Below are 57,671 nucleotides of genomic sequence, written 5' to 3' on the forward strand. Positions count from 1 at the left end.
TGCGAGAAGAAGTCCGGGATGCCCGAGAGGTCGGCGAGCGCCCAGTAGCCGTCGAAGCGGACGAAGGGGAGGCACTGGTAGACGATGTCCAGGTTGATCAGGAGTACTACGAAGAGCAGGATCTCCTGCCCCGTGACCGCGTACAGCGCCATGAGGCCGAGGGCGAAGATCAGGGAGAAGTAGAACCCGCCGAGGTCGGTACGTACCCTCCCCCAACGACCGAGCCGGTAGGCGTCCGTGGTATCGGTGTAGAAGGCGGGGTAGACGATATACAGGCCGGCGCCCATCGCCCGGGCCCTGCCGCCGCCGTACCGTAGCGCCGAGGCGTGGCCGAACTCGTGGAAGACGCCGGCGAGGAGCGTGGCCGCCAACACGACCAGCACCAGCCCCGGAGTACGCAAGAAAGCGACGACGCTACCCATCACCCCGTGCACGGCGTACAACCACCAGTGAGCGGCGACGACGGCCAGGAGAATGGGGACGAGAATCGGCGGCGCGAAGAGAAGCCGGAGCACCCCGGAAACGGGGTCTATAACGCGGGGTCCGATCGCCTTCGTGCGCATGTTCAGCGCCAGCGGCGAACGGGGACCCTCCCGGACGTCCGCCGGGTATCCGTGATCGTCGGCGTCCTCCGCCGGAGAGATCAACCCCAGGGGGATAAGCTTGGTCCCGATCATGCGCCGCACGTCGTCGGCCTCGACGGCCCAATCGGTCGACGCCGTCACCCCCGCAGCCACCTCCCTCAGCGTCCGCTCACCGTCGGATTGCTCGACGACGCGGTAGAGGAGCTCGGTGAGTTGTATGAACCGGTCCCCCCGCTGCACGAGCCATTGCCGATCCTCGAAGCCGGTCTCCTTCATCTCGCCGACGATCTCGACGTCCGGCGCACGCTCCGGGCGCTCCGGCACCTCGGCCTCGGCGCTGGAGACTCCCCGTCCGGCAGAAGGGGCTACCCGCCGCCCGACTCCCTCGCTGCTCTCGGTCTTCCCCGTTCCTGGCATCCCTCAGAGCTCCCCAAGACACGAAAACGGCGGGCCGGGCCAGGGCCCGACCCGCCAAGACCCGCTACCTAGAGGTCCTGATCAACTTCCGCCTCGCACTCGGCTTCCTGACCAGCGACCAACTGCGCGGCCAGTACTGCCGCGTTGATGTTGCAGAGGTTCGCCGCGATGCCGATGGGCACCTGGATGACGACGTCGTCGATGCGGACGTTCACCAGGGCCAACATCTCCCTTTCCGGAAGCTCGATCGCGGTCTGCGCCTCGAGCTCCTCGATGCTCAGGACCCTCTTCTCGGCCAGCATAGGCTTTCCCCTTTCCTTTGCCCTTACCTGCAAATGTATTGTGTTAAACAATTACTAATTGTGTCAAGGGGAGTCGCGATCTTTTGGAGATGTTTTTTGGCCCCTGGCGCGTCCTCTACGCGCGCGCCGATCCGTGTTGCTCCCTTACCGGACCGTGCATGGACGAGGAGGCTACGGATCGCAGCGCCGTGTGGCGTGGCGTCGCTCAGTACGGAAGTTCGGAGAAGGTGTACATCCAGGCCAGCCGTCTGCGTTCCTCCACCGTCAGCGAGAACGCATCGGCGAAGGCGGAGATGAATTTAGGGGCCGGGCAGCGTGCGCCCCGGAGGTAATCCAGCACGTCCTCGGGGTCGACCGCGTGATCGGCGGCCTCCCGTATGCGTGCGGCGATGGTGGAGGGATCGCTTGCCAACCGTTTCAGGGCCATGGCGGCCATCAGCTTGCCCAGGTCACGGTAGGGTGGTCCGTCGGTCACAGCCCAGAAGTCCTCTCAACCGGCGACGAAGCGCGGCTATGAGGACCCATGCTAACAACCCGCGATGAATCGGCGATGAACCCGCCACGGCCGAGGGTTCCGGTCTACCCCCGATGCCGCAGCGGCTCCGATGGCTCGCGCCGAAGCCGTTGGAGGGGGAGGGTCGCGCGGGCCTCCTCAGATGTTCAGGCCCCTCAGCAAGCTGCGGTAGAGGGCTCGGGTCTGAGGAGAGGGCGAGGTGCCGTACCGGCTGCCGAGGAGCTCCTCGGTCATCCGGTACTGTTGCAGCGCCCTGTGCCGGAGGCCGAGGCGCGCGTAGCATTGCATCAGGATCCTGTAGGTGCTCTCGCGGCAGGGGTCCCTCTCCAGCGCCCGGTAGCAGGCTCGTATCGCCTCCCGAGCTTGTCCGGTCTCCGCGTAGTGGCGCGCGAGGCGGTCCAGCACGTCCATGTGTGTGTCGGCCAGCCGCTCGCGTTCGATCAGGGTCCAGTCCTCGTACAGGTCCTCGATCATGTAATCGTCCCGGTACAGCTCGACGGCCCTCTCGTACTCCTCGACGGCTTCGGATGCCCGGCCCGACTCCTCCAGGAGGCGGCCGTTGCGGCAGCGCGCCTCGAACTCGTGGACGTCCGACGAGATTCGCGCGTTCGGGGAGAGGCGGTAGTACCCCGCCTCGCACACCACCAGGCCCTCGAGCTCTCTGGCGCGCCCGCCCTCGCTCAAAATCTTGCGCACGGAGGACATCGCGGCGTTGAGCGACCAGCGGGCCCGCCTCGCGCCCGACTCCGGCCACAACCATTCGATCAAGCAATCCCTGGATACGGGCCGGGGAGACCGGGCGAGCAGGTACTTGAGGATCGTCCTGGCCTTGCCGCTACGCCCCAGGTCCAGGGCTCGCCCCTGGCGGAGGAGCTCGAAGCGGCCGAGGAAGCGCACCTCGAACTCTACCCGGCCGGGGGTGTCGAGCCGCGCAGGGATCTTGCGGCGGTCGCCCGCCCTGTAATCTGCGGCCGGACGACTCCCCGGTCCCGGTGCCGGCCGGAACGCGCTCCTCGCACCGGGGTGCGCCGCAGGGACACGAGGAAGTCGGGCTGCGTTAGGAGGGGCTCCGCTCCCCGCCGGGGAGGCCAGGGTCGCGGTTGCCCATCTCACGTCCTCCGGGGTCAGACGGGTCAGGTCCTGTCGCAGGGTTTCCACGACCTCTCGCAGGTCCTCCCCGGGCGTCTGCCCGCCGCCGAGCGCGGAAGACAACAGCTTGGCCGCCCGAGCGGCCTCCACCAGGAAGTGGTCCTCTACTCCCCCGGCGAAGCTCGACAACCTGTCAAAGCACACGTCCGCGAGCCCGTACTCCCCGCGAGCTACGAGATCCTGCCCCAGCTCCCACGCCACCGAACAGAACGAGAGCCTGTTCTCCCCCTGCTGCGCCGCGTCCAGGATCCTGCGGACGAAGTCCGCGTCCAGGGGGCGGTAGCGCTCGCCCGGACTCCGTTGCCCCTGCTCGACCATGCCCGATCACACCCACCCTTCGGCGCCGCACCATCTTCCGCACGACGCTTCGACTCTCCGACCCTGGGCCTTACGCCGAGCGCTCCCACCGCACGCGGGAGTAACCCGGAACGGACGCCGCAACCTCGTCGCCTCGCGAGCGGCTCGAAGTAGTGTGCCTGGAGCACGGAAATCGCCGTCGCCAGCGTCGTTCGCACCCAAGCGCAAGCATCTTCCGCGTGGGCTTCGAGCCTCCATGATCCGTCGCGACGGACCGGCCGCCACGGCGGTATGCTCCGCGCTTCGGACACACTCCCGTGTGCGCGCCGTCGGCCGCACACGAGCCGGGCGGTCCCCTACCGGGGACCGAACCCGTGCGTGGAGCAAACCCGTAAGCGGCACGCCCGTCTCCCGAACCTTGTTACGGACCGGTGATACCTCGTCCCAACCAACACCCAACCCGCACGATAGCAGCCCCTCGCCGTCGCTCCAGGGGCCAGAAGCCACGGGAGGCCGAAAATGAACCGAACGTTTCGAAAGAATGTGTGAAGGGTCGTAGAAGGTTTACGACCTACGGGCGATGCCGACGGCCCGGTGGTCGTACGAACATTACGCCGAAAAACGTGCTGCTCCTTATGGGGGAGGAAGGTATATCCGGTGGTGTTGCGCTTTCCCAGTGTGTCCGCTGGTCCTCGTGTAGCCATGGTCCTGTACCGGTGCCTTCTGGAGGCGAGGCCGCCCGTGCAGGGCATCTTCCTGCTGCGCTTCCTCGCCGGGGCCTCCTTCGCCAACCCCATCTTCTCGGGCGGGGCGGGCGTCGAGTTGTGGGGAGGGGCGGCGCTGTGCGTCTGCGCGACGTTGTCCGTCTATATAATCAACGGGGTCATGGACATCGAGGAGGATCGCGTCAACGGCTCTTCGAGGCCGGTGGCCAGCGGGAAGCTGACGGTCGGGCAGGCGACCGGCGTAGCCGTTGGTCTGGCGGTCTTGAGCGTCGCGTGCAGCTTCTTGCTGGGTGGCTGATGGTGCTCAGCGTCGTGGCCGCGCTGGTGCTGGGTTGGCTGTACTCCGGGCCGCCCTTCTACCTCAAGCGGCGGCCCGCGGGCTGGGCGGCTCTGGGGGTGGTTACGGCCCTCATCACGTACAACGCGGGTACGCGTCCAACGGGGAGGGGGGATACGATCTCTTTCGCGGTCTTCTCCGCGGCGATGGCGCTCTGGCTGGGCATCGTGAGCCAGACGAAGGATCTCTCGGACATCGAGGGGGACAGGCAGGCCGGGCGGAGGAGCGGTCCGGTGGTCTGGGGCGAGAATACGGCCCGGCTCGTCTTCTCGGGGGTGGCGCTCTGCCTCGGCGGCATGCTCCTGCTCTCGGCCGTCTCCCTCGCCCCCGCCCTGCTGGCGTCGGCGCTGGTGCTGGCGTCCGGGGCCACGTTCGTGGCGGCCATCTCGCTCGGCCCCTGGGGCCGGGGCGACAGATCCCGGCGCAGGAGGCCGTACAAGGCGTTTATGCTCACGCAGTACGGGGCCAACCTCGCCGTGGTGGCGTGGTAGAGATCGGGGCCCGAGGGGAGGCGGTAGTGTCCGTACGAGAAGGTTTCGACCGCCGCCCGAGCTTGTCCGCGGACATACTCGAGGGACGGTCGGACGAGGTCATCGAGGCTTACGAGGGACGGCTCACGGCCATGGGGAGCCCGCTGGTCGCGGAGCCCGAGGCGAGCGAGCAGCTGAAGGTGCAGGCGCGTTTCGTGCTGCGGGAGGTGGTGGCGAGCCTGCGCGGCCAGGGGGCGCCACCCGGCGCGCCGGGGGGCGAGGACGGGCTCTCCGAGACCATAGGGGTGTCGAGGGCGAGCGCGAACGTGCACGCCATCCACTCCCTGCGGGCGGTGGTGGCCTTCTCCGAGGCCGCCCTGGCGGTGGTCGTCCGGAACCTGCCCCGTTCGGCGACCTCGACCGAGGAGGTCGCGGCGGTCGCCCTGGCCATCCAGAGGATCTTCATGGAGCGGGTGACCACGGCGGCGCTCGCCTACGGCAACTACCTGCTCGCGAGGGTCCACGAGTCGCACGCCGACGAGCGGCGTCGCATCAGCAGGGAGCTTCATGATAGGGTGGCCCACGCCATAATGACCACGTTTCGGAGCCTGGAGCTTTACGAGATGTACGAGACGAAGGACCCCTCCAAGGCTCAGGCGAGGCTGGAGCTCGCCAAGAAGACCACGTGGGAGGCGCTCGAGCTGACCAGGGGCCTCTCCAGGGAGCTGCGCAGCACCTCGGCGGACGAGGGGCTGGAGGTCGCCCTCTCGGACCTGCTGAGCTCCGTCGCGCCCGACGGGATGCGGTCCTGGGTCTCCGTCGAGGGCGACGAGGCGCTGGTCCCTCCGCAGGTTCGCGACGAGCTTTTCCTGACGCTGCGCGAAGGGGTACGCAACGCCGTCGCACACTCGGGGGGCAGCATGATGAGCGTAAAACTCAGCATCACCGAGGACCACGTGACGGCCACCGTCGAGGACGACGGGCGCGGGTTCGACCCCTCCGGCGCGGCGTCCGAGGGCACCGGGATCTCCTCCATGAGGGAGCGGGTGACCCTGCTCGGGGGCACGCTCGGGCTGGCCTCCAGCTCCGGCGAGGGCGCGAGGATCGAGGTCTCCGTCCCGTTGCCTAGGAACCGGCATTGAGCGGCGGGGACAAGACCATCAAGCTGCTCCTCGCGGACGACCACGCCCTCTTCCGGGAGGGCATAGCCGAGATCTTCGGGGCGGAGAACGACATCTCGGTGGTCGGGGAGGCCGAGAACGGCGTGGAGGCCGTCGAGCTGGCGGCGAGGGAGAAGCCGGACGTCGTGCTCCTCGATGTGGAGATGCCGCTGATGGGGGCGGAGGGGGCGATCGAGGGGATCCTGCGCGTCTCGCCCTCCTCCAGGGTGATCGTGCTGACCATGTACGACGAGCACCGCCTGGTGCGCAAGCTCCTGGCTCTCGGGGCGCACGCCTACATCGTCAAGAACGCGACGCGGGAGGAGCTCGTCGCCGCGGTCCGCACCGTGCGCCGGGTCGAGGACCGGGTCTTGCTCTCCGTGTCCAGAAACACGGCGGACAGGCTGGAGGGCTCCAAAAAGGACACGCTCTCCGACCGGGAGCTGGAGGTCCTGCTGCTCGCTGTGCGGGCGATGAGCAACGGGCAGATCGCCCAGTACCTCCACATCTCCGAGGGCACGGTCAAGCGCCACCTTACGAACATCTACTCGAAGATGGGGGTCGTCTCCAGGGCCGACGCCGCGAAGAAGGCCCTCACCAGCGGCCTGATCACGTTCCGGGACCTCTCCGGCTCCAGCTGAACGGCTCCGCGCGCGAGCGCCCCGCACGGGGCTTCGGTGATCCAGCGCGACGTCAGCCGCCGTTGGCGGTGCCGAAGCTCTTCGCGATAAGCTCCTCCGCCTCCTCTTGCGGCAGCGGCCTGGACCAGTAGTATCCCTGGCCCAGCTCGCAGCCGAGGTCGCGCAGGCGCGCCAGCTGGTCCGTGGTCTCCACCCCTTCCGCGAGGACCTGCATCTCCAGCAAGTGCCCGAGGGAGCTCACCGCCTCTATGATGGCGGTGCCCTTCGGGTCGCGCCCGAGCTCCGTGACGAAGGAGCGGTCTATCTTGAGCATGTCCAGGGGGAAGTGCTGGAGGTAGGCGAGGCTCGAGTAGCCGGTGCCGAAGTCGTCGATGGCGATGCGGACGCCAAGGGCCTTCAGCTCCCTCAGCCTGGCGCCGCTCGACTCCGCGTCGTCCATCATCGCGCTCTCGGTGACCTCGAGCAGGAGCGCGTTCGGGTCCAGGCCGGTCTCCTCAAGAGCAGCGCCGACGATCCTGGCGAGGTTCGGGTCGCGGAACTGCCTGGCGGAGAGGTTGACGCCCACGGCCGGGGCGTGGGCGCCGTAGCGGTCCCGCCACACCTTCGCCTGCCGGCAGGACTCCTCCAGCACGAAGCGGCCTATGCGGACGATCAGGTCGCTCTCCTCGGCGAGCGGGATGAACTCGCCGGGCGAGACTATCCCGCGTTCGGGGTGCGCCCAGCGCACCAGGGCCTCGAAGCCGTGCAGCGCGCCGGAGGAGAGCTCCACCTTCGGCTGGTAGAAGACGACGAACTCCCGCCGCTCGACCGCCCGGCGCACGTCGGTCTGCTTCTCGAGCTGGAGAAGGGCCTGGGCGCCCATCGCGGCGTCGAAGATCTCGTAGGACGCGGCACCGTTGGACTTGGCCCTATACATGGCGATGTCGGCGTTGCGCAGCAGATCGGTGGGGCTGTCCCCGCCCGGTCCGCCGATGGAGATGCCGATGCTGGCGCTGATGTAGACCTCCCGGCCCTCGAGCACGAACGGGGCCTCGAAGAGCTTGATGACCCGCTCGGCCACGTAGACCACCTGCCCCATCCCCTCCACGTCCTCGAGCAGCACGACGAACTCGTCGCCGCCGAGGCGCGCCACGGTGTCCTCGGGCCTGAGGCTCGCCTTGAGCCGCTTGCCGACCTCGACGAGCAGGGCGTCGCCCGCTTCGTGCCCGAGGCTGTCGTTCAAGACCTTGAACCTGTCGAGGTCGAAGAAGAGCACCGCCACGGAGTCGCGCCGTGCCGTCCTTCCGGTGAGGGCGTGATCAAGCCGGTCCATCAGGAGGGCGCGGTTCGGGAGGTCGGTGAGCCCGTCGTGGAACGCCCGGTAGGCCAGTTTCTCCTCCGCCTCCTTGCGCTTGGTGATGTCGCGGGAGTTCGCGACGACGCCTTGCACGTTGGGGTCCGAGAGGAGGTTGTTGGCGATCAGCTCCACGTGCCTGTAGGCGCCGTCGGCGCGGCGCATGCGCAGCTCCAGGGACGGGCTTACCCCCGGCGAGGCCACGACCCTCTCGAAGAAGGCCCTCGCGCGCTCGGCGTCGTCGGGGTGGACGAGGTCGAAGACCCGCTTGCCCGCCACGCTCTCCGGCTTCAAGCCCAGGACCTGCTCGTAGGAAGGGCTGACGTAGCGGATCCCGCCGTCGGCCTCGAGGATGGCTATGGCGTCGGAGGCGTTCTGCACGAGCGACTCGAACCTCTCCTCGCTGCGGCGCCGGTGCAGGTCCTCGGTGAGGTCCGTCCTCTCCAGGGCGTAAGCGACCTGCGTCGCGAGCGAGTCGAGCCCGCGGCGGACCCCCTCCTCGAGCGCCGAGCCCGTGCTGGAGAGGATCACGCCGCGCATCCTCTCGTGGGTGGCGAGCGGGACGAAGTAGTACTCCCCGGCCGGGGCGTCCGCCCTGGACCGTCCCGAGAGCCAGGGGCTCGCGGACCGCTCGACGGAGATGCTGCGCCGCTGCAGCAGCGCGCCGCGCGCGGCGAGCGGCAGGTCCCTGGAGAGGATCTTGTTGCCCTCCGATCCTTCCGCCTCGGGCCCCGTCGCGGCGACCACGACCATCTCGTCGACGTTGCCGAGGGCTATCCTCACGCCGCCGAGCTCCGACGCCCCCTCCGTGAGCGCCCGCGCGGCCTCCAGGGCCGCGTCGTAGATGCCCCGGCGGTCGGTCGCGGCCACCAGCGTCGCCGCCGACCTGGCGAGCACCTCCTCGCGGCCGAGCGTCCGATCCAGCTTCTCCCTGACGAACGAGGCGGCGCGCACGAGCCCGTCGAGGCGGACGAGGACGAGCGCGAACAGGGCGATGGAGCCCACGACGACGACGGGCAGGTGGGCCGGCTCGCCGCGCAGGTACTGGACGACGAGGATCGCGGGGGCGAAGAGCGTGGCCGCGGCGACCGGAGCGACGCGGCGCCGGGTGAACCGGATGGGAGCGCCCCCTCGCGTCCCTCCCCGCTCCGCCATCGATGGGTGCAGGGCCGCGGCCCCGAGGAGCGCGTAGGCCGCGAGCCAGCCGTAGGTGGCGGGGTGGCCCGCGTAGAACGTCCCCGCGAGCGCCGAGGCCGCGTAGAGCGTGTCGCAGACCGCGAAGACGGCCGAGGCCGCGCCGACGAGGTAGAGCGGCAGGGACCGCGGACCGCGGCCGAGCACGAGGCTGCCCGCGAAGGCGAGGCCGAGCGCGCCCACAAGGGGGTAGAGAATCGGGACGAGCCGCTCGATGGGTGAGGCCGGCCCGCCGGGCGCGTACGGCTCCACGAGGAAGAGCCACGCAAGGACGCCGAGCCAGACCGCCGCGATGGCCGCGTCCGCGAGGACGAGGGAGCCCCTCCCCCTCGCGCGTTCACGGACGAGGAGCGCGAGCGCGACCACCAGCGCGACCCGGCCCGCGAGGGCCGGTACGTCGGCGAGGTAAGGGGACGCGCCTACCGCAACGTCCAAGACCTCGCGGCCTCCCCGCACCGCGTCTCCGGCGACGAACAGCGCCTGCGCGGCGAGGATCGCGTACCAGGGGCGGGCGTAGGCGGGCGCGTTGGAGCGGCTGCCGAGGCCGATCGCCCCGGCAGCCGCTACGGCGAGGACGAGGGAGACGACGAGCCTGGCGGAGCCTGCGGGCAGGAGCGCGCAGACCACCAGGGCCACGAGCCCCAGGGCCAGGAAAGCTCGCCAGGCGACGCCGGGGGCTCTCGTCCTCACGTCTCCGGAGGAGCTCGTTTCAAACACAGGCCGCGCTACCTTTCCCACTTGCCTCTACCGACACTATATTATCGACTCGAACGGTTATCGTTCTCCGGGATCCGGGGAAGCCTCGCCCGGGCCCTCGTGGCGCACCCTGACCGGGAGCGGACGGCTGGTCGTCCGGGCGTGGAAGCCCGGCACCCATACGGCTAGAATCGTCCTTATGCCTCCGAGCCGCGTATCGTCGCCAAGTGCGCTCCGGCCGTGGGCCGGCACGGGGGACGAGGGATCGTCCGGGCGGGGGCTGAGGCCCGTGCCCGCTCCGACCGTCGTTCTGGCGGATACCCACATCCCGCGGAGGGCGAAGGGGTTGCCGGAGGGGCTGGCGCCGCACCTCAGGGAGGCCGGCCTGATCCTGCACGCCGGCGACCTCCTGGAGGCGTCGGTGATCGAGGAGCTCTCGGGCTACGCGCCCGTCCGAGCCGTGAAGGGCAACGTGGACGGCCCGGGGGTGGACCTTCCGGAGGTCCTACGGTTCGAGGTGGGCGGCGTCCCGGTCGCTATGATCCACGACTCCGGCGCGAAGAAGGGGCGTCGGGGGCGCATGGGGCGGCGCTTCCCGGGGGCCCGCGTCGTCGTCTTCGGGCACTCGCACATACCGCTTCTCGAGGACGAGGACGGGCTGATGCTCTTGAACCCGGGGAGCCCGACGGATCGGAGGCGGCAGCCGGAACACACGTTCGCGCTGCTGTGGGCGGGGAGGGCGGGGTGCGCGCCGAGGTGCGCACGCTCGGGGGAGCGGTGCTGCTGGAGGCGGGGTCGTTCTAGCGGCCGTGGTATAAGGAGCGGGACGGCCTCTTGGGTATCGCTGGCGACATAGCGCTCATTCTGGTCGCGGCGTTCCTCGGCGGGATCGTCGCGCAGCGTCTCGGGCTGCCCCTGATCCTCGGCTACATCCTCGCGGGTGTCCTCATCGGCCCGAACACCGGCGGTCCCACGGTGAGCGACGCGCACGACATCGAGCTTCTGGCCGAGATCGGGATCGCGCTGTTGCTCTTCGCCATCGGCCTGCACTTCCCGCTGGGAGAGCTCAAACCGGTGCGGAAGATAGCCCTCATCGGCACCCCGATCCAGATGCTCCTCACCATCGGCTTCGGCTACGGCGTGGGGGTGCTCATCCTCGGCCTCGGCGCCGTCGAGTCGATCTGGCTAGGTGCGCTCTTCTCGCTCTCGAGCACGGCGGTGGTCCTGAAGACCCTCTCGGAGAGGGGGGTGCTCGGCACGCTCTCGGGGAGGGTGACGATCGGGGTGCTCGTGGCGCAGGACGTGGCGATCGTGCCGCTCCTGATCCTGCTGCCCGAGCTCGGCGACCTCGGCGAGGGGGTCTCGAGGCTCGGGGTCGCGATGCTCGAGGCGGGCCTCTTCGTCGCGGTGATGGCCGTTTTCGGGACGAGGGTCTTCCCGTACCTCATGGCCCGCGTGGCGCGCTGGAACTCGCGCGAGCTCTTCCTGATCGCCGTGGTCGCCACGGGCCTCGGCGTGGGCTACGCGACCTACCTGACCGGCCTCTCCTTCGCCTTCGGGGCGTTCGTCGCCGGCCTCGTCCTCTCGCGCTCGGACTACAGCTACCAGGCCCTCTCGGACATCGCGCCCTTGCGCGACGTCTTCTCCATGCTCTTCTTCGTCTCGGTCGGGATGCTCCTGGACCCCATCTTCCTGTGGCAGCAAGCCCCCGTCGTGCTCGCCGTCGTCGTGCTCGTCTTCGTGGGCAAGGGCGTCATCTTCGCGGGGACGGCCCGGGCCTTCGGCTACGGGAACATCGTCCCGTTCGCCCTCGGGCTCGGGCTCTTCCAGGTCGGCGAGTTCTCCTTCCTGCTCGCGCGGGTGGGGGTGGAGGAGGGCGCCATCTCCGACGGCACCTACTCCATCGCCCTGACAACGGCGGTGGTGACGATGGCCCTCACCCCCTTCGCCGCGCGCCTCGCCCCCGTCTCTACGGGCTGTGGCGCCGGCGCTTCCCGGCCGCGCCCATGGAGAACATCGAGCTCCCCGACACGGGGATGGTCGACCACGTGGTCGTCGTCGGGTACGGCCGCGTCGGGCAGTTCGTGGCGCGCATGATCGGGGGCTCGACCGCCCGTTCGTGGCGATAGACGCCTACCCGGGCAGGGTGGACGAGGCGAAGAACGAGAAGGTCCCGATCGTCTTCGGCGACGCGACCGCCGAGCCCGTGCTGGAGGCGGCCGGGGTGGCCGAGGCGCAGCTGATCGTCCTGACCATCCCGGAGCCGATCGTGGCGAGGCTCGTCGTGGAGCGCGTGCGGGAGATGAACCCCGAGGTCCGCATCGTCGCCCGCTCGACGAGCCCCGAGCACCTCGAAGACCTCTCGCGCCTCGGGGTCTACGAGGCGGTGCAGCCCGAGCTCGAGGCGGGGCTGGAGCTCGGGCGGCAGGCGCTCCTGAGGCTCGGGATCGGGGCGGGCGACGTGCAGCGCTTCTCCGATCGGGTCCGCCGCGAGCTCTACGCCCCGCTCACCAGCGACGGCGACGGGAACAAGATCCTCTACGGGCTGCGCCGGGCCTCCGAGATGATCGAGACGGACTGGATCGAGGTCCCCGAGGGATGCCCGCTGGCCGACCGGAGGATAGGGGAGCTGGATATCCGGGCGAGGACCGGGGCCTCCGTGGTCGCCGTGGTCCGCGACGAGGACGTCTCCGCCAACCCGGGCCCCGGCTTCGCGCTCGCCCCCGGCGACCTCCTCGCGGTCCTCGGCACCCCCGAGCAGCGCGCCGCCTTCTCCGACCTCCTCGTCGCGCCCACCCAGCCGCGCTAGGGGCCCGCAGGGGCACCGTTACTCCTATCCGCCCCGGGGCCAGGCGGGCGAAGGCCGGGATCGGAGGGCCGGGCGACTACCGGATCGTCCGCGGGCTAGCCCTTGTGCGAGGTCACCGCCGCGCTCACCCCGTACTCCAGGCCGTCGACGAGGGCCTGCCAGGAGGCCTCGATGATGTTCTCCCCGACGCCGACGGCGCCCCAGACGCGCTTGCCGTCCGTGGAGTCGATGAGGACGCGCGTCGTCGCGGCCGTCGCCCGGTGCTCGTCGAGGATGCGCACCTTGTAGTTGGAGAGGTGGATCTCCCGGAGCTCCGGGTAGTGGGGACCGATGGCCTCCCTGAGCGCCTTGTCCAGCGCGTTGACCGGCCCGTTCCCCTCGGCGGTCGAGATAACCCTCTGGCCCTTGACGAGAAGCTTGATGGTCGCCTCGGTCGTCGTCTCGCCGCCGGCGCGCTTCTCCGAGATGATCCTGAACGTCTCGAGCTCGAAGAGCGGCCTGTCCTCCCCGGCCGTCCTTCCTATAAGCAGCGCGAGCGAGGCGTCGGCGGCCTCGTAGTGGTAGCCCTCGTACTCGCGCTGCTTTATCGCCGAGAGGATGCCCGTGACGTCCCCGGCCTCGATGCCGAGCTCCTCGGCTTTCTGGCGGATGGAGTTCTTCCCCGAGAGCTCCCCGACGGGCGTGCGCCGGACGTTCCCGACGACCTCGGGGGCGACGTGCTCGTAGGTCGAGGGGTCTTGCGTTATGCCGTCCACGTGCAGCCCGCCCTTGTGGGCGAAGGCGCTCCTGCCGACGTAGGGGCGGTGCGTGTCCGGGGTGAGGTTCATGAGCTCGGAGACGTAGTTGGACGTCCCGGTGAGCTTCGCGAGCCTCTCGTCGTCCAGGACCTCGAGGCCCATCTTGAGCTGGAGGTTGGCGATGGTGGTGACGAGGTCGCAGTTGCCGCAGCGCTCCCCGACCCCGTTGATCGTCCCCTGAACGTGCGTCGCCCCGGCCTCGATCGCGACGATCGCGTTCGCGACCCCGCACCCGGCGTCGTTGTGGGTGTGGATGCCTACCTCGACGTCCGGGTACCCGGAGAACTCCTCGACCGTGCGCTCGACCGCGGCCTTGAGCTCGGTGGGCAGCGTCCCGCCGTTCGTGTCGCAGAGGACGAGGGTCGTCGCCCCGGCGTCGGCCGCCGCCCTCAGGACGGCGAGGGCGTGCTCGGGGTCGTCCCGGAAGCCGTCGAAGTAGTGCTCGGCGTCGAAGATGACCTCCTTGCCGGCGTTCGCGAGGTACCGGACCGTGTCCCGGATGGACTCCAGGTTCTCCTCCGGCGTCGTGCGCAGCACCTTCTCGACGTGCATCTTCCAGCTTTTGGCGACGATGCACGCCACGGGGGCCGAGAGGCGGGGGAGGAGGGTCACGGCGGGGTCCTCGTCGGCGCGTCCGCCGGGGCGGCGGGCGCGGGTGAAGGCGACGAGGCGCGCGTGATCCAGCTCCGAGGCGTCGAAGCCCTCGAAGAACTCCATGTCTTTGGGGTTCGAGGCCGGGAAGCCCGCCTCGATGTAGTCCACGCCGAGGGCGTCCAGCTCGCGGGCTATCCGGATCTTGTCCTCCGTGGTCAGGCTCACGCCCTCGCGCTGCGTCCCGTCCCTGAGCGTCGTGTCGAAAAGCTTCACCCTCATCCTAGGCCACCCCTTCTCCCGCGGCGGCCCAGCGGCTCACGGCCCGCGTAACGTCTTCCGTCGTATGGCTGCCGCCGAGGTCGGCGGTCCTGAACCCGGCCTCCAGCGAGACGGAGACGCCCCGCTCTATCGCCCCGGCGACGTCAGGCCTCCCCAGGGAGTGGCGGAACATCATGGCGCAGGAGAGGATCGTGGCGTAGGGGTTCGCGACCCCCCTGCCCGCGATGTCCGGGGCCGAGCCGTGGACCGGCTCGAAGATGCCGGGGGTGCCGGGCAGGCCTAGAGAAGCCGAGGGCAGCATCCCCATCGAGCCGGGGAGCATCGCCGCCTCGTCCGAGAGGATGTCGCCGAAGAGATTCTCCGTGAGGAGGACGTCGAACCTTCTCGGGTCCCGGATCAGGAACATCGCCGCGGCGTCCACGAGCACGTGGTCCAGCGCCACCCCCGGGTACTCCCCCGCGACGTCGTCGACGACGCTCCGCCACAGCCGGCTCGTCGCCATGACGTTCGCCTTGTCCACGCTCGTCACGCGACCCCTTCTCCCCTCGGCCGCCTCGAACGCGACCCTCGCGACCCGCTCGACCTCCTCCCGCGTGTACACGCTCAGGTCGCTCGCCCGCTCCTCGCCCTCCTCCTTCTCCCCGAAGTAGGCCCCGCCGGTGAGCTCCCGGATGATGAGGATGTCCACCCCCTTGAGGACCTCCTCCTTGAGCGTGGAGGCCGAGAGCAGCGCCGGCAGCGCCGCCACCGGCCTGAGGTTCGCGAACGCCCCGAGGGAGTGGCGCAGCGCCAGCAGCCCCTTCTCCGGGCGCAGGTGCCCCGGGTTCCGGTCGAACTCGGGGTCGCCGACCGCGCCCAGGAGGACCGCGTCGGAGGCCTTCGCCCTCTCCAGCGTCTCGTCGGAGACGGGCACGCCCTCCTCGCGGATGGCGCTCCCCCGATCCTGCGTTCCTCGTAGCTCAGGCTCACCCCGAAGTGCTCGGCGGCCACGTCCATCACCGTCCGCGCGGCCCGACCACCTCCGGCCCTATACCGTCCCCGGCAGCAACAGAATATCGAACGAGTCGCGCATCTCTCCCACCTTCTCCTAGAACTCCGGCCGCGAGCGCAGCCACTCCGGTCCCCCGGCCCAGCGCGCCAGTCAGGATCTCCTCCGCGCGCCCCTCGTCCACGACCTCCTGCTCCTCCCACAGCACGCGGAAGAGCCGGGCCAGGAACCCCTCCCCGAACTTCTCCACCGCCGCGGCGCCCAGCCCGAGCAACAGGTTCTGAAACGCCATCTGCGTCCCGCGTCGGCCCTCCCCCGAACGACCGGACCGTGAAGCCGGGGCTCCGGTCCACCTCCGAGAGATGTTCCTCCAGCGGAAGGCCCGTCTTCAGCCCGACCGTCGCTGCCGCGGCCTGCGGTATCAGCTCGCCGAGCCACGGCGGGGTCCGGACCACCTCCCCCCGCAGCAGGAACGCGTGCGCCAGCTCGTGCCACACGACGAGCGGCCACGTCGCGGACGTGCGCGGCCGTATCGCGGGGGCAAGCTCTTCTGGCAGCACGAGCGCCGGGGGCCGGACGGAGCGGGTGAAGTAGGGGAGGCCGCGCGGGTAGGCGCGCCTCCCCTCCCTCGGCGCTTCCGCCCAGTCCCCTTCCGCGACGAGCAGCGCCTCCAGGTCTGGCGGCCCGGTTTCGAGGATACCCGAGAGGGCGTCGGCGCCGTCCTTCAGGAGCACGAAAAGCTCCCGTGCCCGGGTCCGGAGGCGCGGCGCGAACACGACCGGGATCTTACCGGCCAGGCGCTCGTATCCGGGGAGGGCGACGGGGGCCTGCAAGGGGACGCTAGGGGGTGACCTGCGGGGTGCGCGTGGCGCCGACCCTGCCGGCCGTGTACACGTTGACCGCCCGCACGTAGGCGCGCGCCGCCCCCTCGACCACGTCCTGAGAGAGCCCGCGCCCGGCGTACTCGGCGCCCTCGAAGTCGACCGTGATCCGGACCTCACCCAGCGCGTCCTTGCCGCCGGTCACCGCGTCGATGCGGAAGTCCGTCAGGCGGCCCTTGATGTTCGTCGCCGCGTCGATGGCGCGGAAGACCGCGTCCACCGGGCCCTCGCCCTCGGCCTCGGCCTCGAAGACGCCGTGGTCCTGGTGCGAGATCGTCACCGCCGCCCGGCTCTGACGGCCCGTCGCCGCGACCACCCGGAACGAGTCGAGGACGAACTTGCCCTCGAAGGAGCCGACCTCGTCGGCCGCTATCGCCTCGAGGTCCGCCGCCGTCACGGTCTTTTTGTGGTCGGCGATCTCCTTGAACCGGACGAAGGCGCGCTTGAGAACCTCGCCTTCGAGCGTGTAGCCGAGCTCCTCCAGGGCGTCCTTCAGGGCGTGGCGCCCCGAGTGCTTGCCGAGGAAGATGTTCGTCCCCTCGAGGCCGATGTCCTTGGGCGTCATGATCTCGAACGTCCTGCGGTCCTTCAGGACGCCGTCCTGGTGGATGCCGGACTCGTGCAGGAACGCGTTCCGGCCGACGACCGCCTTGTTCGGCGGCACCTCGTAGCCGGTGACGTTGGAGACCATGCGCGACGTGTTCGCGAGCTGGCGGGTGTCCACCCCGACCTCGGTGCCGTAGTGGTCGGAGCGCGTCGCGAGCGCCATCACGACCTCCTCCAGCGAGGCGTTCCCGGCCCGCTCCCCGATCCCGTTCACCGCGACCTCGATCTGGCGCGCCCCTACCCCAACCCCCGCGAGGCTGTTCGCCACCGCGAGGCCCAGGTCGTCGTGGCAGTGGACGGAGAGGATGCGGTTCTTGAGCTCCGGCACCCGCTCCTGAAGCTCCGTCAGAAACCGCGAGAACTCGACCGGGGTCGTGTAGCCGACCGTGTCCGCGATGTTGATCACGTCCGCCCCGGCCTCGACCGCCGCGGCGACGACTTCTGAGAGGAACCCGATCTCCGTCCTCGTCGCGTCCATCGGGGAGAACTCGACGTTCTCGCAGAGGCTCTTCGCGTGCCGCACCGCCCGGTCCGCCCCCGCCAGGATCTCCCCTTTGTTCGAGCGCATCTGGTGCTCGATGTGGAGGTCGGAGGTGCCGACGAAGGTGTGGATGCGCGGCCTGCTCGACCACTGCACCGCCTCCCAGGCCCTCTCGATGTCCGCCTCGTGGATGCGCGCGAGGCCCGCGATGCGGGGGCCCTTCACCTCCGAGGCGATCCGGCTGACCGACTCGAAGTCTCCCTCCGAGGTGATCGGGAAACCGGCCTCGATCACGTCTACCTTGAGCCGCGCGAGCTGGTGCGCGATCTCTACCTTCTCTTCTACGCTGAGCGAGATCCCGGGCGACTGCTCGCCGTCTCGCAGGGTGGTGTCGAAGATCTCTACGCGACGCATATTCTTGTCGTCCTCCTACGCTGAAGTTCTAGACTGGAAATAGACTTGCGGCTGATGCTTGGTGGCCGCGGGCGTGAAAACCCGGCGCTAGAAGCCGGGACGGATAATTCGCCCGGCGACCACCCTGGTTAGTCGTAGGATGACGGGGGTGAAGCGCAAGATGTTAAACGGACTCCTTCACGTGAGGGAGGCAGTATCTCACTGCCTCGCCCCCTCCGCAACCTCCACCGCGACGGTCCAGCCGGCGTAATCGGGGTTCTCGCCGCGCGCGGCCCCGAAATAGAGCTCCTGCAAGCGGCTCGCGACCGGGCCCATCTCGCCCGTCCCGACCTTCCGATCGTCGATCTCCGTGACCGGCGCGATCTGGAAGCCCGTCCCCGTCAGAAAGACCTCGTCGGCGGCGTACAGCTCCGTCCGGCCGACGTCGCGCTCCGTGGTAGCCATCCCGAGGTCCTTCTCCGCGATCTCCATGACCGCGTCGCGCGTGATCCCCTCCAGGATGTCCGCCGTGACCGGCGGCGTGACGAGCCCGCCCTTCCTCACGATAAAGATGTTGGCCGCGCTCGCCTCGGAGACGAAGCCCGCCTGCGTGAGGAAGATGGCGTCGTCGTAGCCCGCCCGGTGCGCCGCATCCACCGCGAGCGCCGTGTTGATGTACGAGCCCGTGGTCTTGGCCCGCGCCGGTATCGCGTTGTCGGACGACCGCCGCCAGCCCGAGACGGCGCACCTGAGGCCCGTGAGCTCGACGTAGTTACCCATCGGCACCGTGAAGATCGAGAGCTCCGTCGGCCCCCTGAGGTTCACCCCGACGGCCGGGGCGGCCTTGTACGCGAGCGGACGGATGTACGTGTCCTCGCGCGGGGCGTTCCTCTTCAGAATCTCCAGGGTTATCTCGCAGAGCTCGTCGACCGACGGCACGAGGTCGAGGTGCAGGATGCGGCAGGACTTCTCGAACCGCTCATAGTGCTCCCTGAGCTTCAGGACCTGCAAGGTCCCCTTGCTCTCGTTCCAGTACGCCCGGATGCCCTCGAAGACCCCCGTGCCGTAGTTCAGGGCGTGCGTGGCGGGCGAGAGCCTTATGTCGCCCATCTTGACGAACTCGCCGCCGTGGTAGGCCCACTCCGCGTCGTTCGCGGTGAAAGCGGTGCCGGCCATCAGCTCTGGCCCCCCGCCGGGCTACCGGCCGCCGCCTCCGCCCCCTCCGCGGCGAGCGCCCTCAGCTCCGCCCCGACCTTCTCGACCGGCAGCGCGGCCTCGCGGCGGCGCTGGGCGAGGAACGAGGCCCCGCCGGCCTGGTTCTCCAGCACCCAGTCGCGGGCGAACTTCCCGCTCTGGATGTTCGCGAGGATCTCGCGCATCCGATCCTTCGTCCCCTCGTCGATGACCTTGGGACCGGCGGTGTAGTCGCCGTACTCGGCCGTGTTGGAGATGGAGTAGCGCATCCCCGCGAGGCCGCCCTCGTAGATGAGGTCCACGATCAGCTTCAGCTCGTTGACGCACTCGTAGTACGCGAGCTCCGGCTGGTAGCCCGCCTCGACGAGCGTGTCGAAGCCGGCCTTCAACAGAGCGCTCAGGCCGCCGCAGAGGACCGCCTGCTCCCCGAAGAGGTCCGTCTCCGTCTCCTCCTCGAAGGTGGTCTCGATGATCCCGGCCCGCCCGCTCCCGATGCCGCGGGCGTAGGAGAGGATCACGTCTCGCGCCTCGCCGGAGGCGTCGTTGGCGACCGCGAAGAGGGAAGGCATCCCCTTGCCCTCGACGTACAGCCGCCTGAGGACGTGCCCCGGCCCCTTCGGCGCGACGAGCCCGAGGTCCACGTGCGGCGGGACCTGGATCTGGTTGAAGTGGATGTTGAAGCCGTGGGCGAAGAGGACGAGCATCCCCTCGGAGAGGTTCGGCTCGACCTCGCTCCTGTACACGGCCGGCTGCTTCTCGTCCGGTAGCAGCAGCATTACCACGTCGGCCCAGCGCGTCGCGTCGGCCGTCGTCATGACCTGCAGCCCGTCGGACTCGGCCTTCGCCTTGCTCTTGCTCCCCTCGTAGAGCCCGACCGCGACCTCGCAGCCGGAGTCCTTGAGGTTCAGCGCGTGGGCGTGGCCCTGGCTCCCGTAGCCCAGGATCGCGACCTTGCGCTGCATGATCTCGTTGCCTATGTCACCTTCCCGGTATACCCGAGCCATCTTATGCGCCTCCAGTCCCCGGCCGGGCCACCGGCCCGAGCCTAACCGCGTCCTTTACGTCGTTCCCCATACTAGCGAGCCAGGCGTCCAGTTTCCCGGTGGGCCCTGTCGCCACGACCGTCCCGCCCTCCTCGTGCAGCCCGATCCCCGCCGGTACCTCGCCGAGTATCGCGCCACTTACCTTGAGCAGCGCGACCTCCAGGGTCTCGCCGTCCTCCTCGATCTCCTCCACGTCTTCGAGGGCGGAGAGGAGCGTCGCGTAGCGGCGGGAGGACTCGGGCGGGCAGTCGAGGAGGATCGTCACCCGGAAGATCTCACCCTGCGAGCCCTCCTCGCGGCCTACAGTGAACCGGGCGACGGGCATCCGCTTGTTCTGGAGCGTCATGAGGAAGCGCACGAGGGCGAGCATCCCGCCGGAGAGGCGGACCTCCACCGCGTTGAGGGTCTGCGCCTCCCCCTGAGACCTAGGCGCCGCCATACGCGGCGCTGCTTTCGCTCTCCTCGATCATCTCGTGGACGCTCATCCCGCTCGGGATCATGGGGTACACGTTCGCCTCGGGGTCGATGTGGAAGTCGATGATGGTGCAGCCGTCCTGACCCTCGGCCCACCGGATCGCCGCCTCGATGTCGTCCCCGGGCTTGACGGTCTTGCCGTGGAGACCGTAGGCCGCCGCGAACTTCTCGTAGTCCGGGCCGGTCATCGGCGTCTCGGAGTAGCGGCGGTTGTGGAAGAACTGCTGCCACTGGCGCACCATGCCGAGGTAGCCGTTGTTGAGGACGGCGACCTTTATGTTCAGCCCGTTGTCGCGGATGGTGGCGAGCTCCTGCACGTTCATCTGGAAGCCGCCGTCCCCGGCGACGACCCAGACCGGCTCGTCCGGGTAGGCGAACGCCACACCCATCGCCGCCGGCAGCGCGAAGCCCATCGTGCCGAGGCCCCCGCTCGTGATGTGGCTGTTCTTCTTGGTGAACGGGAAGAACTTCGCCGCCCACATCTGGTGCTGGCCGACGTCGGTGACGAGCCTCGTCTCCTCGCCCGCGATCTCCTTTATGGCGCGCAGGATGCGGATCGGGCCGTACTCCCCGCTCGCCCCCTCCTCGCGCCGCTTCTCGCCCTCCTGGCTCTTCGCGATCTCCTCGCGCCACGGGACCCTGGCGTCGTCCTCCCGCTCCTCCGCGTCCTCGAAGTGAGAGAGCACGCCCCTGAGGGCGGCCTTCGCGTCCGCCGCGATCCCGACCGTTGGCCTGACGACCTTGCCGAGCTCCGAGGGGTCGACGTCGATGTGCACGATCTTGGCGTTCGGGGCGAACTTGTCGACGGCGCCCGTGATCCGGTCATCGAATCTCATCCCGACGGCGAAGAGCAGGTCGGAGCGGTCGATCGCCCGGTTGACGCTCGCCGCCCCGTGCATCCCCGGCCACCCGATGTACAGCGGGTGGTCCTCGGGGAAGGCGCTGAGGCCCAGCAGCGTCGTCACCACCGGCACCCCGGTCCTCTCGGCCAGGAGCCTCAGCTCCATCTCGGCCCCCGAGAGCGTGATGCCGTGCCCCGCGAGGATGAGGGGGCGCCGCGCCTTCCTCAGGAGCGCCGCCGCCGCCTCGAGCGCCGGGCTCGCGACGGACTCCGGGACCTCCCTGAGGCGCCGGTAGCCGTGGTTCTCGCAGGCGGCGAACTGCACGTCCTTGGGCACGTCCACGAGGACGGGCCCGGGCCTGCCGCTACGCGCGATATCGAACGCCCGCCGCATCGTCGGGTAGAGTTCGTCCGGGTCCTCGACGAGGAAGGAGTGCTTGGTGAACGGCAGGGTCATCCCCATGACGTTCGTCTCCTGGAAGGAGTCCTTGCCGAGGGCCGGCCTGCCGACCTGGCCCGTGATCGCCACGAGCGGGACCGAGTCCATCTGCGCGGTGGCGAGCCCGGTGACGATGTTCGTCGCTCCGGGGCCGCTCGTCGCGATGCACACCCCGACCTTGCCCGTCGCCCTCGCGTAGCCGTCGGCGGCGTGGGCGGCGGCCTGTTCGTGGCGCACCAGGATGTGCTTTAGCGGGTAGTCCGGGAGGGCGTCGTAGAAAGGCATGATCGCGCCACCCGGGTAACCGAAGAGGTACTCGACCCCCTCGTCCAGCAGGGCCTCGCACATCGCCTCGCTGCCCGTGCGCGGCTTGTATTCGATATTGAAAGCGGTGTTCTCCACGAATTTCCCATCCCTTACGAGTCTAGAGCCAGTTCGAAAACCCTTACCGAAGAGGCGGGAAACCCCGCTTTCGGCCTAGGCGAGCCGGACGGTGTCGCCCCGGCTCGCCCACGTAATTAGTCGTAGGGCGATGCGGGGGACACCCTTGGTTACTCGTGGGTGAATGGGGGAGCGAGCAGGCAGGCAGCGTTGGGCTCGAACCCCGAGACCTCCATCTGCCCGTTCTCAGAAACTGCGGTCAAAAAACTTCCCAGCTAACTCGCTCTCAAGTGGCAAGGAGATTATCCGGTCCGGCGTCCCTGTCAAGCTGCACATAGCTCCGCACCGTCCGGCTCGTGCCGCTGCTGCGCGCGTCCCGGACCGGGGCGCGCGGTGGGGGCCAACCCCTCCTACTCGACCTTGCGCAGCATGAGGCGGTTGCGCTCGGTGTCGAAGTACATGGTCTCGGCCGAGGTGATGAGGTTGTAGAGCAGCCTCCCGTCGTCCACGTTCGGGCGCATCACGTGCTCGTCGGCGCCGTCGTCGAGGATAAACTGGAAGTAGAAGGCGCCGGGCTGGCCCGGCTCCGCCTCGTCGAAGTCCGCGTGAAAATCGGTCACGCGCCGGACCTTGATGGAGTCTTCTTGCCGTTGCACCCGGTCCCGCTCGGACATGGCGCCCACCTTTCGCTCGCTGGCAAGACGCACCTGTACCCGCGAGACATCGTCGCAAACGATGCGGGCGGCCCGGGCGGCCTCTCTAACCCTGCGAGAAGATCAGGTGACCGCCACGGGGCTCGGGGCGGCGACCTCGCCCGGCGGCTCGACCCTGGCGCCGGCGAGGTCGACGTCGAGGGCCCACGCCTGGGCCTCGATGCCGCGCTCCTCGAAGGTCGCGTGCATGGCCCGGGCTATGCGGTCGGCGTGCTCCTCGGGGGCGAAGGCGAGGACGGTGGGGCCCGAGCCGGAGAGGCAGGAGCCGTAGGCGCCGTTCCGGCAGGCGGCCTCTATGACGTCCTCGAGGCCGGGGATGAGGTGCGAGCGGTAGGGCTGGTGGAGCTTGTCCTGCATCGCCACGCGCAGGAGGCCGTACTCGCCGGTCGCGAGCGCGCCCAGGAGGAGCCCCGCGCGGCCGACGTTGAAGGCGGCGTCGCGGTGGGGGACCGAGTCCGGCAGGGCGTAGCGGGCGGCGGCGGTCGAGACCTCGAAGTCCGGGACGGCGACGACGGCCTTGAGGCCCTTCGGCTCCAGGCGCACGCTCCTGATCCCCTCGGGGGTGAGGGTGCCGATGACGAGGCCGCCGAGGAGGGCGGGGGCGGCGTTGTCCGGGTGGCCGTCGAGGTCGCAGACGAGGTTGAGGAGGTCCGGAGGGGCCATCGCGCGGCCGAGCAGGTCGTTCGCGGCGACGGCGCCCCCGACGAGGGCGGCGGCCGAGCCCCCGAGGCCGCGGGCGGGGGGGATGTCGTTCTCCTGGACGAGGTGGAAGTGCGCGTCGGACTCGCCGAGCTCCCGGGCGACGAACCGGGCGGCCCTGTAGGCGGGGTGGTCGGTGCCCCTGGGGACGAGGTCGGCGCCGACGCCGTGGACCTCGACGAGGGGCTGGGGCGCCCGCTCCAGGCTTATGCGCATGGAGAGCGAGAGCGCGAGGCCGACCGCGTCGTAGCCCGGGCCGAGGTTCGCCGAGGTGGCCGGGACGCGGACGGAGATCACCGGGCTTCGGGCTCCACCCGTTGCATCGTCTCCACGAGCGCGTCGAAGGTCGCCGGGATAGGCTCCGGCAGGCGCGTCCTGTTCAGGATCACGTCCGGATCCTTCAGCCCGTGCCCCGTGAGGACGGCGACCACGACGCCTTCGGGCGCGCGCCCCTCCTTCGCGAGCTTCAGGAGCCCCGCGACCCCGGCGGCGCTCGCCGGCTCGCAGAAGACCCCCTCCGAGCTTGCGAGCAGGCCCTGGGCCTCCAGGATCTCCTCGTCCGTGACGCTCTCTATAAGGCCGCCCGACTCGCTCACCGCGCCGAGGGCCCCCTTCTTGCTCGCCGGAGCCCCGATGCGGATGGCGCTCGCCACCGTCTCGGGGTTCTCGAAGTCGTGGCCGGCGACGAGCGGGGAGGCGCCCTCGGCCTGGAAGCCGAGCATGCGCGGCGCGGAGTCGGCGTGGCCGGCCTCGCGCCACTCCTTGAAGCCCTTCCAGTAAGCGGTGATGTTGCCGGCGTTGCCGACGGGGAGGGCGAGGGCGTCCGGCGGGCGGCCGAGCGTCTCGGCGACCTCGAAGGCCGCCGTCTTCTGGCCCTCGATGCGGTCGGGGTTCACGGAGTTCACGAGGGCGACGGTTCCGAGGTCGCGCTCCGCGCGCTGGCAGAGCTTGAGGGCGGCGTCGAAGTTGCCGTCGATCTGGACGATTTTCGCGCCGTGGGCGAGGACCTGCACGGCCTTGCCGAGGGCTATCTTGCCGGCCGGGACGACGACGAAGCAGGTGAGGCCGGCTCGTGCCGCGTAGGCGGAGGCCGCGGCGGCGGTGTTGCCGGTCGAGGCGCAGATCACGGCCGTGTTCCCGTCGGCGACCGCGCGGCTCAGGGCGACCGTCATGCCGCGGTCCTTGAAGGAGGCCGTGGGGTTCATCCCCTCGAACTTGAGGTAGAGGCGGGCGCCTATCCTGGCGGAGATTCGCGGGGCCTCTATAAGGGGGGTGTCGCCCTCGCCCAGAGTGGAGATCGCCCAGCCCGGGATCTCGGGCAGCTTGTCGCGGTACCTCTTTATTACCCCCTGCCGGCCGGTCGGCGTCTGGACGGTCAAGATCCTGCCTTTCGTGGAGATCGCCCCCGGGCCCGCTTCGGAGCGTTCGGGGACTGTTCGGATAAGCACCGCGCGCCGCAAAACTACCACGGCGGGGCTCGCCGCATCAAGGAAGGGGACCTGGACCCTACGTACTTCGAAGGATAGCGCTCTTGCATGGTCGTCTCCCGTTTGCTTCCGCGGGGCCATGCTGTAGGCTACGGAGGCGCCGGATTCGGGCCGCTCGTGTGGGATCAGAAGAAGAGGTTACGGGTATTTTCGTGGATGGGTGGAGAGAGAAGAGGGTCCTTATTACCGGCGTCTGCGGGACGGTTGGCCGGGAGCTTCTGAGCCAGGTGGTCGCGCAGGGGCCGGGCGAGGTCACGGGCCTCGACAACAACGAGAGCGAGCTCTTCTTCCTGAACGAGGAGTACCGCGAGGACTCGCGGGTGCGCTTCTCCCTCGGGGACCTCAGGGACCGCGACAGCCTCATACGCAAGACGCAAGGGGTCGACGTCATCCTGCACGCCGCCGCGCTCAAGCACGTCCTGCTCTGCGAGGAGTCGCCGCGCGACGCCGTCCAGACCAACATCATCGGCACGCAGAACGTGATCGACGCCGCGCTCCAGAACGACGTCGAGCGGGTCCTGTTCACCTCCTCCGACAAGGCCGTCAACCCGACGAACGTCATGGGAACCTCGAAGCTCATGGGCGAGCGGCTGATGACGGCGGCCAACGCCGTCAGGCGCGGCGAGCGGCCGATCTTCGCCTCCACGCGCTTCGGGAACGTGCTCGGGAGCCGGGGGTCGGTGATCCCGATCTTCAAGCGACAGATCAAGAAGGGCGGCCCCGTTACCCTGACCGACCCGGAGATGACGCGCTTTATCATGACGTTGGAGGAGGCGGTCCGCCTCGTGATGGAGTCGGTCTTTCTGGCTATGGGCGGCGAGGTCTTCGTGACGAAGATGCAGGTCTTGCGCATCGCGGATCTGGCCGAGGTGATGAGCGAGGAGCTCTCCCCGGACGGGCCGGTGCCAGTCAAGGTCATCGGCTCTAAAGCCGGAGAGAAGCTCTACGAGGAGCTGATGAACGACGAGGAGACCCGGCGAACGCTGGAGCTCCAGCGTTACTTTGTCGTGGTGCCGGCGTTCAAGTCCCTGTACACGGACGTCGAGTACTCCTACCCCGGCGTCGAGGCGAAGGACGTGGACCGGCCGTACAACTCGGCGAACGAGAAGCCCATGCGGCGCGAGGCGCTGCGGGAGTACCTCAGGCGACACCGTCTGCTGGAAGGAGAATAGAGAGCATGCGCGTACTCATCCTCGGTGGGGACGGATACCTGGGCTGGCCGACGGCGATGGCCTACGCCAACAAGGGGCACGAGGTCTGCGTGGTGGACAACTACCTCAGGCGCCACCTCGCCGTGGCGACCTCGTCCGAGGCGCTCATGCCCAACCCCAACCTCAACGACCGGGCGGAGATCTGGAAGTCCGTCGCCGGCGAGACGATCTGGACCGTGATCGGGGACTGCACCGACTACCGCACGATCTCGGACGTCTTCAAGAGCTTCGGGCCGGAGGTCGTGATCCACTACGCCGAGCAGCCCTCGGCGCCCTACTCGATGATCGACTTCGACTCGGCCCGCCTCACCCTCTCCAACAACCTGGAGACGACGCTGAACGTGATCTGGGCGGTCATGGAGCACGCCCCGGAGTGCCACATCATCAAGCTCGGCACGATGGGCGAGTACGGCACCCCGAACATAGACATCGAGGAGGGGTGGCTGGAGGTCGAGCACAAGGGCCGCAAGCAGAACTTCCTCTACCCCCGCCAGGCCGGGAGCCTCTACCACACCACAAAGGTCCTCGACACCGACCTCCTGTGGTTCTACGTCCGCACCCACGGCCTGCGCGTCACCGACCTCATGCAGGGCCCCGTCTACGGCCTCTCCACCGAAGAGTCGGACCAGGACGACCGCCTGCTCCCGAACTTCCACTACGACGACATCTTCGGGACCGTCGTCAACCGCTTCCTGGTGCAGGCCGTCGCGGGCATCCCGCTGACGGTCTACGGGAAGGGCGGGCAGGTCCGGGGCTACCTGAACCTCAAGGACACCCTGCAGTGCGTCGAGCTCGCGATGAACAACCCGGTCGAGAAGGGTTCCTTACGCATCCTCAACCAGTTCACCGAGACGTTCAGCGTGAACGAGCTGGCCGAGAAGGTGCGGCGGGTCGGGAACGGGATGGGGCTCGACGTGGAGATCAAATCCATCGAGAACCCGCGCAAGGAGCTCGAGGAGCATTACTACAACCCGCAGCACTCGGGGCTTCTGGACCTCGGCCTGGAGCCGCACTACATGACGGACGACGTGGTCGCGGAGATGCTGGAGAAGGTCCTGGAGTACAAGGACAGGATCGACGGGCGCAAGATCCTGCCGCGCGTCCGCTGGTCGTAGCCGAACCTTGAACTGGCTCGTCACCGGTGGCTGCGGGTTTCTGGGCACCTCGCTGGTGCGCGACCTCGTCCGCGAGGGCGGACACTCGGTGCGAGTGGTGGACAACCTCGCGGTCGGGGCCAGGGGAGACCTCGAGGAGGCCTCGGGCGGCTTCTCCGAGGGGACGGCGGACGGCCCCTTCTCCGGGGCGGGCGTCGAGCTCGTCGTCGGGGACATCCTGGACGAGGGGCTGGCGCTCCGGGCGGCGCGCGGCGCGGACGTGGTCGTCCACTTCGCGGCGAACACGGGGGTCGGTCCCTCGGTCGAGGACCCGCGCGGGGATTGCGTGACGAACGTCCTCGGGACGCTCAACTACCTGGAGGCCGCCAGACACAACGACGTCGAGCGCTTCGTCTTCGCCTCCAGCGGGGCGCCGGTCGGGGAGGTCGAGCCGCCGATACACGAGGAGATACCGCCGCATCCGGTCTCCCCGTACGGGGCGAGCAAGCTCGCGGGCGAGGGCTACTGCTCGGCGTACTTCAAGACGTACGGGGTCGGGACGGTCGCCCTGCGCTTCGGCAACGTCTACGGTCCGGGCTCCGGGCACAAGGGGAGCGTGGTCGCCAAGTTCGTGAAGCGGGCGATGTCGGGGGAGATCCTGCAGGTCTACGGGGACGGCACTCAGACGCGGGACTTCATCTACGTGGACGATCTCATCCGGGCCGTGAGGCTCGCCGCCACCGTCGACGGGGCCGCCGGGGAGACCTTTCAGGTAGCCACGAACGCCGAGACCACCGTCGGGGAGCTCGTCGAGAAGCTGGTGCCGGCGCTCGCCGCCGAGGGGGTCGAGGGGGTGGAGGTCCGCAACACCGCTCCGCCCTTCAAGGAGGTCATGCGCAACTACTCGGACACCTCGAAGGCGAGGCGCGTGCTGGGCTGGCGGGCCGAGGTGGGGCTGGACGAGGGCCTGAGGCGCACGGTGCGTTATTTCGCCCGTTCGGCGCGCCCGGTGCCGGGCGCGGATGGGGATGGATAGGGGCGCCGACGGGCCGGGCTCCGCGAGCCCCGAGCGGAGCGTCTTCTCCCGCCTGAAGCGCGGGGCCGTGGAGGCGTTCGTGCTGCACGGCGCCGGGGTCGGGCTCCTGTTCCTGATGCACGCCGTCTTCGCGCGAGCCGTGGGGGAGGGGGGCTACGGGAGCTTCTCGTACGCGCTGGCGATCACGGCGGTGCTCGGGATCGTGGCGCCCCTGGGGTGGCCCACGGCCCTCCTGAGGTTCGTCTCCGAGTACCTGGAGCTCGGGCGCTGGGGTCTCCTGCAGGGCGCCCTGAGGCGAGCCTACCAGACCACGCTCGTCGTCTCCCTGGCGATCTCGCTGGTCCTCCTGGGCCTCTCTTACCTCGTCCCCGGCGACGCCGCGACGGGCCTGCGCTACGCGGCGCTCCTCCTGCCGCTGGTCGCCTTCGTCGGCCTGAGGCGCAAGGCGCTGCGCGCCCTGGGCAAGCTCAAGGCGAGCATCGTGCTGGAGGAGGTCGTCCTGCCGGTGGGGGCCGTGGCCGGGGTGCTGCTCCTGGTGCTCGCGCTCGGGGGCATCGGGGTGTCGGGGATCGTGCTCGCCTACTTCGCCTCGGCCCTGCTGGTCTTCGCCCTGAGCTCCTGGTGGCTGCTCAGGAGCCTCCCCGACGAGGCGCGGGAGGCGAAGCCCGAGTACCGGTACCGGGCGTGGATGGCCGTGGCCCTGCCCATGGCCTTCGGCGGGCTCAACCAGATGCTGATGAACCGGGCGGACGTGCTCGTGCTCGGCACCCTGGCGAGCGACGAGACCGTGGGCCTGTACAACGCGGCGGCGCGCATCGCCATCCTCATAACCTTCTCCCTGAGCGCCGTCAACGCGGTCGTGGTGCCCATGATCTCCGCCGCGTACCACGGCGGCAGGAGGCGTCAAGCGAGGAGCCTGCAGCACCGCGCCATGCTGCTCGGGGGCCTGGGCGCCCTGCCGCCCGCCGTGGTCGTGCTCCTGTTCCCCGAGTTTCTGCTCGGCTTCTTCGGGCCCGGCTTCGTCGAGGCCGCGCCGGTGTTGAGGATCCTGGCGCTCGGCCAGCTCGTCAACGCCGCGACGGGCCCGGTGGGCTTCGCGCTCCTCATGACCGGCCGCGAGAGGGCCTTCGCCGCGACGCTCGCGGTGGCCGCCGTCGCGACGGTGGTCGGCTGCCTCGTCGTGGTGCCGATCTACGGCGCCGTGGGCGCGGCCGTCGTCACGGCGACGAGCGTCGCGGCCCTCAACCTCTGGCAGTATGGACTTTCGGGGCGCGCCTACTCATAATCCGGCCGCATGGTGCCCGACACGCCCCAGATCCTGTTTCTCGCCTACTTCTCCCGCTCCGGCTCCACGTTCCTCTCCTCCAGGCTGGACCGCTACGGGGACGTCGGCGTCACGGTCGAGAGCGCGTTCATGCGGACGCTGCTCCTGAAGAAGGGGGAGCTCCGCAGGGCCGCCGGCCCCGGCGAGGTCTACGGGATGCTGGAGAACGAGGCCCGGTTCGCGAACCTCGGGCTCTCGCGCGCGGCGCTCTCGGAGCACCTGAAGCCCGGCGGCGCCTACGGCGTCGGGGAGGTCGCGCGCGCGATCCTGGGGGCGTACTTCGCGGAGAAGAAGCCGGGGGCTCGGGTCTGGGTCGTCAAGGAGGGCGGCAGCGGGTTTCTGGTCAACGCGATCTCGCGCGAGCTCCCGGAGGCCCGGTTCCTGCACGTGATCCGGGACGGACGCGCCGTCCTCAACTCGGGCCTGAACGCCGTGCGCCCCTACGGCGAGGGCGAGCGCATGGCCCGCGACCCCCTCGCCGTCGCCCGCGTGTGGTCCGGGTTCGTCGACGGGGTCGACGCCTTCCGCGCCGCCCGCCCCGAGCGCTGCCTCGAATGCCGCTACGAGGACCTGATGGCCGACGAGGAGGGCGAGCTCCGGCGCCTCAGGCGCTCCCTCGGCCTGCCCGAAGAGGCCCCGCGAAGCACCGGCGAGGGCGAAGGCTACTACGAGGCCATGCCCGAGAAGGAGAGGTCCATACACCGCCTGGTCTCGGGGGGCGCCGTGCGGGGCCGCGTCGACGCCTGGAGGGACGAGCTCGGCCGCGGGGACCGGCTCGTCTTCGAGTACAGAGCCCGCCGATCCCTCCGGCGCCACGGCTACGGGGCGGAGGCGCCCGGGCTCCCCGCGCTCCTCCGCGATCGGGACTTCCTGGCCTCCTACGTCTCCTCCCTCGCCCGGCGGGTCGGAAGCTGGCGCCGCCTCGCGCGCAACCCGGTCCGGCTCCTGTACGTGATCAGGACGACCGCTCTCCGCCTCAAGGACCGCCTGACCTAGAGAGGTGGGGGCCAGAGCACCCCTGCGTCCCTTGCAAGAGACGGTCGCGGCGGGTCGGACGCGAGCGGCCGGGGCCCGGTCGGCCGCTAACGGTTAGAGCAGAGGGCGTGACCGCGGGGCGTTCCGTCCGAAGATCGCGCATAAGCTTTTTCTAACCGGGCTCTTATAGTGGTCCAACGCTTGCTTGTTAGCTTGAGCGGGTGAGTAAAGGACTTCACAAGAAATTTCCGCTTCTGGCGCTGCTGGGCATCTTGCTGCTCGCCGCTGCTCTGAGGTTCTATGGCCTGGGTTTCCAGTCGCTCTGGAACGACGAGTTGAACACTTGGGGCCTGTCCACCTTTGGTGAGGGGGTCTCCGGGGTGCTGTACCATTTCAACAGGGAGGGGATCGGGGTGCACCCCCCGGCTTACTACCTGTTGATCCACTTTACCGTGCAGCTCCTGGGGGAGTCCGAGTGGGCGTTGAGGCTCCCCTCCGCGCTTGCGGGCTTCCTGTCTGTCCTCGCGACCTATCTCCTGGGCCGTAGGCTGTACTCCTGGCGAGAGGGACTGATTGCAGCACTCCTCGTGGCCGTCTTGTGGACTCCGGTCTACTACTCGCAGGAGGCCAGGATGTACTCCCTGCTCCTCCTCTTCGCCACGTTGGCGACCTACTTCTGGGTCTCGGTGGCGCGGAGCCTGGATCGCGAGGAGAGGCCGAGGCTCCTTGCTGTGTCCGGCTACGTCGTCGCAGCTGCCGTCGCCGCATATCTGCACTACTTCGGTTTCTACCTCGTCGCGCTGCAGGGGCTGTGGACGATGATGGTTTACGCTCGTAGACCCGGAACGCTGGCTTACACGCTCGTAGTCTACGGCTTGATCGTACTGGCCTACTCGCCTTGGCTGCCGGCGCTGTTCAACAGGACGGGACAGGGTTCGGGCACGATAGAGCATATCGCCAGGCCGGGGCTCGACACTTTTGTGGATTACGCCGTGTTCGTCTTCAGTAGATCCCCGGTATTCGCGGTGGTCGCGTTGGCGCTATACCTGTTCTTGCCCTACAAAAAGCTCTACCCGCTATACAAAGACGAAGGGCTTTCGGGTACGCGAAGAGCGTTGCGCACCCCGGGTCTGATGCTCGTGTTGTGGCTGACCGTTCCCTTCGCCGGAGCTTACGTGGTCTCCTTGATCTGGACCCCGATACTTGAGCCACGCTACCTCATCGTCTCCCTCCCGGCTGCCTACCTCCTGGTTGCCCGCGCCGTCACGCAACTGCCGGTGCGCCCGATGGTGCAGGCGACCGCCGTGGCGCTGGGTTCCGTCTTGCTCCTGGCACAACTCGTCTTCCTGATGGACTACTACACAGAGCCGAGCAAGGAGCAGATCCGGGAGGGAGTAGAGTTCGTCGCGGAGAACGAGCGTCCCTCGACGCTACTTGCGTACTGCGCTGGGGTAAGGGTGGCGTTTTTCAACTACTATCTCGTCCAGGAGGGGGCCGACGAGCGGTTCGGGGTAAGGGCGTGCACCTCCGCGAGCGAGTTGGAGAGGGCGATCGGGAGAGGGAACAGCCGCTACGTGGGCTTCGTTGCGTCGAGGGAGCCGGAGGCAGCGGTCACGCGGTATCTGCGCAACGAGCTCGAGTTGGTTCGAGAAGCAAACTTGGTGGGCGCCGATGCTTACCTTTTCGAGGTGCCGGAGGCCGCACACTCGTGAGCGCCGGTGTCGTGCCCCGACCGTACGACCACAGGAGGTAACGGCCGTGGAACCGACGATCTCGCTCTCCGCTAGAAAAGTCTTCTGGGTGTTGCTCTCGGTGGCGTTGCTCCTCGCGGCCCTGTGCGTCGCCGTGGTCCTGTATAAGGCCACCCCGGGAGCGGCCGAGTCGAGACTGTTCTCGGATAACCCGAACCTGGGCTCCCTGAACCTGTTCGACCTCAAAAAAGAGCAGAGCTTCGGAACCTGGTACACGGCCTTCCTGTTGCTCTCGTGCTCGGCGCTTGCGGCGGTAGTTTCGTCTCTCAAGAGGCGTGCGGGCGAGCCTTACGTCAACCATTGGCGTATCCTGTCGTTGGTATTCTTGTACCTCTCGATCGACGAGGGGGTCACCATTCACGAGAAGCTGGGCCCGATCACGAGGCCGTTCCTGAGGTCTTTCGGTATCCAGCTTGGCGGGCTTCTGAACAACGCGTGGGTGATCCCCGCCGCCGTCTTGTTGCTCGTCTTCGTCGTCGCCTTCCTCGGGTTCTTTTTCAGGTTGCCCAGAAAACAACAGGTGTTGTTCCTCGTCGCCGGCCTCCTCTACGTCGGGGGTGCGATGGGTCTCGAGATGGTGAACGCCCTCGTCGCCTCCATCTTCGGCGAACAGAAGGGGATGGTCAGGATCATGATACCGGTCGCCGAGGAGTCCCTGGAGATGCTGGGCATCGTCGTCTTCGCCTACGCGCTCCTCTCGTACATGGGCTCCCGACACCGCGAGGTGCGGTTTCGTGTGGAGGGCGAGAAGCCCGACAAACTCGACGACGAGCCCACGCGCTAATACGCGCAACGTCGAAACCCTGTCCGCCCCTCATCGGAAACTACGAACTGGCTTGTTAGGGTCGCGTAACGCCGCTCCAAGGAGCCCCTATAATGCTCCGGGTGTTCGGAAGGCGAGAGGTAGTGGTTCGCGTAAGGTCGTTGCTCCCTGCCCTGCTGGGCTTCGTATCGCTCACCCCTGATCTGCACCGGACCACCAGCCCCTCATCTCCCGGCGATCTAGCTCAAGGGCTGAGGGTGGTGTGCGCGTTCAGTCCCCGTCGTGCCCACAAGACGCTGCTCTTGCTCGAGGGGCCGCAGGTCGTGCGCCTGAAGACGCCCCGCGACGTCTTCGCGCTCCCTCGCCGGTCGGGCGGACGAACGGTGGTCATGATCGACACGTACGGCTGGCTGGGTCTCGTCGGAGTACTCGCCTCTCTCTACCTGCGCGTCCCGCTCGTCGTCCGGTTGCGAGGGCATCCCTTCCGGGAGAATCGGGAGCGTCTCGCCGGGCGTAGCGGTCTGCGCCCGTGGGCGAGGTTCCTGGCCGTCTCGGCGATGCAGCTCTTCTGCCTCTTCTCCGCGCGGCTGGTGCTCTTCAACTCCTCGACCGTGGCGAGAGAGCTGGCCAGCGTCGTACCAGAGCGGCGGCGGGCGGTCGTCCATAATCCGTACACGGAGCCGGGGACGAACCTCGATGGGCCCTCGACGGGCTCACGGTTCCCCGAGGGTGGTCTCCGCTTGCTCACGGTCACGAGCATGAACCTTGCCTCCAAAGTAGACCCGACGCTGGAGGCGGCCGGGCACCTGGCGCGCATGGGCTTGTGGGACGAGCTGGACCTGCGGTGGGTCGTGTGCGGGGCGGGCCGTCACGAAGAGCGCGTCCGGGAGGCGGCCAGGCGTCTGGGGATCGAGGGCCGGCTCGTCGCCCCGGGGCGCGTGGAGGACATCGGGAGCGCCTACGAGTGGGGCGACGTGCTCGTCTACCTCACCCGCCTCGACGCCTTCCCGAACGTGCCCATGGAGGCGATGATGCGGCAGAAGCCCGTGATAACGAACGCGGACAGCCACGGTACCCGCGAGCAGGTCTTCGACGGGGTCAACGGCGTCGTCGTGGAGGATCTCGACGAACTCGCCGCCGCGCTCCGAGCCTATGCCGGCAATGCCGCACTACGCGAGCGCCACGGACGCGCGGGACGGGAACTCGTCGAGCAGAGGTTCTCGGTGGACGCCCAGCGTCGGGCGATGGGGGAGGCTCTGGAGAAGCTGTACGTCCCGCGCAAGGGACGAAGATAGCCCGCACGCCGGCTTCGAACGGCGGGCTTTGTGGTTAAGATACGGGCCTCGGGGGCCGCGAGGGTCTGCCTCCGCGGCCTAGAAGGAGACGTTGTTACGGTGGAACCCAACGAGCCGCCCGTGAAGGTTCTGTACGTGCTCGGGGACGGGCGGAGCGGGTCTACCGTGCTCGACATCGTGCTCGGCAACCATCCGGGCGTCGAGAGCGTCGGCGAGGTGCGGAAAGTCCCCACCCGTGGCTGGGAGGCGGGGAACCCGTGCAGCTGCGGCAGGCCCATGGGCGAGTGCCCGTTCTGGTCCGAGGTGCATGAGGAGTGGGTGAGAAGGGTCGGGTCCGACGATCTGAAGGGCTTTCGGAAGCTTCAGGGGATTTACGAGTCGCGCGGCGGCATTCTACGCTTGCTTGCCGAGCGGGCGCGACCTTCGGAGCGGTTCCGGAGGTACGCCCGGCTCAACGGGGCGCTCTTCGGGGCGATCCGGGCCGTCAGCGGCAAGAGCGTGGTGGTCGACTCCTCCAAGGTGCCGGCGCGCGCCCTCGCGCTCTCCTCGGTGCCGGGGGTGGAGCTGCACCTCGTGCATCTGATCCGGGACGCCCGCGGGGTCGCGGCCTCTCGCAAGAAGTCCGACACGGGCGTGGCCTCGACCCCTGCCTGGCGCTCCTCTATGCGCTGGACGGAGGCGAACCTGCTCTCCGAGTGGGTGCGGCGCCGGGTGGACCCCGCCGGTCTCCGCGTGCGCTACGAGGATCTCGCGGCCGACCCGCGAAGGGAGCTCGGCCGGATCGGGACCTCCGTCGGGCTCGACCTCTCCGGGCTCGCGGAAGGCTTGCTCGCCGGCCGCGAGATGCGGGTCGGCCACGTCGGCGGCGGCAACAGGGTTCGTATGGCGGGGACCGTCAGGTTCAGCGGCGACACCGACGGCTGGCGGACGAGGCTCTCCGAGGGCGAACAGCGCGCCGCCTGGACCTTCGCAGCCCCGCTCATGAAGCGGCACGGGTACAAGCGGTGAAGCCGGAGCAGCAGGCCCGCAAGTCCGCAATACGGGCGTCGTTGGGCCTTCTCGATCAGAGGTCCCTCCTGTACCGGAAGACCAACGGCCTGCTCCGCACCGGCATGGTCCGGCTCCTCTCCGGGGCGCTGCCGCTATACGTGGTCAACGAGTACCCGAAGAGCGGCGGAAGCTGGACGGCGCAGATGCTCGAGAAGGCCCTCGGGGTTCCCTTCCCCAGGAACCGCCTGCCCGTCTTCCGCTCCTCCATCATGCAGGGCCACTACCTCTCGCCGCGGGGCATGAAGAACGTCCTCGTCGTATGGCGCGACGGACGGGACATCATGGTCTCCTGGTACCACCACTGCCTCTTCGCCAACGAGCGCCAGAACGCACCCCTCGTCGCCGAGACGCGGCGAGATCTCCGCTTCGAAGACTACGGGGACGTGCAGGGGAACCTGCCGGCCTTTCTCGAGTATGCCTTCACCCGCCAGCGCCGCCCGCACTTCACCTGGCCGGACTTCGTCCACCAGTGGCACGACCGCAGGGGTGTCGTCCACACGAGCTACGAGGCCCTCCGCCGGGACCCTGCGGGCGAGCTCGTCAGGATCTCACGCGAGCTCGCGGGCCGCGACCTCGACCCCGGCCGGGCAGCGGAGATCGCCGACGAGTTCTCCTTCGCCCGCCAGTCCGGGCGGAGGGTAGGGGAGGAGAACAAGGGCAGCTTTGTTCGCAAAGGCGTGGTCGGCGACTGGCGTAACCAGTTCACCCACGAGGCCCGCGAGGTCTTCGACCGGTATGCAGGAGAGGAGTTGGTTCTGCTTGGTTACGAGCAGGACCACGCGTGGGCGAAGGGGGAGCTCGGTGATTGATCTTCCCGGTTACGGATGGACGCTCGCGTGTACGTCCTGAACGTACTCTTCGACGATCGCTTCGGCGGCTCGTCCAAACGAGTAACCCAGGTTGCCCGCTACCTCTCGACCCATGAGGACGTGCACACCCTCCTATGCCTCCCCGAAGGCGACGGCAACACCGCGGAGGTGGCCCGGGAGATGGGTGTCCCCGTGACCAGGATCGGCTTCGAGCGCATCCCGCGCCCGAGTGACGTTCGCAGGGTGCTCCGCTGGATCTTCCGGCTGCCGGGGGACGTGCGGCGCTTCTTAGCCCTGTACCGGCGCGAGAGGTCGGACGCGGTCCACGTCAACGGCGCGTTCTTCCTTCCCCCGGCGATAGCCGCGAAGTTGGCCCGGGTGCCACTCGTCTGGCATCTGAACGACACCGTGATCCCGAAGAGGGTAGCCCCCTTCTTCGGTACTCTCGTCCGCCTCATGGCGGATCGCGTGCTCGCGACCTCGGAGGATGTCGCCCGCCACTACGGCGTCGCCGACTCCCCCCACGACGTGATGCCCCCACCTGTCGACCCACGCTGCTTCGAGGTCGTCTGGACCCCGCGTAAGGATGGCCCACGACGCATAGGGCTCGTCGCCAACTGGAACCCTTTGAAGGGCGTGGAGTACTTCGTCCGAGCCGCGGCCCTCGTGCGCGAACGGCTAGAGGACATAGAAGTCGTCTTCGCGGGGGCGAGGCTCGGTACGCACGCCGAATACGCGCGTGAGGTAGACGCTCTTATCGACGAACTCGGCTTGCGCCCCGCCGTCCACGAGTACGGCTTCGTCCCCTCCGTTGCCCCCGTACTCGCCGGGCTCGACGTCCTCGTCATGACCTCCACGGCCGAGGCCTCCTCCATGCCGGTCCTCGAGGCCATGGCCGTGGGCGCGCCGTCCGTCGCCTCCGACGCGGGCGGCGTGCGTGAGCTTCTCCACGCCGATCCGAAGAATCCGGCGGGCGTGGTGGTACCCATCCGAGACCCAGAAGCCACCGCCACGGCCGTGCTCGACCTGCTCGGCCGACCCGAAGAGGCGGCTCGGATGGGGAGGAACGGCCGCCGGCTGGCCGGGGAACGCTTCTCGCTCGAAGCATGCGCCGGGAGGCACCTCGAGGCGTACGCGGGTGCGGCTCGCCGAAGAGCCGATGCTACCCGGTAAGCCTTGCAACTGCCTCACCACGAGCGTGGTACCTTCTCCGGACGGCCGCGAGACAAGCAGGAGAAGTTGAGTTGACCCTAGCGAACCAAACGCGCTGCGAAACACGCGTGTCCCGGGTCTGCGTCTCAAGGCCCCGGGGCGTGCTGCCTTCTGGACTACCCCGGGAGATGCGGCTCTCGTGAGCGGCATGGATATGCTGCTGGCGCTCCTCCTGGTGTCCCTGACGACCGCGCCCGTTATCGACGCGCTGCGGCGGCGAGGCGTTCTTTCGCGGCCGGAGTTCTATCTGCTGGTCGCGCTGTACCTGTACGCGACCGGCGGCTACCTGACGCATCTGATCCTGCCGGCGGGAGCGCCGTCCTTCCTCTTGCCCGCGAGCGCCTTGTCCGCGCACACGAGCTACTTGTTCTCGGCCTGCGCCGTCCTCGCGGTGTATGCCGGCGGCAAGCTCTATGATGCGGGGCAGATCGAGATCGGTCTTCCCCCACAGGGTAGTCGACTCCTGGCCTCCCTGGCCCTCGCCGGCTGCCTCGTGGCCCTGGCGATCAACATCTACTACTTCGCCACCTTCGGGCTCTTCTCCGGAAACTTCGACAGGGTGGAGTTTATAGACAATTTCGATGCGAGCGGGGGGGTCAGGATCCCCTACCTGGACATCTTCTATGCGGCGGTAGCCGTCCTCGCCCTGAACGAGCGCTGGCCGGTGTCCTGGCTCGCGCTCGCGGGCCTGGCGCTCCTGCACCTGCCGGTCGGGAACCGCAGGATCGTGCTGGCCGCCCTGATAGTAGTCTTCGTGGCGAAGCTGCTCAGGGGGTCCAGGTTCAGCAAGGGCGCTATAGCCGCCGCGCTCGCCGCCGTCCTCGTCGTGGGGATCGTGGTGGGCGACGTGCGCGGCGAGGGTCTCTCGGCGCTCCAGGGCCTGAACCTCCAGAGGGCCCTGCTTGCGCTCTCGGAGTTCGCTCGCCCGTTTGTCACGCTGGTCTACCACGTGGAGAACGGGTACGAGCCGCTCTACGGGGCGAGCCTCCTGCAAGGAGCCACCAACTCCATCCCGAGCTTCCTGCTACCCTTCGATAAAGCGCCCTCGCTCGGGCGTCAGTTCGTTCAGATCGTGGAGGGATTAGGCGTCTTTGCCGGGCGCGTCCCCGGCTACGGCTATTTTCCCGTAACGGAGGCGCTCGTGAACTTCGGGCCCGTCGGTGTCCCGGTGTTCTTTTTGCTGTTCGCCTGGATCCTGAGGTGGCTCTCGGCGTTCGCCGTCCGCAGGGGCGTCGCGTTCGTCGTTCCCCTGCTGTGCGCCTACATGTTCGCCTTCGGCCGCGGCACCTTCGGAGGTGTGGTCGCCGCGTGCTTGTGGGCGTTCGCCGCCGGGCTCGCCATCTACATAACGGCAGGGCTGCTCTCCGGGGGGCTCGGCCGCAGGGGAGGCCTTGCGGTGCGCACCAGGACCAAAGCTGGAGGAGAGTGATGACCGCCGTGAAACGCTCTCTCGGCGGGATCGAGGCGGCGATCCGGGACGTGGCGGCCTCGCTCGCTTCCCGGTGGAAGCTCCTGTCGGCGCTGGCCCTCGCCGTTTTCGCCGCGGTGACCGCCCTGGTCCTTCTGCTCCCGCCGGAGTACGACAAAACCGTCTCCTTGGCCGTCACGCCTCGAGTCGGGGAGCTGCAGCAGAGGCTCGGCCAGAGAGAGCCCCTGGAGAGAAGGCAGGTAGCCAACACGGCTCTGGGATTGATCGGCCAGGCAAGGTTCGAGGCGGAAGACGCTGTGGCAACTTACAACGCTTCCAGGGAGACGGTCGACGTAACGCTGCAATCTCGGGCCAGGGCCTCCCTGCAGAGCGCCGCCGACGATACGTCAGCGTACCTGGAGGAGGCGTTTCAACGGGAGTACGAAACGTACTTGACCGACACGGTCGAGACCTCGCTGGTTTATGGCAGGGAGCAAATCCTCCCGAGCAACCGTAATACTCTAGCCCAGCTCGACCGGCAGATCGAGGAAACCCGTCGGCGGGCGCGTACGGCCGACCCTGCGACCGCCGCGAACGCCTCTTCCGCCCTTCGGAGCCTGGAGAAGCAGCGCCAGGGGTTGGTCGTCCGCATCGAGCAGAAAGAAGACGACTTGGTTTATCTCGAAGACGCCCTTGGCGACATGGGGCCGTACGCCGACGAGGCGGTCGAGGTCACCGCCTCGTCCCAGTCGGAGACGAGGCGAATAGGACCGTCGTCCTCCCCGGTAGTCGCCGCGGCCCTCCTGTCCGTCGTGGCGGCGGTCGCCGTCGTACTACGGACGACCGCCGAGCCCGGCCTGGTTCCTCGGCTTCGCCGCCGGGAGACACGCGGTACTCGCAAGCCGGCCCCGTAGGGCAGCGCTCGCACCGCAGGGGGGCCTCGCCACGCCCGGTATAGACGCAGGACGGGTGCGTCGCTTCTAGGGGGCGTACCTGATCGCGTTGACGGAGCCGTTGCCGCGGGAGAGGTAGTAAAGGTTGCCGTCGTTTACCTGTAGGTCCACGGGGGCGGTCAGCCCCGATGCGAAGTGGAGCACCCTCACGAACCCTCCCGTCGCCGGGTCATAGTCGAGGCGCTTGATCCAGCCGCTGCAGACGTCCGCGAAGAAGTAGTCGCCTACGTACGAGCCCGGGAACCGCACGACCCTCGGGTTGTAAAACGCACCGCCGGTGACCGCACAGCCCGTGCTCGAGGTGTTGCCGTGGCCGTACCAGTACAGTGGCCCCTGGTAAGCGGGATCCGACTCGGGGCCCTCGTGGAGCGGCCACCCGTAATTGGCGCCGCTCGCGCCGTCGTTGATCTCCTCGTAGCGGTCCTGACCGACATCGTTTATCAACATCCTACCCGTGCCAGGTTGGACGGCGAAGCTGTAGGGGTTGCGAAGGCCCAAGGCCCAGATGGCACGGTTCTTGCCGCTGGCCCTGTTGTAGAACGGGTTGTCGGCGGGGATGGTGCCGTCCGCGTTGATACGCAGCATCTTCCCGTGAAGGTTGGTGAGTGTTTGGGCGTTCTCCTTGGTGGCGTTCTCGCCGACGGCGGCGTAGAGCTTGCCGTCTCTGCCGAAGTGGATTGCCCCGCCGTTATGGTTGGTCCTGGCGCTCAGGCCGTCGAGATCTAGGATGGTCCGGCCGCTCCCCGGGGTGTAGACGTCGCCGTTCGCGGTGAAGCGGAAGATCCGGTTGCGCGCCGGAGACGTGCTCGTCGCCCTGAGCGTGTGGTAGACGTAGACGTGCTTGTTGGTGGCGAAGTTCGGGTCGAAGGCTATCCCAAGCAGGCCACGCTCACCCGTCGAGTCGGTGACGCCTCTCATGTCCACGAACGGGGTAGCGAGCAGCTTGCCGCCCTTGACGACACGCAGCCTGCCCCCCTGCTCGGCCACGAACAGCCGCCCGTCCGGTGCGAACGCCATCGCCGTAGGGCGGTCGAGCCCGGAGACGATCTGCGTCTGCTTGAATCCAGCGGGGAGCGTCGCGGCACCCAGCGCGTCCTCCTCGAGGAGCAACACCGGCAGGACCCCCGCCACCAAAGCCAGGGACAACACGACCAGCAACCTCTTCAACACGAAGCGCACCTCCATGCTCGAGTTCGACCTCACGGAGGTCCGTCTACAATCCGGCAACCGGAGGTCCTCCGTGGAGGACCTCCGACATGCTACCCGAGGCACAGCTATGGGCAGCGAATCCTCTTACTCCCGGCTACCATGCCTTGACCAGAACGGCGTCGAAGTCAGCGGCCCGGTACGAGGCGTTGCCCAAGAAACGCATCCGGTAGCAGGGGGGTGGTCTGTACCCGAAGTGCCTTCTCCGTGCTACCGGGTCGAAGCCCCGGGAGGACCCTGGATCACGTTCTCGCAATCGTCCGCAACGTAGGTCTGGACCCTGTTGTCGGAATTCATGTCGAAGTAATAGACCGTATCGGTACCGCTGCCGCAAGACACGCTCACGAGCCTGGCGATGCTTGCGTCTATCGTGTCGTTGCCTCCCTCGCCGTATACCGTGGCGCTACCGGAGACCTCTACGTAGTCGTCCCCGTCGCCGCCGTGGACCTCCCCTTGCGCCAGCAGCCCGTCGTTGCCGACGTCGCCGTAGGACCTGTCGCGGCCGTTCTCGTCGCCGGTGTCCACATAGTCGTCGCCGCTGCCCCCACGTACGTTGTCGTCTCCGGGGCCTCCGTAGAGGTAATCTACCTGGTCCCCACCGTAGATAGTGTCGTTCCCGTACGAGCCGTAGGCGCGATCTACGCCGGTGTTGCCGGTGATCAGATCGTCGTTGTAGATGCCGTACAACTGGTCGTCTCCCTCTTGGCCATACATCCTGTCGTTACCCCCACCACCGTTCATCGTGTCGTTGCCGGGGCCGCCGTACATCGTGTCCACGGCAGCGAGACCGTACATGGTGTCGTTGGCGCCGATGCCGTTCATGAAGTCGGCGGCGTTCGTGCCGGTGAGACCGTCGGGGCCGTTGGTGCCGTTGATCGTCGCAGCCAGCGCTACCCCGCCGGTTATGAGAGCGAGCGCCATCATCACGGTAGATAGCAAGATCCAACGGCGCACGTATTCGTCCTTCCTGTCGGGCCTGTCTCGTAAGCGTGCCCCTCCCCGAGTAACGAATCAACCCTAGGGAAAGGGAGCGGCACAACCTCACATTACCGCTCTGGGCCTCTAGCTCCTCTGCCGATGGAACAGAGACGGCGGAGCGAGCCTGTCGCGTCGCTCCGCCGGAATGCCAAACTCTTACGGATTGTGACTTATGCGGTGGATGCCGCCGCCCGCGTAGGTCGTGTAGTAGAGGGCGTTGTCCGGGCCGAACGTCAGCGCCACGGGACCGCCGCCTTCCATGTTGTAAGCAAAGGTGGAAGGCTTGAAGCCCGTGGAGGTCTGGGTCAGCTTGAAGATCCTGCCGCACACGAAGTCCCCAAAGAGGTAGGAGCTATTGACGGCGCCGGGCCAGGAGCCGTTGGGCAGGACCACGCCGCCCGTGATCGAGGAGCAGTTCGTGGAGTGCTTGTAGGAGTAGATCGGGTTGGTGAGCCCGGCGGGCGCGGCCCCGCAGCCGACGGTGTAGGAGTCCTTGGCACAGGGGCCCTCGCGCAGGTCCCAGCCGTAATCCGCTCCGGCGCGGGCGAGGTTGACCTCCTCCCACTTGGTCTGGCCGACGTCGTTGACGAAGAAGCGGGTGCTCGCGTAGTTGGGGTCGAAGCCCATGCGGAAGGGGTTGCGGAAGCCGGAGGCGAAGATCTCCTGGCACTTCACGCCGGGGCTGGCCTGTCCGTTGGCGCCGCAGCGCGCGGTGCCCGAGCCCCTGTAGGGGTTAGAGGCCGGGATGGAGCCGTCCCGGGCGACGCGCAGAACCTTGCCGAGCAGTACGCTCTTGTTGCGGGCGTCGCGAGGCCTGCCGCCGTCGCCGATGGAGGCGTAGATCAGGCCGTCCTTGCCGACCTTGACGTCGCCGGCATTATGGTTGGTGCCGGAGTACATGTTGTTCAGGAGGATGCGCTCGTCCCTCGCGACGTTGTCGTTGCCGAGGACGAAGCGCGAAACCCGGTTGACGCAGCGGCTGCCCGTATTGGCGGTGTAGTAGAGGTAGACGTAGCGGTTGGCCGCGAACTCCCGGTCCACGGCCACGCCGAGGAGGCCGCGCTCGGAGTTGGCGCAGACCCTGCCGGAGATGTTCAGCGCCGGGGTCGGGAGCAGACGGTCGTCGTCGTACACCCTCAACTGGCCCTGTTGGTTCGTGATCAGCAGCCGCCCGTCGGGCGTGAACGCGAGCGCCGTTGGAGCATCGACGTTCGTAACGAGCGTATCCGTGAAGCCCGGCTGCGTGAACTGCGTCTGCGTAGCCGCCTGTCCGGACGCGGGCTGCGCGTCTACGAGTAATATGGGGACGATCCCCGCCACCAGTGCAAGGACCACCGCAACCGCCAAACGTCTACACATACCTGCTCCCTCATGCTCTCGCGCGGACACGCCGCTCAAAGTCCCGATCCATCCCGCAACTATAAGCTATTATCGGCACACGCCCATGAATACTTTAGCGGCGCCGGGTCCCTACGCCCGTGAGCCTGGATGTACGTGCTCCAAAGGGTTAACCTGCCTGCGTGCGAGTGTTGGGTGAGCTAAACGTGGGGGGCGGTCTGGGGCGCCTTTCGGCGCGGATTCCGCGGCAGGTGCTCGTCTACCTGCTCGCGCCGCTCATGTTGATACTGATCCCCGCGGTCCTGTGGCTGAGCATCGCGCCGGCGGGAGCGTCGGGGGCGACCCCCGTCTGGTTGGCCGTGCCGGACCCGGTGGTGTTCGAGTTCAGCGCGCTGCACCTGGCCTCGCTGGCGCTGATCGGCGCGGTTGCGATCGGCATGCTCACCTTGGAGGCCGCGCGCGCCCCGTTTTCCTTGCACCTGGCGCACTGGGTCTTCGTCTACGTCTTCTTCTTTGCTGCGCCCCTCGTGCAGTACAAGATAGGGGCGTTCCCCTGGGGGCGCCTGACCGCCTTCGACGTCGAAACGCTCCTCCTGACGGACCTGGCGATCCTGGTCTGGTGCGCCGTATGGATATGCATGCGAGCCTTGCAGACAAGGGTTCTGCCGGGCCTCCCGCTCCCGCTGGGACCGGGCGTCACCGCTTCCGGGGTCTGGCTCTCCGTCGGTTTGGCGTTGGTTGCCACCGTTCTCCTGGTCGTGTGGCTGGGCGTAGGGGCCTTGCTCACGCGGGCAGATGACTACGGCGCCTCCCTAAACACCTCGACCGTCTTCCTGCTTCTGGAGAAGGTGCTGCGCGGGATACCGGTCGCCGCCTCCGCCGGGGCGCTCTGGTATCTGCGTCGCGGAGAAGCTCCTCTGCTCGTGCGCCTGGGTCTCGTAGCCGTGGCCCTCGGGCTTCTGCTGGTGGCGGACTTCCCCCTCGGCACCGCCAGGTACGTCGTCGGCTCTGTTTACCTCGGCCTGCTCCTGACCGTCGTGGGCGGGCGGTTACGCAACGGCTGGCCGTTCGTCTTCCTGATGGTGGGCGGTCTGCTCGTCATGTTCCCGCTCCTGAGCACCCTGCGCTACGTTACGAGCCCGTCGGAGATCATCTCCTATGTCGGGGGGTTCACGCTGCTCGGGCCGAGCCTGGCCACGGGGATTTCGATGCGTACTCCTCGATCGGCTACACCGTGGAGTACGTGAGGGAGGGGCCAGGCATGACCTGGGGCCGCCAGCTTCTGGGGTACTCTTCTTTTTCGTGCCCCGGGGCCTCTGGCCCGACAAGCCGGTCGGCAGCGGCTACACCGTCGCCGTCGAAGGAGGGTTGTCCTTCAACAACATCTCCAGCTCTCCCATCGCGGAGGGGTTCATCAACTTCGGGTGGGCGGGCATCATCCTCTTTGCCGTTGTGTTCTGCTGGACGTTCGGCATACTGGATCTCACCTTCGAGCGCGTCGTCTCGCGGGGGCGCGACGCGCTCATCGGCCTGCTGTACCCGTTCATGGTCGGGTTCACGTTCTTTTTGATGAGGGGGGATTTGCTCTCCTCGGCCGCCTTCGTGGTGGGCTTCGTCATCGCATTCCTGCCGCTGGCGCTGCGCTTGCCGAGGGTCAGGCTTCGCGCCAAGTGAGGCCGTACTCTGGGGAGCCCGCTCCTCGTGTGGGCCGTCCGGGCCGCGATGAAGCCCGCAGGCTTCTCCCTGCTCAAGCAGCGCCTGCTCTCCGGGGGTATTTGGGCCTTCACGGGCCGCCTGCTCACCTCCCTGGGGCAGCTAGCGATAAACGCCCTGCTCGCCCGCCTGCTCGCGCCGCAGGATCTGGGCGCCTACTTTCTCGCCTTCAGCGTCGTCACACTCGGCGCGATCGCCGGCTCCCTGGGCCTCAACCAGGCGGCCGTGCGCTTCGTGGCCGAGAGCATGGGGCTCGACCAGCCCGGGAGGGCCCGACGGGCGGTGACCACCGCGGTAGCTGTCGGCGGGACGGGGGCGCTGGGGGTGGGGCTTCTCTACCTGCCGCTGGGCTATTATCTCAGCGCGAACTTCTTCCGTGCCCCAGCCCTGGCGGCGGTCACCGGGCTGGTGGCAGGGTGGATGGCGATCATGGCGCTGCAAAGCCTCCTGGCCGAGGTCTTTCGCGGGTTCCACGACATCCGGCTCGCCACCCTCTTCGGCGGGCTCCTGACGGCGATCGCCTTCACCGGCAGCCTCGGGCTTCTGTGGTGGATCGAAGGCCGGACGACGCTCGCCGTCGTGTTGATCCTCGCTATCGGTTCCGGGGCCACGAGCGCCCTGATCGCGGGGTGGGTGCTTCGCCGCAAGGTGGCCGCGCTCCCGCGCGAACGGGCCGAAGGCGGGGTAGGGCTCGGTCAAATGCTCCGTGTCGCCGGTCCGCTGCTCGTGACCAACCTCACGCTCTTCACCCTCACCCAGGCGGACCTCTGGATCCTCGGCGCCTTCCGTTCGCAGGAGGAGGTCGCGGTGTACGGCGCAGCCGCGCGTCTCGTCGTGCTGGTGGCCGTTCCGATCTTCGTCGTCAACGCCGTGCTGCCCCCCATGATCGCCGAGATGCATGCTCGGGCAGGATCCGCGAACTCGAGCACACCCTTCGCGCCACAGCGGCGCTGGCGGCGATCCCCGCCGTACTGGCGCTTTCGACCTTCGTGTTGGCGGGGGGATCTGTCCTCGGGATGGTCTACGGCGATTACTACCGTGAAGGGGCGACGGTGCTGGCGCTGTTGAGCCTCGGACAGCTGGTAAACGTTTGGGTCGGGTCTTGCGGCCTCACGCTCGGCATGACCAACCACCAGTCGCTGTACATGGTCATCAGCGTGACCTCCGGCGGCTTCGCGGTGGTGGCGGGGAGCCTGGCCGTCGGGCCGTTCGGGGCCGTTGGCGTGGCGGTATCCGCCGCCCTGGGTCTGATACTGCTGAGCGTCTCCATGTGGCTGGCCGCCCGGCTCACCACCGGCGTATGGACCCACGTTGGCCTTGCCATGCTCCCCGACCTTCTGAGAAGATCGGGCGGTGATGGACGAGATTAGGAAGGCTTCGCCCTCCGACGTTGCTGGCCGGGCTCCGTGCACGTCCCGGTGAAAGCGGTTCGCGGTTCCGGCGTCGTACGCCTCCTGGCGCGCGTACCTCGCGCGCTGCTCGCCGGGGTACTCGCGCCCCTCGTCCTGCTGGTGCTGCCCGCGGTACTCTGGCTCAGCGTGCCGGACCCCGGAACCCTCGGGGTAACCCCGGCGTGGCTAAACGTCCCCGACCCCGCCCGGTTCGACGCGGACCCCTTCTACCTGGCTTCCCTGGTCCTGTTGGGCTTCCTGGCTATCGTCATGATCGCCGCAGAAGCTTCGCTGGCGCCGTTCTCGCTGCACCTCGTGCATTGGGTTTTCGTCTACGTCTTCTTCTTTGCCGCTCCGCTGGCGCAATACAAGATGGGGACGTTCCCCTGGGAGGAGCTTTTCTCCTTCGAGACGGATCGGCTGGTGCTCACGAACCTCGCCGTGCTCTTGTGGAGCGTTGCCTGGATCGCCGCGCGGGTCTCTCAGTTCGCGCTTCTCCGACACCGTCCTGTTCCGCTCGGGCCCCGCGTTTCGGCCTTGGGGGTCTGGATCTGCGCCGGTCTGGCGCTGTTCTCGGCCGCGTACCTGCTGCTCACGCTCGGACCGATGGCCCTGATCTCTCGGGGCGCCACCGACATCTCCGCCGGAAACGCCTTCAGCGCCTCGAGCTCCGCTCTCGTCGTGGATAAGCTGCTCCGGGCCTTTCCGGCCGCCGCCGTTGCCGGCGCCGTGTGGTTCGCAAGCAGGGGAAACGCCCATTTCCTCGTGCGTGCGGGGCTCCTGATCGCCACGCTCGGTCTCCTCCTGGTCGCGGACTTCCCCTCGGGCTCCCCAAGACACCTCGTCGGCTCGATCTACCTCGGGCTGGTGCTGATCTTCCTGAACCGTTACCTGCGCACGGGCTGGCCGTTCGTCTTCCTGATGGTGGGCGGCATGCTGGTGGCGTTCCCGATCATGAGCGCGCTGTACCTCTCGACCGGTCCACATGAGACCGTGCCGTACCTCAGGGATGGCTCGTTTCTCGGGGCGGGCATGACCACGGGCGACTTCGACGCATACTCCATGGTCGGCTACACGATAGGCTACCTGCACGATGGACCGGGCTCGACCTTCGGTCACCAGCTCCTGGGCGTGCTCCTCTTCTTCGTCCCCCGCAGCATCTGGCCCGACAAACCCTTCGGCAGCGGGTACACCGTGGCCGTGGACCAGGGCCTGCTCTTCAACAATGTCTCCAGCTCCCCCATCGCCGAGGGCCTCATAAACTTCGGCTGGGCCGGCGTCGTCCTGTTCGCCGTTGCCCTGTGCTGGATCTTCGGCCTGCTGGATTCAAGCTTCCGGCACGCGGAACGCTCCGGGGAAGGCACCCTGCTCCGCCTGTTGTACCCGTTCCTGATCGGCTTCGCTTTCTTCTTGATGCGGGGCGACCTGCTCTCGTCTTTCGCTTTCGTGGCGGGCTTCGTGGCCGCGTTCCTGCCGCTGGCAGTACGGTTGCCGAGGGTCGCGCTCCGAACGAAGAAATCGTCAATGTGACCATACTATCCTGTTAGGATACGGGCTTACCGTGCAAGGACCCCCGGCGCCGTACGGGAGGTCGAGGGAGGAAATTCTTCAGTGCAGGGAACCTGGCGTAAGAAGAGCGGAGAATCTGGAGACGAGATCGTCCTCTCGGACATTCTAGGATTCTTCAGAGCCAACTGGAAGCTCATAGGACTGCTGACCCTGCTCTTCTCGGCGCTTGCCATCGGTCTGGCCTTGTTGCTGCCCGACCAGTACAACAAGCGGGTAACCCTCGCGGTCAGGCCCGTGCCCTCCGACCTTCAGACCTCGCTCAACCAGCCTCCCGTGATGACCCCGAAGCAGGCCGGGGACTTGGCCGTCGCATACATACAGAATGCAGACCTTGGCGGCGTAGATGCCAGCCCCACCTACAACAACGTGACCCAGTGGGTCGAGGTGGCGCTGCAGTCGCGCGACAGAGACGCCCTGAACGGTGTAGCTCCCGTTCTGGTCGAGGCCGTGGAGAACGGCTTCAGCACGAACTACGAAGCGGCCTTCCGCGCCGCGGTGGAGACCGAAGTCACTCAGCTGAGGCGTGGATTGGAGAACCAACGGGAGATTCTTGAGGACCTGGACAACCAGATCGAGCAATCAGGTCCCGTACAGACCGGAGGGACGGAGGACGTCGCGGCCATAGTACGGCTCCAAGCCCTAGAGACCGAGCGCGCCGACCAGAACGCCGCTATCGCAGCAGACGAGAACAGGCTGGCTTACCTTGAGGAGGCGCTGCGAGACCTACCCCAGAGGGCGAGAGATGCGACCTCCGTGGAGGTCCTGGAGGAGTCCGGAACACCCCAATCCCGCTCCCTCGTGCCGCTGATGATCCTCGCCGTCCTCTCCAGCCTCGTGCTAGCGGTCATCGTCGCCATCGTTCGAACGGCGGTACGGGGGACTAAGTGAGCGGTGGGATAGCCCCGTCGTCTTCCTTTGTCGCTACCATAAGCAACTCCTCGCCGGCGCTCGAGTCGAACAACAAGACCAGCGAGAGTAAGTACTGATAGGCGTGCCCGCTAAACTTATCGACCATGGAGCTCGGCGGCTGCCCGACCGCGGGCGATGACCTTCGAATTCGCCGACTCTCGATGAAGATACCGTAAGCCCCACGTACGGTGGTTTCGACCGTCGCTCGGCTCAAGCCGGCAGCCTGAGCCGCCAGGGCCAGAGTCTTTCGGGAGAACAGTACAAGGTGCCTCGGCGGGTCCAATGGTAGCCAAGCCACTCCGAAAAGCCGGTGACCCAGCGACGCTGTGTTCGGCGTAATCACGATCAAACGCCCACCGGGTTTGAGAACCCGCCGACACTCGCTGAGAAACTCTACCGGGTGATGCACGTGCTCTATGACGTGGCTCATAACCACAGCATCGAAGCGGTTCGAAGGGTAGTTCTGACTCTCAAGCGTCCCTAAACGGACATCGAGACCATAGCTGCGGCGGGCTACTTCTACGGCGTCGGCGTCGAAGTCTACACCCTCTACCTCCCATCCCAGTCGGCGTAGCTCCTTCATCGTCTCGCCTGCTCCGGAGCCAACATCTAGCACTCGCCCTCTGTCTCGACCCGGGAGGTACATGACGCTGCTCTCTATCATTTGGCGCTCTTCGGGGTGCAGGTACGCGAGCCGGCTCAAAAGCCGCTGCAAGGGTTTTACTTTCGCCTGCGCATAGCCGAATCTGAAAGCTAGGTATCCACGGCGTACATACTCGCGTAACAAGCGCGACGGGCTGCTTGGCGGCGCCTTGACGGAGTGCGTGTAGTAGGTAGCGTAGATCTTCCCGATGTCTTCCTCCGTGGGGCGCGGGTCCGAGAATAATAGACCGCAATCCTGACACCTCTTGAGCGACCACTCGCCGGGTGCTCCGAAGACGCGATCGCTCAAACCCTCATATGAGACGTTCCGTTTTTTGGTGCCGCATACGGGGCAGTGCGTCACGCGCTCCGTACGTATCCCACTGTTGTTCACCTACGGATCTCCTTTTCGCGAGCTTCGCTCTTCGCATGGGAGCCCGAACACTATTGCGACCGAAGACCCACTACATGGCAAGGAAAGTAGCCTAGCAGGTCCAACGAAGGGGCTCAAAAGACGTGGTGGCATAGCGGACGGTATGTTGGAGGCCTCCGCAGTTGTAGATGGGTTTTTACAACAAGGATTTCACCTTATAAGATGCCGTCCTGTGAACTTTGGGCAGACCTTCCTCGTTGCATGACCAGTGTCCTTCTCACCGGGGGTACGGGATTCATTGGGGGACATCTGCGTCTGGCGCTTCGTGACCAGCCGGTTGTGTTGCTGGGACGCAGCAAACCGAACTTGTACCGCAACGAGCGCTGGGCGAATACAAACTTGGCGCATGCTGTCCCTCGGGAGACGTTGGAGGGCAGCGAGGTGCTCTGCCATCTGGCTTACTCGATGTCGAGTGGTCGCAGCAACCTCAACTACAATCGGCACCTGATCGATGCCGTCAACCGCTGTCCAGACGTCCGACATGTGGTGCTCATGAGCTCTACCTCGGTCTACGGTTCCACCACGTCTGCCGTGGTCGACGAAGCAAGCCCCTGTACCCCTGTTGGAGAATATGCCGAAACCAAACTCGCGTGCGAGTTGGCTTGGCGAGAGGAGCTTCGCGACAACTGCGCGCTTACCGTACTGCGCCCCAGCACGGTTATCGGGCCAAACAGTGTGGGTCTTCTATCCATGATCCAAGATGCCTTGCGCCGGCCTATCCTGGGTCCCGTAAAGCGTAGTGTGCTCTACCACCGCTCAGTCCACTACGTGGCCGTAACCAACGTCATAGCTGCGGTTCTCTTTTCTATGCACCGCGAGAGAGCGACGATGCGAGAGATTTACGTCGTTGCGGATGATCATTACCCCGAGAACAAGAGCTACGCGGCTATGCAGGATGCGGTTAGGATAAGTGCAGGGCAACGCCCCTGGCCAGGCATTGCTCTGCCGCATCGAGTATTGCCGTTGCTAGGAAGCCTCACTAACCGTCCGACCCTTGGTTTGAAGCGGGTTTTCTCCTCTGAGAAGATCCACGGTGCAGGTTTCGGGGACGCAACCACCTTGTACGATGAGGTAAAGCGTACGGTAGCTAGCTTCGAACGGTACACCGTATGAATCTCGTCCACCTCATGAGGCCCTCCTCCGGAGGATTTTTTGAGTAGGTCGCATGAGGAAGGCACGCCAAGCCTGACTAGCGGTAGTCTGCTCGCGCGCAACGCCTACATCAACCTCGTCGGACAAGTTCTACCCATACTAGTCGCCATACTTGCCATACCTCTGCTCATCAAAGACATGGGGCAGGACCGTTTTGGTGTGCTGGCCCTGGCGTGGAGCGTTATGGGGTACTTTGGGCTGTTCGACTTCGGCCTTAGCCGCGCAACGACGAAGTTTGTGGCAGAACATCAGGCCCGCGGTGAGCCCGATGTGATTCCCGGTTTAGTGTGGAGCTCGACACTCTCCCACGCTGCGCTTGGCCTCCTAGGTGGAGGCATCCTGCTGCTGCTCACGCCATGGCTTACGGGCTCCGTTCTAAACATACCGGCGGAGTTGCTGGGAGAGGCACAAACGTCGTTCTATCTGCTCGCGGTCTCGGTGCCGCTAGTGGTCACTACAGCGGCACTGCGCGGCGTGCTCGAAGCGGTCCAAAGATTTGACCTTATAAACTTGGTGAAGATACCGGCCAGCATGATCAACTACCTTGGCCCTCTACCTATCTTGCTGTTTACTGATAGCTTGGTCTCGGTGGTCGGCTTTCTAGTCTTCAGCCGCGCCCTCGTGTTGCTAGTTCACTTCTTCCTCTGCTTGCGCGTTATGCCCTCACTCTCGCACAGTTTCGGCTTCGAGTTTGCCCGCATCAAGCCGTTGCTCGGCTTTGGCGGTTGGCTCACGGTCTCCAACTTCATTGTCCCCTCGATTTCCTCGATAGACAGATTCATGATTGGAGCAGTCGTTTCTCTGAGCGCGGTTACCCTTTACGCGACCCCCTTCGAGGTCGTGACGAAGCTGACCGTATTCTCTGCTAGCTTGCTCTCTGTTCTGTTCCCGGCTTTCAGCGCCCTATCCGTAGGGCGTGAGAAAGACCTGTACCGCCTCTACGGGCGGGCGTTCAAGTACCTACTTGTTCTTGTGGCCCCCATAGTTGGCGTCCTCCTGGCTCTCGCTTATGATCTCCTGGCGCTGTGGGTAGCTCCAGATTTCGCGCGCTACAGCGCTCCTGTGACGCAGTGGCTGGCGATCGGTGTCTTGGTACGCGTCTTGGCAAACGTACCCATGACCGTACTGCAGGGCATCGGAAGGGCGGACGTCACCGCTAAACTGCAGCTTCTGCAGTTGCCGCTGTATGCGGCGGGAGTTTGGTTCCTCGTAACCCAGATGGGCATAGTTGGCGTCGCTATAGCCTGGACTTTGCGAGCTGTAGTAGATGCAGTAATGATGTTTGTTGCAACACGTCGATTGTTGCCCGTACCCGCGGAGAAGCCCGAAGCGCACTTCTCTTGGACGAACATCATCGTCATCTCTGGAGCACTTCTGATATTTCTTGGTGTAGGGTCGTCGCTGTCGGAAGTGGTTATCCTAAAGTTCGTTGTAGTGGGAATGTTATCGCTAGTGTTTGTTGCGTGGGAGTGGTTCTTTTTCCTTCAGCCCGCCGACCGCGAAGCCTTCTTGAAGGCGGCTAGACCTTTGAGAGGTATGGTCGGAAAGAACTCAAGGAAAGAACCGCAATAGTAGCCTCAATGCAAGCCAATAGTTCTGTGAACCGGTAACTGGCGGTGGCGAAACTTTCGAGGACGGTCTCACTTCTAACGATGATCTTCCCAATGCTAGACTGCGGAAGGATGAGGGCTTTACGCGCCAACTCGATCGTTTATTCTTCCCAGTGCAGATATGTTGTGGCGTGCGCTTCGTACGGCGCTAGCCTGGGTTGGGCGCGAAGAAGTGAGCACTCGACCCTTGAGCTTCGTCCAAACTTCAGAGCATGCAAAGTGGGTGTTTGAGAGCGTGACACGGGGCGCCGAAGGGCGAAATCTTGGACTTGGCATAGATGTCGATCCGGGAAACACCGCCTCTACCTTGACCAGAGAGAGGATCAAGGTACTTTACATAGCTGGCTGGGGAAGGAGCGGGAGCACGATCCTGGACAACCTGCTCGGGCAGCTTGAAGGGTTTTTCTCCGTTGGAGAGATTAATTGCCTGTGGGAACGGAATCTTCTGGGAGATTGGCTCTGTGGTTGCGGCAGATCATTTCGAGCATGTCCGGTTTGGTCTGAGGTGATGAAGTCGGCGTTCGGCGGCGTCCAAAATATAGATGCGCGGAAGATGATCCGGCTGCGCGACAGCGGTGCCCGTACCCGTCACGTGCCACTGATGCTAACGTCTCTCGCGGAGCCGCTGCTCAAGAATCGCTTGTCAGAGTACGTGAGCAACCTTGACAGGCTCTACCGTGGGGTGAAGAGCGTGACAGGGAGCAGGGTCATAGTCGATTCCTCCAAATCCCCCGCCTACAGCTATGCATTGAATATGGTCCCCGGCGTGGATTTATACGTGGTGCATCTCGTGCGCGATCCTAGAGCAGTGGCATATTCTTGGCAGCGCAGGAAGAAGGTAGATCCCAAGATGGACGGGCTGATGGTACGGTACGGTCCTTTTCGCAGCAGCGTGATTTGGAGCGCATGGAATGTCGTAACAGAAGCGTTCTGGAGCCGTAGATCCTCGCGATACCTTCGAATACGCTACGAGGATCTCGTTGCTGACCCTCTGAAGACCCTGAGGCGGATACCGGGTTTGGTAGGGGAAGATGCTAAGTTACCTGATGTAGAAGGGCGCACAGTAGAGCTTAAAGTTACCCACACTACGAGCGGCAATTTGAGTCGGTTCAAGACCGGAACGGTGGAGCTGCGGCCGGACGAGGAATGGCGTGCAAGTATGAAGGTTAGCGACAAGAAACTCGTCGGAGCTCTGACTTGGCCCCTGCGCAGAAGGTACGGGTATTTGGACCGACCTAGCTAGCGTGAGCGAAGCTTTCCGACGCCGTTTTGGAAGGAACTCATTACATGCAATAGGTCAAGAGGCACATTCAGGATCACGCTCTCTAGAGACAACGGCTATACCGCTTGTAGCAAGATGGTCGAAGCACTGATATGCGTGCTTGAAGAAACAGACGCCCTTGTTCCTGAACCGAGCTTCGATACATGCCCTCGACTCGAGCACGTAGCTGAATACAATCCGTGGTGGAGCGGATCTTCTGGATTACCTGCCTTCAAAATATCCCGTGTACTCGGTACAGGGCGTCGAGATGAGCGCGCAAAGTCGTGCGCCTCGCGCTGGCGCTTGGTCGGTACCGATTCCTAGCTCAAACTAGCTGGACAAAGATGGCCCAATTGCACGATCTCTCTCCCCTCGCCGCCTGTCACTCTTCGGGTGGAGGAAGTAGTGATGCCGCGAGGCAGAGAGAGGTGGAGGATGGGACGCACGATCAAGCTGGCTGTGGCGATGGCGATGATCCTCGCTCTGGGCGCCGGTACCGCACTGGCCGCGACGGTGGTCGGTACGGCCGGCATCGACAGGCTGCTCGGCACGAACGGGGACGACGAGATGTACGGGCTGGCGGGCAACGACTCCATGGACGGCCGAGGCGGCAACGACTCGATGGCCGGAGGCCAGGGGAACGACACGATGAACGGCGGCCTCGGCAACGACTCCATCTTCGGCGGAGCCGGCAGCGACGAGCTCTATGACGGGTCTTCCGGTGACGACTATATCCAGGCCAACGGCGACGGGACCAGGGACAACGTCTTCTGCGGCGACGGCTTCGACAGGGTAGTGGCCGGCCCCGAGGACGTGGTCGAGGACAAGCTTGCCAAGGAGACGAACAGCGGCCACAGGCACGACGACTGTGAGAGGGTCTTCGTCAGATAGCCGCAAGCCTCATACGACGCGAGTGGAAGAGGGAGCCGGGTGCACCGGCTCCCTCTCTCGCGGGGCGCTTGTCGCCGTTAACTGAGGCCGGAACGTCGGTGCTAAACTGCTGCGTTGATGCGCGTCCTCAACGTGAACATGACGCTGGATCTCGTACACGGCGGGGGGACGGCGGAGCGGACCTTCCAAATCAGCCGCAACCTGGCGAGAGCCGGGGTGGACTGCGACCTCCTCGTCCTCGACCTCGGCCTGACGGTGGCTCAGCTCAAGGCCCTCGATGGGGTGCGCGTCTTCGCCTTGCCCTCCCTGAACAGGCGCTTCTACGTGCCGGCGGTCTCGCCGACCAAGATCCGCCGGGTAGTAAAGGACGCGGACGTCGTGCATCTGATGGGGCACTGGACGCTGGTAAACGCGCTGGTCTACCTCTTCGCCCGCTACATGAAGAAGCCGTACGTCGTGTGCCCGGCCGGGGCGCTCCCAATCTACGGTAGGTCCAGGCGCTTGAAGCGTCTCTACAACGCCGTTATCGGCAGGAGAATCGTCCGCGACGCCGACGGCCACGTGGCTATAGTGAGGGGTGAGATCCCCCAGCTGGAGGACTACGGCGTGCCGGCGAAGGGCGTTTGCGTGATCCCTAACGGCATCGAGCCGGCGGACTACCGGTCTCACGGGCAGCCCGCCCTGCGCGACGAGCACGGCGTCGGCGACGCCCCCTACGTGCTGTTCGTCGGGCGTCTCAACGAGATCAAGGGTCCCGACCTCTTGCTGGAAGCCTTCGCCGCCGCGAGCGGCGAGTTCCCGGAGCACCACCTGGTCTTCGCCGGCCCGACGAGGGGATGATGAGGGGCCTGCGCGAGACGGTGCGGCGGGCGGGCCTCGAGGACCGAACCCACTTTGTAGGGCACCTTGGGGTGAGGAGAAGTCCCGCGCCCTCCACGCCGCCGCGCTGCTCGCCGTCCCCTCCAGGCAGGAGGCGATGTCGATCGTGGCGCTGGAAGCCGGGATCTCCGGTACCCCGGTGCTCCTCACGGACCGCTGCGGGTTCGGTGAGGTGGCCGAGGTGGGCGGCGGGCAGGTGGTCCCGGCGACGGTCGAGGGCCTGCGGGCGGGCCTGGACGGGATGCTGAAGGACACGGAGGGGCTCGGGCAGATGGGGGAGAAGCTCCGCGCGTTCGTCGCCGAGCGGTACACCTGGGGCACCGCCGTCGAGAGGTACCTGAAGCTCTACCGCCGCATCCTGGGGTTGACGGAGCCTTAGGGCTACGGGCCCGGCGCGACGGGGCAGGAGGCCGCAGCCCCCGCGCCGAACGCGGCCATCGCGGCGCACGTCTGGAGGTTGCCCTGGCGCACGAAGACCGGCGACTCGCCCAGCGGAGCCGGGTAGCTCCCGAGCACGGCCGGCCCTCTCACCATCGTCTTGCGGCGCACGTCGTACCAGGTGCCGGACGGCACATAGATGTCGCGGGAGGCGGCGGGAGTAAGGATGGGGGCGGCCATGATGGCGTCGCCGAGCATCCACTGGTCCTTGACGGTATAGGTGGCGGGCTCCCTCGGGAAGTCGAAGAAGAGCGGTTTCATGATCGGCTCTCCCGCCGCGACTGCCTCCTGCGCGCGCTCCCAGATGTACGGGGCGAGGCGCCGATGCTCCTCGATCGCCGCCCGGTAGAGTGCCATGGTCTCCTCGTCGTAGGCGTTGGTCTGGCCGGTACTGGGGTTGGTGACGCCCAGCGGGGAGGTCGAGGAGTACATCATGGGCATCAGCGAGGACGCCTGGGCCCACCTCACGAGCACGGCCTTCTCGGGCGGCGGGCCGTAGAGTGAGCCCCCGATCATGTCGGTGGTGACGAACGGGTGGCCGATCGTCGAGAGGGCGAGGGCCTGCGGCACGGCCACCTGCAGCGATCGCCAGTCCGTGGATTTGTCCATCTGCCGCATGGCGAACCCGTAGCGCTGCGACCCCCACCACGGGACGCGAACCCCGGCGCCCTGAAGGTCGAACCCGTCCACGAACTGCGCCCCGATACGGGTGTAGTCAGCTTGCGTAAGCCCGGAGCGGGGGGCGCACTTCTTGTCGAAGAAGACGGTGTCGAACTTGAAGCCCTCGACCCGGTAGCGCTGCATCAGGCCGCGCAGCTTCCCCTCGTACCAGGCACGGGCCTCCGGGTTGGCCAGGTCCACGAGGGCCGAGTCCCTCTCGTACGGCGTGGGCACCATGCAGGGCTTGCTCCGGTCCGCCCCGTCGGGTAGCAGGTACCCGCGTTGGCGGGCCTCCGCGTAGCTCGCCGAGTCCGGCTCGACGTAGAAGCCGACCCACAAACCCAGGTCGTAGCCGAGCTCGTGTATGCGGCCGGACATCGCCTGCGGGTCCGGGAACCTCGCCGGGTCGAAGGAGAGGTCCCCCCGGCGGCGCTCCCAGCCGCCGTCTACCTGCACCGCGTGGCCGGCGAGGCCATTCGACGCCAGGCCCTCGGCGTACCCGACGACCCCCTGCTGAGTTGGGGTCCTGTAGAACTGCGCCCAGGTGTTCCACAGCGGTTTCTCGAACTGCTCGTAGGAGGGGTCGATCTTAGCGGGACGTCCCGTGACGCGGATGTAGTGATCGTAGACGGCCCTCGGGGTGCTCTCGACGAACGTCACGTCGTTGTAGACGTTGCTGCCCTTGATGTAGAAGCGTCCGAGGCCGTCGCGGCTCTCGTTGGTCGAGTGATCCATGGGCCGGTTGGTGTTGACCCATAGGCCGGCGGACGTCGAGGTGAACCAGAAGGGGGCGCGTACCTGG

Annotated in this window: 51 protein-coding genes and 1 pseudogene (2 of these 52 running past the window's edge); 31 read left to right on the forward strand and 21 right to left on the reverse strand. The window is 67.1% G+C overall.

What is annotated here, in order from left to right:
* The 4 genes from GBA65_RS03135 to GBA65_RS03150 all read right to left on the reverse strand — a co-directional run.
* A protein-coding gene (locus tag GBA65_RS03135; RefSeq protein ID WP_166395333.1) for a zinc metalloprotease crosses the window boundary here: on the reverse strand, positions 1-908 show its 5' portion. It extends 439 nt beyond the left edge of the window; only the first 908 of its 1,347 coding nucleotides appear in the window; its start codon is at positions 906-908; its stop codon lies beyond the left edge, outside the window.
* Between the two features lie 161 nt (positions 909-1,069).
* The gene (locus GBA65_RS03140; RefSeq protein ID WP_166395334.1) at positions 1,070-1,303 is read right to left on the reverse strand and encodes a hypothetical protein; all 234 of its coding nucleotides are present in this window, start codon (positions 1,301-1,303) and stop codon (positions 1,070-1,072) included.
* Between the two features lie 205 nt (positions 1,304-1,508).
* Entirely contained in the window at positions 1,509-1,778 is a 270-nt protein-coding gene (locus tag GBA65_RS03145; protein ID WP_166395335.1) for a hypothetical protein, read from the reverse strand.
* Between the two features lie 177 nt (positions 1,779-1,955).
* On the reverse strand, positions 1,956-3,284 hold the full coding sequence (locus tag GBA65_RS03150) for an AfsR/SARP family transcriptional regulator (protein ID WP_166395336.1): 1,329 nt from the start codon (positions 3,282-3,284) through the stop codon (positions 1,956-1,958).
* A gap of 681 nt (positions 3,285-3,965) precedes the next feature.
* Between GBA65_RS03150 and GBA65_RS03160 the strand changes: the two are divergent.
* From GBA65_RS03160 to GBA65_RS03170, 3 genes and pseudogenes are all read left to right on the forward strand, one after another.
* Positions 3,966-4,816: pseudogene (locus tag GBA65_RS03160) on the forward strand (UbiA prenyltransferase family protein).
* A 26-nt stretch (positions 4,817-4,842) separates the two neighbouring features.
* Positions 4,843-5,937: a sensor histidine kinase gene (locus tag GBA65_RS03165; protein ID WP_166395339.1), complete on the forward strand. Its 1,095-nt coding sequence runs from the start codon at positions 4,843-4,845 to the stop codon at positions 5,935-5,937.
* The gene (locus GBA65_RS03170) at positions 5,934-6,596 is read left to right on the forward strand and encodes a response regulator transcription factor (protein ID WP_166395340.1); all 663 of its coding nucleotides are present in this window, start codon (positions 5,934-5,936) and stop codon (positions 6,594-6,596) included. Before GBA65_RS03165 ends, GBA65_RS03170 begins: the two co-directional genes overlap by 4 nt.
* 52 nt (positions 6,597-6,648) lie before the next feature.
* Here the strand turns inward: GBA65_RS03170 and GBA65_RS03175 are convergent, their stop codons facing one another.
* Positions 6,649-9,813 carry a putative bifunctional diguanylate cyclase/phosphodiesterase gene (locus tag GBA65_RS03175; protein ID WP_166395341.1) on the reverse strand — a complete coding sequence of 1,055 codons (3,165 nt, stop codon included), beginning with the start codon at positions 9,811-9,813 and terminating at the stop codon, positions 6,649-6,651.
* Between the two features lie 352 nt (positions 9,814-10,165).
* Here GBA65_RS03175 and GBA65_RS03180 point away from each other — a divergent pair, with 352 nt between their 5' ends.
* Genes GBA65_RS03180 through GBA65_RS22725 form a run of 3 tightly spaced genes read left to right on the forward strand, consistent with a single transcriptional unit; the run spans position 10,166 to position 12,628 of the window.
* The gene (locus tag GBA65_RS03180; RefSeq protein WP_407691036.1) at positions 10,166-10,675 is read left to right on the forward strand and encodes a metallophosphoesterase family protein; all 510 of its coding nucleotides are present in this window, start codon (positions 10,166-10,168) and stop codon (positions 10,673-10,675) included.
* Positions 10,654-11,916, forward strand: coding sequence for a cation:proton antiporter (locus GBA65_RS22720; protein WP_207956110.1), 1,263 nt, complete (start codon positions 10,654-10,656; stop codon positions 11,914-11,916). Before GBA65_RS03180 ends, GBA65_RS22720 begins: the two co-directional genes overlap by 22 nt.
* Before the next feature lie 22 nt (positions 11,917-11,938).
* Positions 11,939-12,628 (forward strand): NAD-binding protein, encoded by a 690-nt coding sequence (locus GBA65_RS22725; RefSeq protein WP_207956111.1) that lies wholly within the window; start codon positions 11,939-11,941, stop codon positions 12,626-12,628.
* Positions 12,629-12,723: 95 nt separating this feature from the next.
* Here the strand turns inward: GBA65_RS22725 and cimA are convergent, their stop codons facing one another.
* The 11 genes from cimA to thrC form a co-directional block, all read right to left on the reverse strand.
* Positions 12,724-14,298 (reverse strand): citramalate synthase, encoded by a 1,575-nt coding sequence (gene cimA / locus GBA65_RS03190; protein ID WP_166395343.1) that lies wholly within the window; start codon positions 14,296-14,298, stop codon positions 12,724-12,726.
* 1 nt (position 14,299) lies between these two features.
* Entirely contained in the window at positions 14,300-15,211 is a 912-nt protein-coding gene (leuB, locus tag GBA65_RS03195) for a 3-isopropylmalate dehydrogenase (protein ID WP_207956112.1), read from the reverse strand.
* Between the two features lie 82 nt (positions 15,212-15,293).
* Positions 15,294-15,578, reverse strand: a complete 285-nt coding sequence (locus GBA65_RS03200) for a hypothetical protein (protein ID WP_166395344.1) — start codon at positions 15,576-15,578, stop codon at positions 15,294-15,296.
* A 548-nt stretch (positions 15,579-16,126) separates the two neighbouring features.
* Positions 16,127-17,668: a 2-isopropylmalate synthase gene (locus tag GBA65_RS03205; protein ID WP_166395345.1), complete on the reverse strand. Its 1,542-nt coding sequence runs from the start codon at positions 17,666-17,668 to the stop codon at positions 16,127-16,129.
* A gap of 198 nt (positions 17,669-17,866) precedes the next feature.
* Positions 17,867-18,823, reverse strand: a complete 957-nt coding sequence (locus GBA65_RS03210) for a branched-chain amino acid transaminase (RefSeq protein ID WP_166395346.1) — start codon at positions 18,821-18,823, stop codon at positions 17,867-17,869.
* The gene (gene ilvC / locus GBA65_RS03215; RefSeq protein ID WP_166395347.1) at positions 18,823-19,845 is read right to left on the reverse strand and encodes a ketol-acid reductoisomerase; all 1,023 of its coding nucleotides are present in this window, start codon (positions 19,843-19,845) and stop codon (positions 18,823-18,825) included. Before ilvC ends, GBA65_RS03210 begins: the two co-directional genes overlap by 1 nt.
* A 1-nt stretch (position 19,846) precedes the next feature.
* A complete protein-coding gene (locus GBA65_RS03220) occupies positions 19,847-20,323 on the reverse strand; it encodes a hypothetical protein (protein WP_166395348.1) in 477 nt (158 codons plus the stop codon).
* Positions 20,310-21,986, reverse strand: a complete 1,677-nt coding sequence (gene ilvB / locus GBA65_RS03225) for a biosynthetic-type acetolactate synthase large subunit (protein ID WP_166398312.1) — start codon at positions 21,984-21,986, stop codon at positions 20,310-20,312. The genes GBA65_RS03220 and ilvB overlap by 14 nt, the downstream gene beginning before the upstream one ends.
* 443 nt (positions 21,987-22,429) lie before the next feature.
* A complete protein-coding gene (locus GBA65_RS03230) occupies positions 22,430-22,693 on the reverse strand; it encodes a hypothetical protein (RefSeq protein WP_166395349.1) in 264 nt (87 codons plus the stop codon).
* A 102-nt stretch (positions 22,694-22,795) separates the two neighbouring features.
* Positions 22,796-23,728, reverse strand: coding sequence for a homoserine kinase (thrB, locus tag GBA65_RS03235; protein ID WP_166395350.1), 933 nt, complete (start codon positions 23,726-23,728; stop codon positions 22,796-22,798).
* Positions 23,725-24,810 (reverse strand): threonine synthase, encoded by a 1,086-nt coding sequence (gene thrC / locus GBA65_RS03240; RefSeq protein WP_407691057.1) that lies wholly within the window; start codon positions 24,808-24,810, stop codon positions 23,725-23,727. Before thrC ends, thrB begins: the two co-directional genes overlap by 4 nt.
* A gap of 260 nt (positions 24,811-25,070) precedes the next feature.
* Here thrC and GBA65_RS03245 point away from each other — a divergent pair, with 260 nt between their 5' ends.
* From GBA65_RS03245 to GBA65_RS03305, 13 genes are all read left to right on the forward strand, one after another.
* Positions 25,071-26,090: a polysaccharide biosynthesis protein gene (locus GBA65_RS03245; RefSeq protein ID WP_166395352.1), complete on the forward strand. Its 1,020-nt coding sequence runs from the start codon at positions 25,071-25,073 to the stop codon at positions 26,088-26,090.
* 5 nt (positions 26,091-26,095) lie between these two features.
* Positions 26,096-27,244, forward strand: a complete 1,149-nt coding sequence (locus GBA65_RS03250) for an NAD-dependent epimerase/dehydratase family protein (protein ID WP_166395353.1) — start codon at positions 26,096-26,098, stop codon at positions 27,242-27,244.
* 7 nt (positions 27,245-27,251) lie between these two features.
* On the forward strand, positions 27,252-28,259 hold the full coding sequence (locus tag GBA65_RS03255; RefSeq protein ID WP_166395354.1) for an NAD-dependent epimerase/dehydratase family protein: 1,008 nt from the start codon (positions 27,252-27,254) through the stop codon (positions 28,257-28,259).
* Complete coding sequence (locus tag GBA65_RS03260; protein ID WP_166395355.1) at positions 28,252-29,544, forward strand: flippase; 1,293 nt, start codon at positions 28,252-28,254, stop codon at positions 29,542-29,544. Before GBA65_RS03255 ends, GBA65_RS03260 begins: the two co-directional genes overlap by 8 nt.
* Positions 29,545-29,553: 9 nt before the next feature.
* On the forward strand, positions 29,554-30,579 hold the full coding sequence (locus GBA65_RS03265) for a sulfotransferase (RefSeq protein WP_166395356.1): 1,026 nt from the start codon (positions 29,554-29,556) through the stop codon (positions 30,577-30,579).
* A gap of 200 nt (positions 30,580-30,779) precedes the next feature.
* Positions 30,780-32,270 carry a glycosyltransferase family 39 protein gene (locus GBA65_RS03270; protein WP_166395357.1) on the forward strand — a complete coding sequence of 497 codons (1,491 nt, stop codon included), beginning with the start codon at positions 30,780-30,782 and terminating at the stop codon, positions 32,268-32,270.
* Positions 32,271-32,316: 46 nt separating this feature from the next.
* A complete protein-coding gene (locus tag GBA65_RS03275; RefSeq protein WP_166395358.1) occupies positions 32,317-33,093 on the forward strand; it encodes a hypothetical protein in 777 nt (258 codons plus the stop codon).
* A 281-nt stretch (positions 33,094-33,374) separates the two neighbouring features.
* On the forward strand, positions 33,375-34,367 hold the full coding sequence (locus GBA65_RS03280) for a glycosyltransferase family 4 protein (protein ID WP_166395359.1): 993 nt from the start codon (positions 33,375-33,377) through the stop codon (positions 34,365-34,367).
* A 99-nt stretch (positions 34,368-34,466) separates the two neighbouring features.
* Positions 34,467-35,375, forward strand: coding sequence for a sulfotransferase (locus tag GBA65_RS03285; RefSeq protein WP_166395360.1), 909 nt, complete (start codon positions 34,467-34,469; stop codon positions 35,373-35,375).
* Positions 35,372-36,226 carry a sulfotransferase domain-containing protein gene (locus GBA65_RS03290; RefSeq protein ID WP_166395361.1) on the forward strand — a complete coding sequence of 285 codons (855 nt, stop codon included), beginning with the start codon at positions 35,372-35,374 and terminating at the stop codon, positions 36,224-36,226. The genes GBA65_RS03285 and GBA65_RS03290 overlap by 4 nt, the downstream gene beginning before the upstream one ends.
* 27 nt (positions 36,227-36,253) lie before the next feature.
* Positions 36,254-37,399: a glycosyltransferase family 4 protein gene (locus tag GBA65_RS03295; protein WP_166395362.1), complete on the forward strand. Its 1,146-nt coding sequence runs from the start codon at positions 36,254-36,256 to the stop codon at positions 37,397-37,399.
* Positions 37,400-37,577: 178 nt separating this feature from the next.
* A complete protein-coding gene (locus GBA65_RS03300; protein ID WP_166395363.1) occupies positions 37,578-38,867 on the forward strand; it encodes a hypothetical protein in 1,290 nt (429 codons plus the stop codon).
* Positions 38,864-39,760 carry a hypothetical protein gene (locus GBA65_RS03305; RefSeq protein WP_166395364.1) on the forward strand — a complete coding sequence of 299 codons (897 nt, stop codon included), beginning with the start codon at positions 38,864-38,866 and terminating at the stop codon, positions 39,758-39,760. The genes GBA65_RS03300 and GBA65_RS03305 overlap by 4 nt, the downstream gene beginning before the upstream one ends.
* Positions 39,761-39,826: 66 nt before the next feature.
* Here GBA65_RS03305 and GBA65_RS03310 read toward each other — a convergent pair whose 3' ends face one another.
* From GBA65_RS03310 to GBA65_RS03320, 3 genes are all read right to left on the reverse strand, one after another.
* Positions 39,827-41,002, reverse strand: a complete 1,176-nt coding sequence (locus GBA65_RS03310; protein ID WP_207956114.1) for a PQQ-dependent sugar dehydrogenase — start codon at positions 41,000-41,002, stop codon at positions 39,827-39,829.
* A 213-nt stretch (positions 41,003-41,215) separates the two neighbouring features.
* Positions 41,216-41,959: a calcium-binding protein gene (locus GBA65_RS03315; RefSeq protein ID WP_166395365.1), complete on the reverse strand. Its 744-nt coding sequence runs from the start codon at positions 41,957-41,959 to the stop codon at positions 41,216-41,218.
* Positions 41,960-42,139: 180 nt separating this feature from the next.
* Positions 42,140-43,318: a PQQ-dependent sugar dehydrogenase gene (locus GBA65_RS03320; protein WP_166395366.1), complete on the reverse strand. Its 1,179-nt coding sequence runs from the start codon at positions 43,316-43,318 to the stop codon at positions 42,140-42,142.
* Between the two features lie 254 nt (positions 43,319-43,572).
* Between GBA65_RS03320 and GBA65_RS03325 the strand changes: the two genes are divergently transcribed.
* The 6 genes from GBA65_RS03325 to GBA65_RS03350 all read left to right on the forward strand — a co-directional run bounded on the left by GBA65_RS03325 (position 43,573) and on the right by GBA65_RS03350 (position 48,882).
* Positions 43,573-44,568 carry a hypothetical protein gene (locus tag GBA65_RS03325; RefSeq protein WP_166395367.1) on the forward strand — a complete coding sequence of 332 codons (996 nt, stop codon included), beginning with the start codon at positions 43,573-43,575 and terminating at the stop codon, positions 44,566-44,568.
* A gap of 55 nt (positions 44,569-44,623) precedes the next feature.
* Positions 44,624-44,995: a hypothetical protein gene (locus GBA65_RS03330; protein WP_166395368.1), complete on the forward strand. Its 372-nt coding sequence runs from the start codon at positions 44,624-44,626 to the stop codon at positions 44,993-44,995.
* Positions 44,996-45,022: 27 nt separating this feature from the next.
* Positions 45,023-46,102, forward strand: a complete 1,080-nt coding sequence (locus GBA65_RS03335) for an oligosaccharide flippase family protein (RefSeq protein WP_166395369.1) — start codon at positions 45,023-45,025, stop codon at positions 46,100-46,102.
* Positions 46,051-46,404, forward strand: coding sequence for an MATE family efflux transporter (locus tag GBA65_RS03340; RefSeq protein WP_166395370.1), 354 nt, complete (start codon positions 46,051-46,053; stop codon positions 46,402-46,404). Before GBA65_RS03335 ends, GBA65_RS03340 begins: the two co-directional genes overlap by 52 nt.
* Positions 46,405-46,452: 48 nt before the next feature.
* Positions 46,453-47,955, forward strand: a complete 1,503-nt coding sequence (locus tag GBA65_RS03345) for a hypothetical protein (protein ID WP_166395371.1) — start codon at positions 46,453-46,455, stop codon at positions 47,953-47,955.
* Positions 47,956-48,036: 81 nt separating this feature from the next.
* Positions 48,037-48,882, forward strand: a complete 846-nt coding sequence (locus tag GBA65_RS03350) for a Wzz/FepE/Etk N-terminal domain-containing protein (protein ID WP_166395372.1) — start codon at positions 48,037-48,039, stop codon at positions 48,880-48,882.
* On the opposite strand, the gene GBA65_RS03355 is transcribed toward GBA65_RS03350, so the two are convergent.
* Positions 48,875-49,939, reverse strand: coding sequence for a class I SAM-dependent methyltransferase (locus GBA65_RS03355; protein ID WP_166395373.1), 1,065 nt, complete (start codon positions 49,937-49,939; stop codon positions 48,875-48,877). The genes GBA65_RS03350 and GBA65_RS03355 overlap by 8 nt on opposite strands.
* A gap of 240 nt (positions 49,940-50,179) precedes the next feature.
* Between GBA65_RS03355 and GBA65_RS03360 the strand changes: the two genes are divergently transcribed.
* The 6 genes from GBA65_RS03360 (at position 50,180) to GBA65_RS22735 (ending at position 56,150) form a co-directional block, all read left to right on the forward strand.
* Complete coding sequence (locus tag GBA65_RS03360; protein ID WP_166395374.1) at positions 50,180-51,091, forward strand: NAD-dependent epimerase/dehydratase family protein; 912 nt, start codon at positions 50,180-50,182, stop codon at positions 51,089-51,091.
* Positions 51,092-51,130: 39 nt separating this feature from the next.
* Positions 51,131-52,702: a flippase gene (locus GBA65_RS03365; RefSeq protein WP_166395375.1), complete on the forward strand. Its 1,572-nt coding sequence runs from the start codon at positions 51,131-51,133 to the stop codon at positions 52,700-52,702.
* A 225-nt stretch (positions 52,703-52,927) separates the two neighbouring features.
* Positions 52,928-53,983, forward strand: a complete 1,056-nt coding sequence (locus tag GBA65_RS03370; protein ID WP_166395376.1) for a sulfotransferase — start codon at positions 52,928-52,930, stop codon at positions 53,981-53,983.
* A gap of 453 nt (positions 53,984-54,436) precedes the next feature.
* Positions 54,437-54,892 (forward strand): calcium-binding protein, encoded by a 456-nt coding sequence (locus GBA65_RS03375; RefSeq protein ID WP_166395377.1) that lies wholly within the window; start codon positions 54,437-54,439, stop codon positions 54,890-54,892.
* A gap of 117 nt (positions 54,893-55,009) precedes the next feature.
* Positions 55,010-55,732 carry a glycosyltransferase gene (locus GBA65_RS22730; RefSeq protein ID WP_207956115.1) on the forward strand — a complete coding sequence of 241 codons (723 nt, stop codon included), beginning with the start codon at positions 55,010-55,012 and terminating at the stop codon, positions 55,730-55,732.
* 106 nt (positions 55,733-55,838) lie between these two features.
* Entirely contained in the window at positions 55,839-56,150 is a 312-nt protein-coding gene (locus tag GBA65_RS22735; RefSeq protein WP_207956321.1) for a glycosyltransferase family 4 protein, read from the forward strand.
* Between the two features lie 2 nt (positions 56,151-56,152).
* Here the strand turns inward: GBA65_RS22735 and GBA65_RS03385 are convergent, their stop codons facing one another.
* Positions 56,153-57,671, reverse strand: the 3' portion of a protein-coding gene (locus GBA65_RS03385; protein WP_166395378.1) for a glycoside hydrolase family 31 protein. It continues 599 nt past the right edge of the window; 1,519 of the gene's 2,118 nt are visible here — the last part of the coding sequence; its start codon lies beyond the right edge, outside the window; the stop codon is at positions 56,153-56,155.

Origin of the sequence: Rubrobacter marinus, from assembly GCF_011492965.1 — a bacterium.
In the GTDB taxonomy this organism is placed as follows: Bacteria; Actinomycetota; Rubrobacteria; order Rubrobacterales; family Rubrobacteraceae; genus Rubrobacter_F; species Rubrobacter_F marinus.

Coding starts and splice junctions, on each gene's coding strand:
- GBA65_RS03140 (WP_166395334.1), bottom strand. CDS start 1,303: ATGCTGGCCGAGAAGAGGGTCCTGAGCATCGAGGAGCTCGAGGCGCAG.
- GBA65_RS03150 (WP_166395336.1), bottom strand. CDS start 3,284: ATGGTCGAGCAGGGGCAACGGAGTCCGGGCGAGCGCTACCGCCCCCTG.
- cimA (WP_166395343.1), bottom strand. CDS start 14,298: ATGAGGGTGAAGCTTTTCGACACGACGCTCAGGGACGGGACGCAGCGC.
- GBA65_RS03200 (WP_166395344.1), bottom strand. CDS start 15,578: ATGGCGTTTCAGAACCTGTTGCTCGGGCTGGGCGCCGCGGCGGTGGAG.
- GBA65_RS03205 (WP_166395345.1), bottom strand. CDS start 17,668: ATGCGTCGCGTAGAGATCTTCGACACCACCCTGCGAGACGGCGAGCAG.
- GBA65_RS03210 (WP_166395346.1), bottom strand. CDS start 18,823: ATGGCCGGCACCGCTTTCACCGCGAACGACGCGGAGTGGGCCTACCAC.
- ilvC (WP_166395347.1), bottom strand. CDS start 19,845: ATGGCTCGGGTATACCGGGAAGGTGACATAGGCAACGAGATCATGCAG.
- GBA65_RS03220 (WP_166395348.1), bottom strand. CDS start 20,323: ATGGCGGCGCCTAGGTCTCAGGGGGAGGCGCAGACCCTCAACGCGGTG.
- ilvB (WP_166398312.1), bottom strand. CDS start 21,986: ATGTGCGAGGCCCTGCTGGACGAGGGGGTCGAGTACCTCTTCGGTTAC.
- GBA65_RS03230 (WP_166395349.1), bottom strand. CDS start 22,693: ATGTCCGAGCGGGACCGGGTGCAACGGCAAGAAGACTCCATCAAGGTC.
- GBA65_RS03250 (WP_166395353.1), top strand. CDS start 26,096: ATGCGCGTACTCATCCTCGGTGGGGACGGATACCTGGGCTGGCCGACG.
- GBA65_RS03260 (WP_166395355.1), top strand. CDS start 28,252: ATGGATAGGGGCGCCGACGGGCCGGGCTCCGCGAGCCCCGAGCGGAGC.
- GBA65_RS03265 (WP_166395356.1), top strand. CDS start 29,554: ATGGTGCCCGACACGCCCCAGATCCTGTTTCTCGCCTACTTCTCCCGC.
- GBA65_RS03340 (WP_166395370.1), top strand. CDS start 46,051: ATGGTCTACGGCGATTACTACCGTGAAGGGGCGACGGTGCTGGCGCTG.
- GBA65_RS03360 (WP_166395374.1), top strand. CDS start 50,180: ATGACCAGTGTCCTTCTCACCGGGGGTACGGGATTCATTGGGGGACAT.
- GBA65_RS03375 (WP_166395377.1), top strand. CDS start 54,437: ATGGGACGCACGATCAAGCTGGCTGTGGCGATGGCGATGATCCTCGCT.
- GBA65_RS22730 (WP_207956115.1), top strand. CDS start 55,010: ATGCGCGTCCTCAACGTGAACATGACGCTGGATCTCGTACACGGCGGG.